We start from the raw sequence: 54437 nt of genomic DNA, 5'->3' as shown, positions 1-54437 counted from the left end.
CTGAGGAGGCGGAGCGGCCGGTGCCGCTTCTTCCTTTTTACATCCGCTGAGTAGCGATGCCAGGGCGACGGCAGTGACCAGAGCGGTAACAGCTGGCTTGAATTGCATGAAGATCCTCGGGTCAGGCGCGCAAAAAGCGCACAAGAAGTGTGGAAGGGTAAAAAAATGCTATCGAGTGGATAAGTAGCTTGCTAAGTAATATACTTACGTTCATGGTTGTTTGTAAACACCTTGACTGCGTACCCACCCTGTTACAAAAGTCGTTGCAAGGTTTGAAATTGTAGGCTGGGGAGCCGATTCAAGAGAGATCGACCCCCTCTTTGTTCAGCGGATATTCAATCCATCCCTGAATTATCCTGTTTGAGGTTTTACTGCCATGGTCCGTCGTACCAAAGAAGAAGCTCAGGAAACGCGAAGCCAGATTCTCGAAGCGGCAGAGAAAGCGTTCTATGAAAGGGGCGTGGCCCGCACGACTTTGGCGGATATCGCGACAATGGCCGGCGTCACGCGCGGCGCCATTTACTGGCATTTCAGCAACAAGGCCGATCTGGTGCAGGCCATGCTCGACAGCTTGCATGAGCCACTGGATGAACTGGCCAAAGCCAGTGAAAGCGAAGACGAACTCGACCCGTTGGGCTGCATGCGCAAATTGTTGATTCATTTGTTTCATCAAGTTGCGCTGGACCCGAAGACCCGTCGCATCAACGAAATTCTGTTTCATAAGTGCGAGTTCACCGATGAAATGTGCGATCTGCGCCAGCAGCGCCGGACGGCCAGCCTCGATTGCAATCTGCGTATCGGGTTGACCCTGCGTAATGCGGTGAATCGCGGCCAGTTGCCGGAAGATCTCGACACTGCCCGTGCGGCCATCAGCATTCATGCCTATATTGATGGCCTCCTCTATGGGTGGCTTTTGGCGCCGGACAGCTTCGAATTGCACGCCGAAGCCGAGCGCTGGGTCGATACAGGGCTGGACATGCTGCGCCTGAGCCCCAGCCTGCGCAAATGAACAATGTGTAATTGGCACAGCTTATGTCAATTGGCCTGCTTTTATATACGTTTGCGGCGCGAAGTTTATACGTAGTGAATTACGGATTTTGTAGGGTTTTTGTGTCGAGCGTGTGAACAAGTGTGAGGCGTTGGCCCTCACCCTAGCCCTCTCCCAAGGGAGAGGGAACTGACCGAGGTGATCTTTCAAGTTGCGCCGACTTGAAATACCGAGCCGAATTCAGGTTTGAAAGCCACACCAATCGGCTCCCTCTTCCTCGGGAGAGGGCTGGGGTGAGGGGCCAGGTATCACGCCGCGCAATCAATCTCCAGGCGAACACAAAAAAGCCCCCGACTCTCACAAGTCGGGGGCTTTTGCGTTTCTGCGTTAAGGCTTACAGGGTTGGATAGTCGATGTAGCCAACCGGGCCTTTAGCGTAGAAGGTTTCCGGGTGTGGCTCGTTCAGCGGCGCATCAGCTTTCAAGCGCGCTGGCAGATCCGGGTTGGCAATGAACGGTACACCAAACGCCACGGCGTCAGCCTTGCCGCTGGCCAGCCATGCGTTGGCGCTGTCCTTGGTGAAGCGCTCGTTGGCGATGTACGGGCCGCCGAAGGCTTCTTTGAGTTGCGGGCCGAGGCTGTCGGCGCCTTCTTTCTCGCGGGAGCAGATGAAGGCGATGCCACGCTTGCCCAGCTCACGAGCCACGTAGGTGAAGGTTTCAGCCAAATTATCGTCGCCCATGTCGTGGGAATCAGCACGTGGTGCCAGGTGCACGCCAACACGACCGGCGCCCCAGACTTCGATTGCCGCGTCAGTCACTTCCAGCAGCAAGCGGGCACGGTTTTCCAGGGAGCCGCCGTAGTTGTCGGTGCGCTGGTTGGTGCTGCTTTGCAGGAATTGGTCGAGCAGGTAACCGTTGGCGCCGTGGATTTCCACGCCATCAAAACCGGCCGCCTTGGCGTTCTCGGCACCGATGCGGTAAGCGTCGACGATCTCGGCGATTTCAGCGGTTTCCAGTGCGCGCGGGGTTGGGTAGTCGGCCATTGGACGCACCAGGCTGACGTGACCTTTGGGCTGGATAGCGCTCGGTGCGACTGGCGCTTCACCGTTCAGATACGAAGGGTGAGAGACCCGACCCACGTGCCACAGTTGCAGGAAGATCTTGCCGCCGGCACCGTGAATCGCTTTGGTCACGTTGGTCCAGCCGCGCACCTGATCGTTGGACCAGATGCCTGGGGTATCCGGGTAGCCGACGCCCATCGGGGTCACCGAAGTCGCTTCGCTGAGAATCAGGCCGGCGGAGGCGCGTTGTACGTAGTACTCGGCCATCAGCGCGTTCGGCACACGGCCTTCGTCAGCGCGGCAACGGGTCAGTGGGGCCATGATGATGCGGTTGGCCAGCTCGATGTCGCCCAGTTTGATCGGATCAAAAATAGTTGCCATGAAATACAACCCTCTTAAGTGAAGTGGTTAATCAGTGAGTCGCGGGGGCCAGCTCGGCATTGCCGTTCTGACGGAAAGTAATCAGGGTCACCAGCAGGGCAAGCACTGCCAGGGCAGCGGCGGCCAGAGGTACGCTGGTCAGGCCGAAACCGTGGGCGATGACGCTGCCGCCGACCCAGGCGCCGAGGGCGTTACCGACGTTGAACGCGCCGATGTTCAGGGTCGAGACCAGGTTCGGTGCAGCTTTGCCGAAGGTCACCACGTTGATTTGCAGTGCCGGTACGGCTGCGAATGAAGCAGTGGCCCAGAGGAACAGGGTGATTTCAGTCGGGATCAGCGCGACGCTGGTCCAGCTCAACACCGTGGAAATCACCGCCATCGCCACGAACACGCCAATCAGGGTGGCAGCGAGGCGTTTGTCTGCGAGCTTGCCGCCGATGATGTTGCCGACGGTCAGGCCGAGACCGATCAACAGCAGCGTCCAGGTCACGCCTTTTGGCGAGACGCCGGTGACATCGCCGAGCAGTGGGGCGACGTAGGTGAAGAGGGTGAACATCGAGGCGGCGAACAGAGCGGTCATGCTCAGCGACAGCCAGATACCGGCGCCTTTGAGGGCGGCGAGTTCGGCGCGCATGTCGAGCTTTTCTTCGTCACGTTTGGCCGGCAGGAAGCGGATCAGGCCGATCAGCGCGATCACACCGATCACGGTCACTGCCCAGAAGGTCGAACGCCAGCCGGCCTCCTGACCCAGCGCGGTGCCCAGCGGCACGCCGAGGACGTTGGCCAGGGTCAAACCGGTAAACATCAGGGCGACGGCCGAAGCGCGTTTGTTCGGCGCCACCAGACCTGCCGCCACCACCGAACCGATACCGAAGAACGCACCGTGGCACAGCGCGGTGACGACACGGGCGAACATCAGCACGTTGTAGTCACTGGCCAGCGCACAGAGCAAGTTGCCGACAATGAAGATGCCCATTAACGCAACCAGTGCAGCCTTGCGCGGCAGTTTTGCGGTGGCCAGTGCCATGAACGGCGCACCGATGGCCACGCCCAGGGCGTAACCGGTCACCAGCCAGCCGGCGCCGGGAATCGACACACCGAGGTCGGCCGCCACATCGGGCAGCAGGCCCATGATGACGAATTCGGTGGTGCCGATAGCGAAGGCGCTCAAGGCGAGTATGAGTAGCGAGAGGGGCATCGTTGTTTCCTTGTGGGCTGGCTGACGTTAAGGGTCAGAGCTCTTTACTGAGTGTGCTGAGGAACGCCTGAATCACGTCCTCGTTACGTTTGAAAAAGTGCCATTGACCGGCCTTCTGGCTGCTGATCAGTCCGGCGCGTTGCAGGGTTGCCAAATGGGCGGACACGGTTGATTGCGACAGGCCGCAGCGTTGATCGATCTGCCCGGCGCAGATGCCGTACTCGTGGTTGTGCAACTGTTCCGGGAATTCGCCTTTCGGGTCTTTCAGCCAGTTGAGGATGTCTCGCCGTACTGGGTGTGCCAGGGCTTTTATTATTTCGTCGAGGTCAAGGTTCATGGCAGGGTGCTCGGTGTGTAAAACGCTATATCGCGATGAGGCGAACTTTAAATCGCTAGTTCGCGATATACCAATATGATTTTGATCTGACGACCGTACAAATCGGTATATCGGGTTATAACGATACGTTGGGTGTATTGAAACGAGGGCGCGGTGCTAAGCTGCGCCCATGAACTATCTCGCACATTTGCACCTCGGTGGCCAGCGCCCCGATCAACTGCTCGGCAGTCTGTATGGCGATTTCGTCAAAGGCCGGCTGCAAGGGCAGTTTGCCCCGGAGGTCGAGGCGGGGATTCAACTGCATCGACGGATTGACGTGTTCACTGATCGCCATCCGCTGGTGGACATCGCGCTGGGGCGGTTTACCGATACCCGTCGGCGTTATGCCGGGATCGTCCTTGATGTCTTTTTCGACCATTGCCTGGCGCGGGACTGGCGGTTGTACGCTGATCAACCACTGGCGCAGTTCACCACTGACGTTTATCGGGTGTTGTCCCGCGAACCGCAATTGCCCGAGCGCCTGGCGAAGATTGCGCCGCACATGGTCGCCCATGACTGGTTGGGCTCGTATCAGGAATTTGAAGTGCTTGATCAGGTGCTGCGCGGGATTTCACGGCGGTTGAGCAGGCCGGAGGAGTTGGCGGGGGCGATGCAGGAATTGCGGCGGTTATATGAGCCGCTGAGTGAAGACTTTGCGTTGTTCTATCCGCAGCTTCAGGACTTTGCGGCGTCGCAGGGATAAGCAAGATCGAAAGATCGCAGCCTGCGGCAGCTCCTACAGGGGATCGGTGTAGGAGCTGCCGCAGGCTGCGATCTTTTGATTTTCAGGCGGCGATCAGCTCGCCTGCACGACGCGGTTCGGCGGGTTTCGCCACCTCGCCAAACAACACCTTCTGCACCGCCTGCTGCGCTTCAAACGCCAGTGCCGCACGCTCCCGTCCCTCGCAGGCGATCGGCTTGAGCAGGTGCACTTCGACATCGCCGCAATCATTGCTGAACAGACGCATCAGGTGCGACAACAAATCATCGTCACCAATGAACGGCGCCAACGTATCGACTTCGCCGTCACGCAGATAACGGATCGCCACCGGTTGCAGCATCACCTCTGAATCAATCGCCGCTGACAGCAAGCGACCGTGAAAGGTACGCAGTGATCGGCCATCGGTGGTGGTGCCTTCCGGGAACATCAGCAGTGAATGATCGGTTTGCAGGTGCCGGGTCATCTGTTTGCGGATCAACTGGCTATCGCCCGAGCCACGACGGATAAACAGGCTGCCAGCCTTGGCCGCGAGCCAACCCGCGACCGGCCAGGTACGCACTTCAGCCTTGGACAGAAACGACAGCGGTGTGAGCATGCCCAGCAGCGGAATATCGGTCCACGACACATGGTTGCTGACCCACAACATCGGCTGCTTTGGCAGTTCACCGTGGACGGTCATGCGAAAGGGCAGGGCATTGCTCAAACGCGCCATGAAAAACCGCGACCAGCGCTGACGACGTTCCATCGAGTGCGCCAGGCCAATCCTTTCAAATACACCGAACAGACTGGCCATGGTCAATCCCAGCGACACCACCAGCAGCACTCGCGCGATCCGCGCGTACACCCGCAACCGGCTCATCACACGGCCGCCTTGAAGTGCTTGGCGTAGCGCGGGCAGAGTTCGTCGCGCTTGAGCAGGATGAACACGTCGGCGACCTGGAAGTCTTCGTCCCAGCACGGCTCGCCGCAGATCTTCGCGCCAAGGCGCATATAAGCCTTGAGCAGCGGCGGCATTTCGGCGATCACGTTAGATGGAATGTCGAGGCTCGGCAGCGGTTTTTTTGGCTCGGCACGCAAGTTTTCGGTGCACAGATAACGTTCGCGCAGACGCTGCATGATCGCGTGGGCCTGCACGCCACCGTCCTGCATCGGGATGCTCGCGCAACCCATCAGATAGCTGTAGCCGCCCTCGTTCAATACTTCGGCCAACTCACCCCACAGCACTGCAATCGTCCCGCCGTTACGGTAGGCCGGGTCGACGCAGGTGCGGCCGATTTCCAGGATCGGGCCTTGCAGATGGGCGAGGCCATGCAGGCTGAATTCTTCCTCGCTGTAGAACTTGCCAAGGCTGCTGGCGGCGGTGTGATCGAGCAACCGCGTGGTCGCCACCAAGCGACCAGTGTTCAGGTCACGCACGCCGATGTGGCTGCAGTGAACATCATAATCATCCATGTCCAGACCCAGTTCAGCGCCTTTCAGCTTGGCGTTGAATTCGCCGCTGAAGACGCTGAATCGCAAGGCCTGGGCTTGCTGCAAAGCCTGCGCGCCGATCAGGCGTTCGGCTTGCAGGCGGCGTTCATTGCCGGTGTCGCTGATGCGGGCGATCTGAGTCATTTGAATCTCCGTACGGGCCTTGAACCCGTCGTGGGTTGCAGCCGATCGACTTTCTTTATGCAGCCGTGTTGTGCAAAGTCAGGCTATGTAGCCCCGGTGTCATCGCCATGAACCTTTGGTGATGCTTATATGACAGCCCACAAGGAGCCTCTTATGCCCTGGCCAGATCTGTTGCAAAGCCGTGAACGATTGCCCGCCGTTGCTGACCTGACCGAGGGTTTTGCGACGTTGTTGCAACAGTTGGGCAACGTCACGCCGTTCGAATTGGCGGTGGCGGGCGGGCGGCGGATGGCGACGCCAGGGCTGGCGTTTCTGGTCGGTTATCAAGCGGCATTGCGCATGTTGTGGCCGAGCGCACCGCTGAGCCTCGGCGCGTTGTGTGCGACCGAACAGCGCAGCTTGCGTCCGGCCGACATGCAGACGCGGCTGACGGATTTGCGCTTGAGTGGCGCCAAGGATTTCGTCACGGCCGGCGATGCGGCGGACTGGTTGCTGATCGCCGCACGCAGTGAAGAAGCCGGCGCAACGCCGCGCCTGAGTCTGGCGGTGGTGTATCCCGGCGAGCCCGGTGTGAGGGTGGAAAAACTGCCGGCTCTGCCGCTGATACCCGACATCAGCCATGGCCGGCTGCATCTCGATGGCGCTCTGTGCGAGTTGCTCGCAGGGGATGGCTGGGATGCTTACGTCAAACCGTTTCGCACGCTGGAAGATGTCTATGTGCTGAGCGCTATGACCGCCTGGTTGTACGGCGTCGGGCAGGACAGCGACTGGCCGCAGACGCTGCAACTGCGCTTGCTGGCGCTGCTGGCCGGGTGTGCGGAGATGAGCCGGCAGGCGCCGAACAATCCGGCGGGGCATGTATTGTTGGCTGGGTTGTTTGCGCAGCTTGATGCGCTCAAAACCGAGATTGACCAGGCGTTGAGCGAAGGTGATCCGGAATGGGCGCAGATGTGGCGGCGCGATCAGGCGGTGATGCAGTTGGCCTCCGGTGCCAGAGCAAAGCGCCTGGCCAAGGCTTTGGCGGTGATTTGACGGTCCCCATCGCTGGCAAGCCAGCTCCCACAGGTTTTTGTGATTGCCACAGATTGTCTGTTCACCATTGACCCTGTGGGAGCTGGCTTGCCAGCGATGACGGCCTGATGAACAGTCAAGATCTCCAATTTGTCATGAACTCCGACTACCCTCACCAGGTTCTCCCCAAGAGCCCTCACCATGTTCAAAGGCCTGTCGCTGTTTGTGCTGCTGATCAGCTTCACCGTTCAGGCCGAATCATGGCCCGGCGAACAATGGCCGGTTGGTCCGCAGATCACAGCGGTTGAAGATCTTCAGGCTTACGCCTTCCCACCCCGCGACGACACCACCCGCCAGGGCATTCGCACCGATGCCTTGTTGATCGTCCGCGACGGCCAGATCATCTACGAACGCTACGCCGGCCCGACTGACGCGCAAACCCCACACCTGACCTGGTCGATCAGCAAAAGCCTGATGGCCACGTTACTCGGCGTCGCCTACGGTGAAGGCCTGTTCAAGCTCGATGATCCAGCCGTGAAGTTCTACCCGGCGCTGGAAAAACACCCGGCGATCACTATTGCCGATCTGCTGCACTGGGCCTCGGGGATCGACTGGCAGGAAGACTATGAATACGCCCCGCTGAAATCCTCGGTGGTGGCGATGCTCTATACCCGTGGCCATCGTGACATGGCCGCGTTCACCGCCAATCACGACACTTACGCGCCGCCGGGACAGGCCTTCCGCTATTCCAGCGGCGACAGCAATCTGCTGGCAGCAGCGTTGAAATCCATCGTCGGCCCGCAGCGTTATCCCGACTATCCATGGACTGCTCTGTTCGAGCCTTTGGGCATTCGCAGCGCGGTGTGGGAGACGGATGCGAGCGGCACGTTTGTCGCGTCGTCTTACGCCTATCTCACCGCGCGGGATCTGGCGCGTGTCGGTTTGTTGATGGCCCGCGACGGACGCTGGAATGATCGGCAATTGCTGCCCAAGGAATGGCTCACCTTCAACCTGCAACCCTTCGCCGGTTACAAGGCCCATCAGGACGAAGCCGTGCCTGGCGGCCAGTGGTGGCTCAACCGCCCGGCGGATGGCGCGCCATCGCCCTGGCCCGACGCACCGCCCGATACCTTCGCCGCGCTGGGGCATTGGGGCCAGGCGCTGTACGTCATCCCCAGCGAAAAACTGGTGATCGTGCGCTACGCCGATGACCGCGATGGCAGTTACCGCCACAACGAACTGCTCAAGCGTGTGCTTGCGGCGGTGCGGCCTTGAAGCGGTTCTTGCTGGTATTGCTCGTCGTGCTGCTCGGCTGGATCGGCTATGAGCGCGAGAACCTCTGGGCCTTCCCGGACATCATCAGCGCCTACACAGCGAAGGAATATTGTTCGTGCCGCTACGTCATGAACAACAACGTCGAATATTGCCGCGGCTATGTGAAGCAGTGGCTGCCGACCAGCGGCTTCAGCGATGACGCCGCCAGCAAAACCATCACCGTCAGCGGCATGGGCCGCAGCAATAGCGCCCAGTGGCTGGGCGAACGCCAAGGCTGCCGCCTCAATCCCTGAAACACACCATTGCCCTGCAAACGGAAAACTCTGTAGGAGCTGCCGCAGGCTGCGATCTTTTGATCTTCGATTTGCAATCACGCCCCAGCCAGTTAATGTTCGGCTCAGGTTTATCGCCCCCACGAGTCCGCAATGTTCAACCGCTCCCTCTACAAAACCCTGTCCGGCCTGCTGCTGGCCGCCGCTGCGCTACCAGCGCAGGCCAATTGGTATCTGGACGGCGAGTCGTCACGGCTTTCGTTTGTCAGCACGAAAAACGCCCATATCTCCGAAGTGCAGCGCTTTCTGGTGCTGCATGGCAAGGTCGACCCCAACGGTCGCGCCGAGGTCGAGGTCGAGATGGATTCGATCAACAGCGGCATCCCGCTGCGTGACGAGCGCATGCGCAAGGAGCTGTTCCAGATCGAGCAGTTTCCCGACGCGACCATCACCACCCAGATCGACCTGCGCCCGATCAACGATCTGGCCCCCGGTGCGCAACTGGAATTGCGTCTGCCGCTGACCGTCAATCTGCATGGCAAGCAACACGAATACCCGGCCGAGCTGCTGGCGACGCGTCTGGATGATCGACGCTTTCAGGTGGTGACACTGGAGCCAGTGGTGATCAATGCCGAGGATTTCGATCTCGCCCCAGGGCTGGAAAGCCTGCGCAAGTTGGCCGATTTGTCGGCCATCAGCCTGTCGGTGCCGGTGGGTGCGGTGCTGATTTTCACGGCGCGCTGACATGCGCGGCGCGATCTTCCCTTGGCGTGACGGCAACCGTTTTGAACTGTTGATCGACGGCCCGCAATTCTTCCCGCGCATGCTTGAGCAGATTGCCAGCGCCCAGGAGCAGATCGAACTTGAGCTGTACCTGGTCGAGGCTGGCGCCTGTGCCGAGACCATCGTGCAAGCGCTGGTGCTGGCCGCCGAACGCGGTGTGCGTGTGCGTTGCCTATTCGATGATTACGGCAGCCTCGCGTTTACCCTGAACCTGCGTAAACGCTTGACCCACGCCGGGGTTGAGCTGCGCTTTTACAATCGCCTGCACTGGCGGCGTTGGGTCGGCAATTTCTATCGTGACCACCGCAAACTGCTGCTGGTTGATCAGCGGCTGGCGGTGGTTGGCGGCACGGGTGTCACCGATGAGTTCTGGACCCCGGGGCACGACACCAGCGAGTGGCACGAAGTGATGGTCGAAATCAGCGGCCCGCTGGTGCTCGACTGGCAGCTATTGTTCGACCGCCAGTGGATCGCCAACCGCCATCGCCGTGCCTGGAAGCCATCCGCGCATGTCGGCTTGCCGCGTCTGCCCAAGGTGCCGGACATGGGCGAGGGCATGGGCCGCGTGGCTTACGCCGACGCCCGCCAGCATCGCGACATTCTGCAATCACTGTTTCGCGCGCTGAACAGCGGGCAAAAACGTATCTGGATGGCCACGCCGTACTTCCTGCCGACCTGGAACATCCGCCGCTCGCTGCGCAAGGCCGCTGCCCGAGGTGTCGACGTGCGCCTGCTGTTGACCGGGCCGCGCACCGATCACCCGTCCGTGCGCTACGCCGGGCATCGCTACTACCCGCGACTGCTCAAGGCCGGCGTGCAGATCTACGAATACCAGCCGTGCTTCCTGCACCTGAAAATGGTGCTGGTGGACGATTGGGTGAGCATCGGTTCGTGCAACTTCGATCACTGGAATTTGCGCTTCAATCTGGAGGCGAATCTTGAGGCGCTCGATCCGTCGTTGACGGCAGCGGTGGTGGCGAGCTTCGAGAAGGATTTCGGCTTGAGTCAGCGCGTGAGTCTGGAGGAGTGGCAGAGGCGGCCGTTGTGGCGGCGGGTGAAACAGAGGATTTGGGGGTGGGTAGATCGGTTGGTGGTCAACATGCTCGACAGACGCGGCTAGCAGCCACCGCACAAAACCAATGTAGGAGTGAGCCTGCTCGCGATAGCGGTGTGTCATTCAGCTAAATCAACGCTGACTGACACACCGCTATCGCGAGCAGGCTCACTCCTACAAGGTATTGCGTTGTTTGTTACAGCAGTTCGAAGCTCTGCTGCTTCACATCCTGAGAATCCAGGCCGATCTGCACGTTGAACTTGCCGGGCTCGGCCGCGTATTTGAGTTGGGCGTTGTAGAACTTCAGCTCCTCCTCGGTGATGGTGAAGTGCACGACTTTCTGTTCGCCGGCCTTAAGCATGATTTTCTGGAAGTTCTTCAGTTCTTTCACCGGGCGAATCATCGAACCGGTGACGTCCTGAATGTACAGCTGCACCACGGTTTCACCGTCGCGCTTGCCGGTGTTCTTCACCATGACACTGGCGTCGAGCTTGCCGGTGGCGTTCAGGGTGGTCGAGGACAGGGCCATGTCGCTCAGGCTGAAATCGGTGTAGCTCAAACCGTAACCGAACGGGAACAGCGGGCCCGTCGTGTCATCGAAATACTGCGAGGTGTAGTTGCCCGGCTTGCCCGGTGTGAACGGCCGGCCAATGCTCAGGTGGTTGTAGTAGGTCGGAATCTGCCCAACGGAACGCGGGAAGGTCACCGGCAGTTTGCCCGACGGGTTGTAGTCGCCGAACAGCACGTCGGCGATGGCGTTGCCACCCTCGGTGCCGCTGAACCAGGTTTCCAGAATCGCGTCGGCCGACTGGTTCTCTTCGAGAATGGTCAGCGGACGGCCGTTCATCAACACCAGCACCAGCGGTTTGCCGGTCGCCTTCAGGGCGCGGATCAACTCGCGCTGTGTTTGCGGGATGTTCAGGTCGGTACGGCTGGACGATTCGTGGGACATGCCACGGGATTCGCCTACCGCTGCGACGATCACGTCAGCATCCTTGGCGGCTTTCACCGCTTCGTCGATCAGCACGTTGGCCGGGCGCGGATCATCAACCACTTCCGGCGCATCGAAGTTGAGGAAGTTCAGGTAATCGAGCACCTTCTTGTCGCTGGTGATGTTCGCGCCACGGGCGTAGATCAGGTTCGATTTGTCGCCTATAAGGGCGTTCATGCCGTCGAACAGGGTCACCGATTGCGTCGGACGACCGGCGGCAGCCCAACTGCCCATCATGTCGATCGGCGCCTTGGCCAGCGGGCCGACCAGGGCGATTTTTGCAGTCTTCTTCAGTGGCAGGGTTTCGTTCTGGTTCTTCAGCAGCACCAGGCTGCGACGCGCAACGTCGCGGGCCTCGGCGCGGTGCAGGCGGCTCTCGGCGTAAGTGTCGGCCGGATCATCTTCTGCCTTGCCGATGCGCAGGTACGGGTCCTTGAACAGGCCCATGTCGTACTTGGCCGCAAGGACTTCACGCACAGCGTTGTCGATGTGTTTCTGTTCGATCTCGCCGGATTTGAGCAGCCCTGGCAGCTCTTTGCCGTACAGGGTGTCGTTCATGCTCATGTCGATGCCGGCCTTGATCGCCAGTTTCGCCGCTTCACGACCGTCGCGCGCCACACCGTGCTTGATCAGTTCAAAGATCGCGCCATGGTCACTGACCGCCAGGCCCTTGAAGCCCCAATCCCTGCGCAACAGATCGTTCATCAGCCAGGTGTCGGCGGTGGCCGGAATGCCGTTGATCGAGTTCAACGCCACCATCACACCACCGGCGCCGGCATCGATCGCGGCGCGGTACGGCGGCAGGTAATCCTGGTACATCTTCACCGGGCTCATGTCGACGGTGTTGTAGTCGCGACCGCCCTCGACCGCGCCGTACAAGGCAAAGTGCTTGACGCTGGCCATGATGCTGTCGGCCGTTTTCGGGGCATCGCCCTGATAGGCCTTGACCATGACTTTGGCGATGCGCGAAGTGAGGTAGGTGTCTTCACCGAAACCTTCGGAGCTACGACCCCAGCGCGGGTCGCGGGAGATGTCGACCATCGGCGCGAAGGTGAGGTCGAGGCTGTCAGCAGCGGCCTCTTTGGCGGCAACGCGCCCGGAGCGACCGATGGCGTCCATGTCCCAGCTCGAAGCCAGGGCCAGCGGAATCGGGAAAATCGTACGGTGACCGTGGATCACGTCGTACGCGAAAAACATCGGAATCTTCAGGCGACTGCGCATGGCAGCGTCCTGCATCGGACGGTTTTCCGCGCGGGTGATCGAGTTGAACGTGCCGCCGATGTTGCCGGTGGCGATCTCCTTGCGGATCAGCTCGCGGGGCATTTCCGGGCCAATGCTGATCAGGCGCAACTGGCCGATCTTTTCGTCGAGGGTCATTTGCTTCATCAGGTTGCTGATGAAGGCGTCCTTGTTTTCCAGAGGTACCGAGGTCTCAGCGGCCAATACTTGATGACTGGCCAGACTGACGAACAGGCCCAGCAAACACAGCTTCTTCATGAATGTTTTTCTCAAGGGCACAAACGGCAATGCAATGCCGGCCAGCCAAAATTTAGGGAGCGACTATTGTTGTTCGGGTGCGGGCGCAAAAACGCCAAGCCAAAAAAACACCGTTGACCGCAGGCAGTTCGACCGCGCAGGCACTTTTTAGCCCATTGACCGGTCGCAATCCAGTGGCGCGGCCGATTATGCCCCAACCGCTGGCTGAGAAGGTTTCGCGCTCGGCTTTTTAATGAAATGTGTCAGGGAGCATCACTGCAATGAATGTAAGTCCAACCTATCGCTCGCGTTTGCAGGTCGCCACATTGTTGATGCTGGCGACGTTGCTGACCGCGTGTGGCATCAACAACATCCCGACCCTCGACGAACAGGCCAAGGCCGCGTGGGGGCAGGTGCAGAACCAGTACCAGCGTCGCGCCGACCTGATCCCCAATCTGGTGGAAACGGTGAAGGGCTATGCCGCCCACGAAAAGGAAACCCTGACCGCGGTGATCGAAGCCCGGGCGAAAGCCACGTCGATTCAGGTTGATGCCAGTACCCTCGACAATCCCGAGAAGCTCAAGCAGTACCAGCAGGCGCAGGATCAGTTGAGCGGCGCGTTGAGCCGTTTGATGGTGGTGTCCGAGCGTTATCCGGATCTGAAGGCCAATCAGAACTTCCTCGCCCTGCAATCGCAGCTCGAAGGCACGGAAAACCGCATCGCCGTGGCGCGACGCGATTTCATTCTGGCGGTGCAGAAGTACAACACCGAGATCCGCACTTTTCCCGGTCGGCTCTGGCATAGCGTGATGTACAGCGACCTGCCGATGCGCGAAACCTTCGAAGCCACCACGCCCGGTGCGGAAAAGGCTCCGGAAGTGAAGTTCTAAACAATCCTGTGTAGGAGCCGCCGCAGGCTGCGATCTTTTGATCTTGTTTTTAAAGATCAGGATCAAAGGATCGCAGCCTGCGGCAGCTCCTACAGGGAGATCGTTGGGGGGTATGCATGCGTGTGTTGAAAATAGGCCTGGTGCTGATGCTGTGGCTGTTCGCCGTCAGCGCCCGGGCCGAGTTGACGTTCCCGGCGCTGAGCGGGCGAGTGGTGGACCAGGCGCAGATGATCGAGCCATCGGTGCGCGCGCAATTGAGCCAACAGTTGCAGGCCCACGAACAGGCAACCGGCGAGCAATTGGTCGTGGTCACGTTGCCCGATCTGCAAGGCACCACCATCGAGGATTATGGCGTCCAGCTCGGTCGCCACTGGGGCATCGGGCAAAAGGACAAGAACAACGGCGCGCTGCTGATCGTCGCCCGTGACGAGCGCAAATTGCGCATCGAAGTCGGTTATGGCCTGGAAGACCGGCTGACCGATGCGCAAACCTCGGTGATCATCCATCAAGTCATCACGCCCGCGTTCAAGACCGGTAATTTCAGCAAAGGCATCAGCGATGGTGTGGCGGCGATGCTGGTTGTGCTGGGCGGCAATCCGCTGGACGAACCGTCGACGGTGTATGAGTCCAGCGGGGACCCGCAGAGCGATTTCATCTCGCGGCATCCGACGTTGTTCGTTTTTCTGGTGATGTTGTTCATCCTGACGGTGTTTGTCTGCCAGATGCTCGGTATCCTGCCCACCGGCCGTGGCGGCTCCGGTGGCGGGGGCGGTTTTGGCGGTGGCGGCGGATTTGGTGGCGGCGGTGGCGGTGGGGGCTTCAGCGGCGGCGGGGGCAGTTTCGGCGGCGGTGGTTCGTCCGGCGGCTGGTGACATTAAAAGAATAATGAGCAGGCACTTTTTGACATGGCATTACTGACTGAACACGAACAACGCAAAGTCGCCGAGGCGATTGCACGGGTCGAGCGCGACACCGATGCCGAACTGGTGACAGTGCTGGCGGCTCGCGCCGATGACTACGCGTACATCCCGCTGTTGTGGGCCAGCCTGCTGGCGCTGGTGGTGCCGGGCGTCGTGCATTACCTGACCGGCTGGCTGACCCTGCGCAGCCTGCTGCTGGTGCAGTGGGGCCTGTTCATTGTGCTGTGCCTGCTGTTTCGCCTGCCGAAGATCACCACACATCTGGTGCCACGCCGTGTACGCCACTGGCGCGCATCGAACCTGGCGCGGCGACAGTTTCTCGAACAGAACCTGCATCACACCGTGGGCAGCACCGGCATGCTTATTTTCGTCTGCGAGGCCGAGCGCTACGTGGAGATTCTGGTGGATGAGGGGATTTCGAAGCGGTTGGGCAATGAAAGCTGGGATGTGATTGTCGCGGCGTTTACCGAGCAGGTACGGCAGGGGCGCACGCTAGAGGGGTTTGTCACTTGTATCGAGGCATGTGGGGAGTTGTTGAAGGTGCATGTGCCGGTGACGCAGGTACGTAATGAATTGCCCAATCGGTTGGTCGTCCTAGGCTGATTTTCCCGGACTCAGCAACTCCTTGTGGCGAGGGGATAAATCCCCTCGCCACAGGGTTCGGTGTCATGGATTGTGCCGTTCGGTAAATAAGAGCGTGTCCCCAACCCCCCATCCCCCCTAAAATGCCCGCCATTCCCGATTCGCCCCGCCCGAGGCCGCTTGTTCATGTCCGTTACCACCCCTTCCGCGCCATCTGCCAAACCCGCGCCGGACCACCACGCCCAGTTCATCGAGTTGCTGCAAACCAGCCTCGAGCAGAACGGTTTCATCAAACTGGTGCTGGCCAAATACGTCGGTGAAGAAGCGGACTTGCAGCGCGTCATCATCAAACCGGTGACCGTCAAGGCTCAGCCCTGCCTGTCGTTCGTGTATCGCTACAAAACCCGCGACATTACCAAGAACCTGCCGCTCGAAGACGGCGTGCAGGCGATCGCAGCGCTACTGCCGGCCTCGTTCAAAAATGCGCATTTGCTGGCGCTGACTGACGAAGCACAGCTGGAATACAGCAAAAAGGGCAAGAGTTCGCTGTTCAAGAGCAAACCTCAGCAATTGCGTGAAGCGCCGTCGGCCGAGCACAACCGCGAGAAAAACCGGTTTCTGGACCTGAACCGGCCGTTTCTCAAGGATCTGGGCGTGACCAACGCGCAGCACGAGCTGATCCCGGCGATGTCACGCAAGTGGAAGCAGATCAACAAGTTCATCGAAGTCTTCAGCCATGCCCTGACATCGTCACCGCTGGCGCTGGCGCTGGACAAACCGGTGCGGGTCGCGGATTTCGGTTCGGGCAAGGGCTACCTGACGTTCGCCATTCATGACTACCTGCGCAATACCTTGAAGGCCGAGGGCGAAGTCACTGGCGTCGAGCTGCGTGAAGAAATGGTCAGCCTGTGCAACGCCGCGGCGGCAAAACTGGATCATCCGGGCCTGGAGTTCAAATGCGGTGACGTGCGAAGCGTGGCGCCGAGCGAACTGGACGTGATGATCGCCCTGCATGCCTGCGACATTGCTACTGACTACGCGATCCACACCGGCATCCGTTCGGGCGCGTCGATCATCATGTGCTCGCCGTGCTGCCACAAACAGATCCGCCTGCAGATCCAGAGCCCGGCGCTGCTCAAGCCGATGCTGCAATACGGTTTGCACCTCGGTCAGCAGGCGGAAATGATCACTGACAGCCTGCGCGCGCTGTTCCTTGAAGCCTGTGGTTACGAGACCAAAGTGTTCGAGTTCATCTCGCTGGATCACACCAACAAGAACAAGATGATTCTGGCAGTGAAACGCGCCGAGCCGGTGGACCCGGCTCAGCTGTTAGTGAAAATCCAGGAGTTGAAGGCGTTCTACAACATCAGCGAGCACTGCCTGGAAACCTTGCTGCGCGCTGACGGCTTTCTCTCCTGACCCACGACTGAACGCCTGTATCGACCTGCATCCCTATAGGAGCTGCGGCACGCTGCGATCTTTTGATCTTGTTTTTAAAAGACAAAGTCAAAAGATCGCAGCCTTCGGCAGCTCCTACAGGTGTCCGTGTACGAGTGCCTGGCGCGTCAGGCGTAGTAGCCGGTTGTTACCCGCCCCGACAGATAAGGTCTACCTTCAATACTCCCAAGCATTTCCCAGAGGAGTCCTCCCCATGGCCGCAAAAAAAATCCTGATGCTGGTCGGCGATTACGTCGAAGACTACGAAGTGATGGTGCCGTTCCAGGCCCTGCAAATGGTCGGGCACACTGTCCACGCGGTCTGCCCGGATAAAGCCGCTGGCCAGACCGTGCGCACCGCGATCCATGACTTCGAAGGCGACCAGACCTACAGCGAAAAACCCGGTCACCTGTTCGCGCTGAATTTCGATTTCGCCAAGGCCAGCGAGGCCGATTACGACGCGCTGGTGATCCCCGGCGGTCGTGCCCCGGAATACCTGCGTCTGAACGAAAAAGTCCTCGATCTGGTGCGTGCCTTCGACAAGTCCGGCAAACCGATTGCAGCGGTCTGCCATGGCGCGCAGTTGCTGGCAGCGGCGGGCATTCTTGAGGGGCGCGAGTGCAGCGCCTATCCGGCTTGCGCGCCTGAGGTCCGACTGGCGGGCGGTACGTACATCGACATTCCAGTGACCGACGGCCACGTGCAAGGCAATCTGGCGACTGCTCCGGCGTGGCCGGCGCATCCGAACTGGCTGGCCGGTTTCCTCGGTTTGCTGGGCACCCAAATCACCCTGTAACGAGGTTTCGTCCATGTGCGAGCTCTACGTCAAGGCCGACCCGATCCTCTATGAATCGCGCTCTCGCTCGCTGCGTATTTGCGGGGTGGTGACGACGTTGCGTCTGGAGAATCAGTTCTGGGACATCCTCGGCGAAATCGCCGAGATCGACGGCATGACCACCAATCAACTGATCGCCAAGCTGTATGAAGAGGTGATGGATTACCGCGGCGAGGTGGTCAATTTTGCTTCGTTCTTGCGGGTGAGTTGTACGCGGTATCTGAGTCAGCGGCGGGTGGCTGCTCCCGAATTGTCGGTGGTGCGGGCGGTGGTGAAATAACTCATACCGAGTCGCTGCTATCGCTGGCAAGCCAGCTCCCACAGGTTCTGTGTGCTGTACAAAGGTTTTGTGAACGACCCGGACTCTGTGGGAGCTGGCTTGCCAGCGATGGCGTCAGTACAGGCGACAGAAGTCTGAGGTTGGTCTTTACTCTGAAGCGCGAAACCTCTCAACCGCCAAGGAGAAACGAGCATGTCCGGATGGTACGAAGTGAGTAAAAGCAGCAACGGCCAGTTCAGGTTTGTGCTGAAAGCAGCCAACGCCGAAACCATTCTCACCAGCGAGCTCTACACCACCCGCGCGGCAGCCGACAGCGGCATTGCGTCCGTGCAGACCAACAGCCCGCTGGATGAGCGCTATGAGAAAAAGTCCACCAAGGATGGTCATCCGTACTTCAATCTCAAAGCTGCCAATCATCAGGTGATCGGCAGCAGCGAGGCCTACTCCTCGGATGCGGCGTGTGACAAAGGCATCGCCAGCGTCAAGGCCAACGGCCCGACGAAAACCATCAAGGACAAGACCCTGCCAGTCCTCTGAACAGCGTTGGTTTCAGTCGTCAAAGCAATGGCGACTGATTTCTGGCAATGTGCCACTATCTCGTTTATTCTCCGTGACCCATCCATGGAGGGCGGCGTTACTGACTCTTTCGTGGACTTCTGAATTTTTACGCGAGAGTTTGTTCTTCGATGATCCGTTTACTCGCTGTCTTGACAGCGCTGCTCTGCCTGAGCGGCTGCTACAGCATGTCCCCGACCCATATTGACGATGAACTGAGCCCGACCGCCGATTCCGGCGTGGCCTATGTAGTGGGCGTGGTCGGCATCTGGCCTGAGGCGAAATACGGCGCTCATGAACAAATGCTGATGATCCGCAAACGCGGCAGCGATGACTTCGCCACCGCGCGCCTTCACAACGAGTTTTACGCTCGTACCGCGCGGGACGTGCGCGAGACCGGTCACGGCATCGGCACGTTGTTTGTCATGCCGCTCAAACCCGGACGCTACGAGATTTACAACGTGCGCTTCGATCAGGGCCAGTCGGTGAGCTGGAGCCGTGAAGACTTCACCGTCGGTCTGCAACTGGAGGCTGGCAAGGCTTATTACATCGGCGACTTTCGCGCCGGCTGCCTGATCGGCCGAAGTACGTCGTGCCTGTTCCTGCACAGCGATCATCTGGAGCGCGACGCGGCGCTTGTTCGCGCCAAGTACCCGCAAGTGCCGGGTCTGCAACGTCTGGATATGCCTAATCTGTACACGGCCACGCCGTTCATTCGCGAAGAGAACGGCACCAGTGCCTCGGTCTATAAAGCAATGCTGTCAGGGAAACTCTAATGCGCATCAAGCTTCTGTTTCTGGGATTGCTCCTGTTGCTCGGCGGCTGCCAGGTAACCCATAGCCTCAAGACTCCCGAAGTTGACTACAACCAGCAACTGCCGGGAATCAACGTCGAAGTCGTCGGCATGCCGAGCTGGATGTTGCGCGACGATCTGCGTCGGCGCGGCACCTTTGACGAGGTCAAGGCCGGTCGCAGCGTGGATGGCTACAACCTGCTGGTGATCGCCAATAGTGATGTCGGCGGGATGCAGCCGCAGATGTTGCTGAGTGCCTTTACGATGTTTCTGGTTCCGGTGCCGGTGAGCTGGGACAGCACGGTGGTTTTCAGTCTCAGCCACGGCAAGGAAATTCTGGGTGTGTACACCGTGCACAACCACAGTGAATCCTGGCGCGGTGTCTTCAATGCCTCGGGCGGGCAGTTCGAACACCTGCAATTGGTCACTGACACGTTTATCGCGCAGATCCTCAAGGATCAGCCCTTCCAGCGCGAAGCGATGAAACACGCCGCCAGTTTGTAACCCGCGACCATGAAAAATCCCGCCCGGAGTGATCCTGGCGGGATTTTTATTTAGCGCAAAACGTGGAGCAAGCCGTTGAGTTGAGTCCTTGCGGTGTCACTCAGTGGAAATACCGGCAAGCGCGGATCGCCCACCTCAAGCCCTGTCTGACGCAGTCCGGCCTTGATCGTCGCTGGCAAACCACCTTTGAGAATGAAGTCCAGCAGTGGCAACTGGCGATAGAACAGCGCCCGCGCCTTTTCCAGATCACCCGCCAGTGCAGCCGCGTACAAGTCCAGGTTCAACTGCGGAATCAGGTTCGGCGCCGCTGTGCACCAGCCTTTCGCCCCGGCGGCGAAGGCTTCCAGCGCCAGCGGGTTGCAGCCGTTGTAGAACGGCACCTGACCCTCGCCGAGCAATTGCAGCTTATGCATGCGCTGGATGTCGCCGGTGCTCTCCTTGACCATGGTCACGTTTTCCACGGCATTGACGATGCGCAGAATCAAGTCGACCGACATGTCGGTGCCGCTGGTGGCCGGGTTGTTGTAGAGCATGATCGGCACGCCGATGCTGTCGCCAATGGCGCGGTAGTGCGCGAGGATTTCCGCTTCAGTGAGCTTCCAGTACGACGTCGGCAGCACCATCACCACATCGGCGCCGTGAGCCTCGGCAAAACGCGCCCGACGCACAGCTTTGGCGGTGGTCAGGTCGGACACGCTGACGATGGTCGGCACGCGTTTGGCCACGTGTTTGATGCTGAACTCGGCAACCTGATCCCACTCGGCATCGCTCAGGTAAGCGCCTTCGCCGGTGCTGCCCAGCGGGGCGATGGCGTGGACGCCACTGTCGATCAAGCGATCGATCGATTGACCCAGCGCCGGCAAATCCAGCCCTTCGCCGTTGGCGCCGAACGGGGTGATGGTGTAGCCGATGATGCCGTGAATATTGGACATGGGGGTGTCTCCGTAAAAAGGTTTCAGTTCAGGCAATCGGCGTGTTGGCGCAGGTTCTGCCGGGCGTAATAGTTGAAAGCGGCGGCGTGGCGCTTGGGTTTCGACACCCAGTCATGCGCCTCGCGACCCAGCGCCGGAGTGATCGGTTTGATCGTCCCGGCCGCCATCGCCAGCAGTTGCAGCTTTGCCGCGCGTTCGATCAGTTGCGCGATGACACACGCTTCTTCAATCGTGCTCCCGCTCGACAGCTGACCATGGTGCGAAAGCAGGATCGCGCGTTTGTCGCCCAGTGCGCCGGCAATCAGTTCGCCTTCTTCATTGCCCACCGGCACACCTGGCCAGCCTTCAAGAAACGCGCAGTCGTCGTACAGCGGGCACAGGTCCATGTGCGAAATCTCAAGCGGTACTTCCAGCATCGACAGCGCGGCAACGTGCGTCGGGTGGGTGTGGATGATGCAGTTCACATCGGGCCGGGCGCGATAAACCCAGCTGTGAAAACGGTTGGCCGGGTTGGCCATGCCGTGGCCTTCAAGGACTTCCAGGTCTTCGTTGACCAGCAGTAGGTTGCTCGCGGTGATTTCGTCGAAACCCAGGCCCAGTTGTTGAGTGTAATAGGTGCCCGGCTGCGGGCCACGGGCGGTGATTTGCCCGGCCAGGCCGGAGTCGTGACCGCTTTCAAACAGGATCCGGCAGGTCAGGGCCAGCTTTTGCCGGTCTGTCCACGTATTATCCGCCAGGGTGTTTTGCATCTGGGTCAGCGCTTGCTTGACCAGTTGCTCTTTGGGTAGTGCTAATGTCTTGGCCATGCCTGTGTCCTTTGGGTGATTGCAAATGACACGAAAGAGGCTATATGACACAAAGTGTCATATGCAAGCACAAATCGTCGCTTCCTTGATGGAATTACCGCAGCGCATGTCTATCCGTTTGAAATTATTGAGAAAAAAACTTGGCGTAACCCTTGAGGCGCTGGCCGAAAAATCCGGCATGACCAAGAGTTATCTGTCGAAAGTCGAGCGCGGGCTGAACACCCCGTCGATTGCTGCCGCGTTGAAACTGGCCAAGGCGCTGAATGTGAAAGTCGAGGAATTGTTCTCCGAAGACAACGTCAGCCTCGACAACTACAGCCTGGTACGCAGCCACGAGCGCCAGTCACTGGCGGCCAATGATCAGAGCCCGGGTTATGCGGTGCTGGCGCATCAGGTCAGCGAGCGCAACCTGCTGCCGTTCATCATCTACCCGCCGAGCGAGTTCACCGACAAGACCTTCAAAGAGCATTTGGGCGAAGAGTTTCTGTTCGTCCACGAAGGGCAGGTTGAAGTGGATTTCATGAACGAACGAGTGCTGCTGGAACGCGGGGATGCGTTGCACTTCAATGCGCAGAAACCGCATCGGATTCGCTCGGTAGGCGAGGTGCAGGCGCAGTTGCTGGTGGTGGTGCACAGCTCAGAAGAATGAACCGAAAATCAAAAGATCGCAGCCTGCGGCAGCTCCTAAACAGATCAATGTAGGAGCTGCCGCAGGCTGCGATCTTTTGATCTTGCTTCAAACCTCGACCGGCACCGACAACTTCGGACTGCCCAGCGCATGCGTCTTCGCATCGAAAAACCGCAACTGCGCCCCCGTCCCCTCAAACACCTTCGCGTAGTGGCGCTTCTGATGCTGAATGAACGCCGCGCTGCGCGGATAAATCGAGATCGCCACAACCGCAGGCTTCGCCAGGCGCAATGCCCGCACGATGTGGTTGTCCTGCTCGCCCAAGGCATGGCCGAAGATGCACAGGCTGTCGCTGTGGCCCAGTAACTGCTCGTAGCAGAACGACAGATAATCCGAGCTGCGAATGGTCTTGAGCTTGTCGGCGCTCGGTCCTTCGGTGACGAACAGCGGCACGTCATCCAGCGTCTTGATCGTGTTGTTGATCGCAAAGCTGCCGAGCAGGGTGCCCTCGGTCGAGGTCAGTTTGCGCGCGGTGCCATCCTGATTGCGTACCAGATGCAGGCCGCCGTGCAGGTACAGCACACGCGGTTTGGACGTAGCGGTTTCGCTGATATCGAAACTCGCGTTGGCGCCATTGAACAGATCGTCGATGGCCTCGCTGCGATGCTGGATCGCCCAATAGTTGAGCAAATCGTAATTGGTGGTGAACACCGTGCGATAGCGCGCCAGTTCTTCATTCAGCGTGGTCAGCGTTGAGGTTTGAACCAGCCGCCACGGAATGTGAATGGCGTGCACGGTGTTGATCAGCGCTTCCTTGATCGCGTAGTAGCGGTTACGCGGTGCGGCCGAGCTGACGGCCAACGCCTTGTTCACCCGGCTGGTGGTTTTCAGTGCGCTGAGGACCTGCTCGAAGCTGTGCGTCTGCATGGCGTCGAACACCGCCAGCTCCGACGCGCTCATGGGCTTTTCTTCCACGGTGCGGGCGTTTTCGAACAGCGAGTCGTAACCGAAGTCGTCCCAAACGGCCCGGCTGGCGCCGTTGCCCACCAGCAAACCGTTGAAGTCGGTTGCGGCGCGCAGGGTGTTCCAGTCTTCGAGGGTGGCGTCGACATCCAGAAAATCGCTCATTACTTGGCACATCTCAAAACATAGGGGCTGATGGACGGCGACTTTATCACGAGCGGACATTGAGCCAGATCAACATACGCCGTGACCGATCGGTCGATCCTGTGTGTATCCGTCGGATCGCAGTTGTCGATTCGGCCCAGTCAGGAGAAACACGATGAGCAGCACCTTCTTCATTCCGGCGGTCAACATCATGGGCAATGGATGCCTCGACGAAGCCATGGTCGCGATCCGCAACTACGGTTTTCGCAAGGCGCTGATCGTCACCGATGTGGGGCTGGCCAAGGCTGGCGTGGCGGCCATGGTGGCCGAGAAACTGGCGATGCAGGACATCGATTCAGTGATTTTCGACGGTGCCAAACCGAACCCGAGCATCGCCAATGTCGAGTGCGGTCTGGGCCTGCTCAAGGAAAGTCACTGTGATTTCGTGGTGTCGCTGGGCGGCGGGTCGCCCCACGACTGCGCCAAGGGTATCGCGCTGTGTGCGACCAATGGCGGGCAGATTCGCGATTACGAAGGCGTTGATCAATCGAGCAAGCCGCAACTGCCGCTGATCGCCATCAACACCACCGCCGGCACCGCCAGCGAGATGACCCGTTTCTGCATCATCACCGACGAATCGCGTCACGTGAAAATGGCCATCGTCGACCGCAACGTCACGCCGCTGTTGTCGGTCAACGATCCGGCGCTGATGGTCGCGATGCCGAAAAGCCTGACCGCCGCCACCGGCATGGATGCCCTGACCCACGCGATCGAAGCCTACGTCTCGACCGCCGCCAACCCGATCACTGATACCTGCGCGCTGAAGGCCATGACCCTGATCAGCAACAACCTGCGCCTGGCCGTGCGCGACGGCAGCGATCTCGCCGCACGGGAGAACATGGCCTACGCGCAGTTCCTCGCCGGCATGGCGTTCAACAATGCCTCGCTGGGCTACGTGCACGCGATGGCGCACCAGTTGGGCGGTTACTACGACTTGCCTCATGGTGTCTGCAACGCTGTGCTGCTTCCGCATGTGCAGACGTTCAATGCGCTGGTGTGTGCCGACCGGCTCACCGATGTCGCCCACGCCATGGGTGCCGATGTTCACGGTTTGAGCCCGGAAGAGGGCGCGCAGGCGGCGATTACTGCGATCCGTTGCCTGGCCAGAGACGTCGAAATTCCCGGCGGCTTGCGGGATCTGGGTGCGAAACTTTCCGACATTCCGATCCTCGCCACCAACGCTTTGAAAGACGCTTGCGGGCTGACCAATCCACGCGCGGCGGATCAGCGGCAGATCGAGGAGATTTTCCGCAACGCATTTTGAGTTCGGGCGAAGATCAACAGATCGCAGCCTTCGGCAGCTCCTACACCGGTCCCATGTAGGAGCTGCCGAAGGCTGCGATCTTTTGCTTTACTGCGGTGACAAAACCCTCACTGTCGAATCCCCCAACTGAATCAATACCACCCCCGCAATCAGCAGCACCGCGCCAAATACTCGCGGCATTGTCAGCTGTTTTTCCACCAACCCAAACAGCCCGAAGTGATCCAGCACCATCGAGGCAATGACCTGTCCGGCCAACGCCAGCGCGACAAATCCCGACGCACCGAGTCTGGGCAAAAGCATCACCGCCAGCGCCACAAAGCACACGCCGAACGCGCCACCGGCCCATATCCACAAGGGCGCCTTGCTGATGAACGCCACTGACGGCAACGGCAAGCGCAACGCCAGAATCACCGACAACAGCACCAACACACTCACCAGCAGCGAGGCCAATGTTGCCCACAACGGATGTCCCAGCCCTCGCGCCAGATTGCTATTGATCGCACTTTGAAACGGCACCACTGCGCCGGCGAAAGCGGCCAAGGCGAGCAAACCGGCCCACTGCAACGTACTCATGATCATCCTCCAACAGGTTTTGCTGGACTCTAGGCTATTCGCCGCGCAGATTTAAATTCCGTTTTGTCATCCAGAACATGCATCAGATGAATGATCTTCGTCGTATTGACCTCAATCTTTTGGTGATCCTCGACGCCTTGCTCAGCGAGCAACACGTCACCCGCGCCGCCGAGCGCCTGCACCTCAGCCAACCGGCGGTCAGCCATGCGCTGGCGCGGTTGCGTGACTTGCTTGGTGACCCATTGCTGGTGCGCGCAGGCTCTGGCCTTGTGCCCACCGCGCGGGCCCTGGAACTGATCGCGCCATTGGCCGAAGCGCTGGCCCAGGTGCAGTCGCTGCTGGCTCCCAATACCTTTGATCCGGCGAGTGCGCACCGCACCTTTCGCGTGGCGATGTCCGACTACGGGGCGGCGATAATCCTGCCCACGCTGATCCGCACCCTGCGCCGCGAAGCGCCGGGCATCGACTTGCAAATCAGCCACGCCAGTCGCGAAGGCATGCTGGAAGGGGTACTCAACGGCGATATCGACGTGGCCGCCGGCGTGTTCCCGGAAATGCCCAACGAATTGCGCAGCACGCTACTGTTTGAAGAGCGCTACGTGTGCCTGCTGGATCGCGCCAGCTTGCCTGCCGACGGCGTTCTGGATCTGCCGACCTACCTGTCCCGCCCGCATGTATTGCTGGAAATGCGTGGCAGCGGCACGCCGGAAATCGAACGCGCGTTAACGTCACTGCGTGAACGCCGTCGCGTAGCCATCAGCCTGCCGCACTGGAACGTCGCGCCACAGTTCATCAGCGGCACGGATCTGATTCTCACAGTGTCGTCGCGGGGGCTGCGGGATATTGACCAGCGCGAACTTGTCGTCGTGCCGCCGCCATTCGAGATTCCGCCATTCACGTTTGTGCTGGCGTGGCATAAGCGCCGGGGCGGCGATCAGGCGTTGAATTGGTTGAATCGCAGGATTGAGGAGGGGATAGTGCGCGGCTGAAACGATATCAAGGAGCGGGAAGTGACAGTGAAGTCTGGATTGATCGGGTGTGTGGTGTTGGGCGGGTGGTTGATGGCGGGGCAGGTGTTTGCGGCTTGCACGCCGCCAGCGGTTGCGGGGGAGGATGTCTCTGCCTGCAAGGATTGGCCGGCCTACCCGGGGCTGACCATCAGCGCCTCGACGCGGTTTGAGCCCGGCACTACCGAGGCGCTAGGTACCCACGATCTGGACGTGTCCGTGTTGCAGGATGGCCAACCGACTCCGGTGGCGACTTATCACCAGGCCGCCGCTTTCGTAATGGATGGCGTCCACTTGAAGGATCTGACGCTCGACACGGCGCGCTACAAACTCGCTCCCGAACTTCGAGCCTTTGGTGTCCGCGCAAAGCTCGCTAACGGCTCTCGTCTCAATCCCGTGGAGGAACATCAACTGTCGCTCTACGTGAAGGAGGGCGAGACGTTGCGTCCTGTCCTGCGTCAGTTGGTGGTTTATGAGTATGGTGGCGAGTGGGATGACAACTGCGCTGGACAGCGTTTTGAAATTTCAAGAACCGTAGATATCGCTAAAACGAGCTCCAACGGCTATGCAGATTTAATCGTCAAAACCCAGGAAAAAAGCACGACAAGTATGGTTGAAGGCGACGCTTGTGAAGACAAGACGACTGTACGCAAACCGGTTTTGACAACATTGCATTACGACGGAAAGACTTACGTCCTGCCGCCAGGTTTCAAGGGTCTTTGATTGACCCGCCACACACGACTCTTATCAAGGAAGAACCATGCTCACCCTCACCAGACTCCTTATCGCCCTCGGTATTCTGGCCATCACCGCCCAAGCCCAGGCCGCCTGCACCACCAAGGCCTTCGACGGTCAATCGATGTCACGCTGCATCGTCTGGCCGGCCTTTCCGACGCAGGCGATCGCGGTCAAGTCCACGTACCTGGCTGACGCTGGCGGCGACGATGCCGGGGTGTTCGATCTGGACCTGTCGATCGTCAATGCCAGCAATGCAAACCCCATCGCCACTTACCGCAAACCCGGCGCTTACAACTCCGATGCCGTGCGCTTCGATGACCTGCGCATTGACACCGGTCGCTACCGACTGGCGCCGAATGTTCGCGCGTTTGGTCTGCGCTCAAAGTTCGTGCACAGCTCCCATGCCATTCCCTACGAAAAAACCGATCTGGCGTTGTACGTCCGCGAAGGCAACAACCTGCGCCCGGTTCTGGAAGGTTTGGTGGTCTACAAAAACAACGGCGAATTCATGAGCGATTGCGAGGGCTATACCAATCAGGTCCGCAGGACTGTCGAGATCGGTCCATCGAGTCACCACGGTTTCGCCGATTTGATCATCACCACCAGCGCCAGCAAAATGAACGACGCCAAGTCGGGCAACGAGTGCGTTTCCAAAACCACTCACCTGAAGAAAACCCAGATCACGTTGACCTACGACGGCCAGCAATACGGCGTCCCTGAAGATCTCAGAGGTTACTGAACCAATGCTCACCGGACTCAACCACCTGACCCTCGCCGTCAGCGATCTCAATCGCAGCCTGGCGTTTTACCGCGATGTGCTGCAGTTGCGGGTCGAGGCGACGTGGGACACCGGCGCATATCTGTCGCTGCCGGGGTTGTGGTTGTGCCTTTCGCTTGATGCGAAGCGCAATGCCCAAGCGTGCGCCGATTACACCCATTACGCCTTCAGCCTCAGCGCGGCGAATTTCCCGGTTTTGGTACGGAGGCTAAAAGCGGAAAATGTTCAGGAATGGCGGGATAACCGCAGCGAAGGTGCTTCCTTCTACTTTCTCGATCCTGACGGCCATCAGCTCGAAGCCCACGTCGGCGATCTCGCTTCGCGGCTGGCGGCGTGTCGGCAAAAACCGTATGACGGCATGCGTTTTTACGACGCGTCGTGATCAGACTGTTTTCGCTGATATAGACTGGCCGCCACGTATTCTCGCGTTTGCAGGTTACCCATGACTCCATCGTTGCTAATGGCCGTGCTGGCCTCGGGTTTCATTTACGGCATCACGCCCGGGCCGGGCGTGCTGGCGGTGTTCGGCATTGGCGCGGCGCATGGGCGGCGTGCCGGCGCGGGGTTTCTCTGCGGGCATCTGCTGGGCGATGTGGTCTGGTGCAGCACCGCGCTGATCGCGATTGTCGGTGCACGGGAAATCGGCAGCACCGCGTTTGATGTGCTTGGCGTACTGAGTGGCTTGTACCTGTTCTGGCTCGGTTGGCGTGCAGTGCGTGCGCAACGGCGCAGCGATGATCAACCGCAGGGCGCGGCGCGCAATCCGTTCTGGCACGGCATTCTGTTCGGCCTGACCAATCCCAAGGCCTATCCAGTAGCCGTGGCGACGTTTACCGCGCTGCTGTCGAGCCGCGCCGAGCTGCTCAACTGGTCGATGTTGCCAGCGCTGATCGCCCTGAGTTTCCTTGGTGGACTGCTCGCCTACGCGATTCTGATAGGCGTGGTTGGCGCGCAGCGAGTGCGCACGGTGTACCAGCGTCACGAACTGCTCATCACTCGGTTGTGCGGCGTAATGTTCATCGGTTTCGCCATCAATGCCCTGCTGCATGCGTTGCCGGGATTGATGCCGAACAAGGCTTGATCTATGCAGCGCGGGGTTCACCGTTCGTCGCAGCGATGGCAATTTTTCTAAACCTTTGTCGGTAAGAAAATTCTCAATCTAGGCGGGCACCTGCTCGCTACGATCAATACCAAGAGGTAGAGAATCATGCCTAATTCAAGAAACTCGAACTCGGGAAACTTCGCCAACGATCGAACGAAGGCTTCTGAAGCTGGTCGCAAAGGTGGGAAAACCACCACAACGACGGTCGATAAAGAGCCTGCGAAAACAGAAACGGGCCGCAAACCTGCTCAGAAATCGAAGTAGTCGGTGAAGGTAGTTTTGATTGAGAGGCGGGGGCGCAAGCTCCCGCTTGAATTCAGCAAGAAGGAGGGCGCGACCATGAGCCGGATGGCCACCCAGTTACGACGTTTAAGTTTTTTCACACTGTTGGGATTGTTCACCAGCAGTGCTTTTGCCCAGTCGCCTGCCGAATTCATCAACGATGCTTCCGCCAAAGGCATGGCCGACATCGAAGCCAGCCGTCTGGCGCATCAGAAGACCGAATCCAAAGAGGTCAAGGATTTCACCATCGTCGTCATCAACGACCGCACCACGGCCAATCAACATCTGGCGAAGATTGCGAAAAAACTCGACCTGCCCGTCGCGCCGCGTGAAGAAATGGCCGACAAGGCCAAAGAATTGATTCCTGAAGTGAAAGATGGCGCAACCTTCGATCAGGCGTACGCCGCCAGTCAGGTGAAAGCCACTGAAGAGGCAATCCAGCAGATTCAGCAGGAGGCGCAAACCACCACCGTGCCTGAGATCAAGGCCTTCGCCGATGAGACCTTGCCTAAGTTGCAGAATCATCTGCAGATGGCTCGGTCGCTGCAGGCTAGCCGCTGACCTGAACAAAAGATCAAAAGATCAAAAGATCAAAAGATCAAAAGATCAAAAGATCAAAAGATTAAAAGATCGCAGCCTGCGGCAGCTCCTACAGAGGATTTGTGTAGGAGCTGCCGCAGGCTGCGATCTTTAGATTTTTGCATCAGCACTCATTCAAATCCTGCTTCGTCTTACCCTTGTCGCCCAACCCCTCAAGATTGAAAACCTCTCCCTCACCCAAACTGCGGTAGTGCTTGCGGAGCGCTTCCAACTGCTTCAGATCCAGCGCTTCGAGCCCCAACATCGCGTTTTGTGCTTCCTTGTTTACCCGCAGCAACTCATCAAGTTTCAAATGCAGAATGTCGGTGTCGCGGTTCTGGGTGTTCTGGATCAGGAACACCATCAGGAACGTGATGATCGTCGTCGAGGTATTGATGATCAGTTGCCAGGTGTCGTTGTAACCGAAAATCGGCCCACTCATTCCCCACAACCCAATCAGGATCAACGCCCCCATGAACGTCTTGGGACTGCCGGCCCACAGGGCAAGCTTCTGGGAAATCTTCGCGAATTTCATAGCCGTAATCCTTGTTGTTGGGTGACTGAAATTCAGACACTGACGGCTTGATGAAAATTCTACTTACAACTGCCCACTTTCGTTAAAGACGCCCAAGTCTCGAACTTTGATCACGAGTTCCAAGCGGCGAACTTTCATTGTGCTGGTTTGTGTCTAGTATCAAGTGGCAATCAAATCGCCAGTAGGTCAGCACAGGGATTGAAATCACGCGAGGGGCCGCTCATGGAGTTTTTCGAAAAGTTAGCCAGTTTAGCCGCGAAAGTCAGATTGCAGAGCGCTGCAATCCAAACCGAGGAAGCGACAAAGAACGCGTTCGTGATGCCATTTATCAGCACCGTTTTGGGGTACGACGTCTTTGACCCGACAGAGGTAACCCCCGAATTTGTCTGCGACATAGGTACGAAAAAGGGAGAGAAAATCGATTACGCCATTATGAAAGACGGCGAAGTACAAATTCTCATCGAGTGCAAGAAAATCGGTGAGCCGCTTCACATCAACCATGCATCTCAGCTATTTCGCTACTTTCATGTCACAAGCGCACGCATCTCTATCCTGACTAACGGGCAGGTATACAAATTTTTTACCGATCTGGATGCGCCGAACAAGATGGATGAAAAACCATTCTTGGAGCTGGATCTGCTGGATATCGATGAGTACTCGGTTCCCGAGTTGGTGAAGTTGACTAAATCCGCTTTTGACGTCGACTCGATCATCAGCGCTGCCGGCGAACTCAAGTATGTAAGCCAGATAAAAAAGGTGATTGCAGCCCAGGTAAGCAAACCGGACGATGATTTCGTCAAGGTTTTCGCCTCTCGTGTTTACGATGGTGTAATCACGCAAAAAGTACGTGAGCAGTTTCATGAACTGACACGAAAAGCCGTTGTGCAGTTTCTCAACGACCAAATCAATGACCGGCTCAAATCTGCAATGAGCGGAGCAATCCAGCCTGCGTTAGCGTCGTTACCCTCGTCTCCTGTCGGCACAGATCCAGTAGATCCACGTGACGAGTCGGATGACAAGGTTTTAACAACACTCGAAGAGTTGGAGGGGTATCACATTGTTCGAGCGTTGGTTCGATCAGTGGTCGATGCCAAGCGAATCGTTCAGCGTGATACGCAGAGCTACTTCGGCATCCTGCTGGATGACAACAATCGCAAGCCGATCTGTCGCTTGCATTTCAATCGCTCGCAGAAGTATCTCGGTATCTTCGATGAGGAAAAAAACGAAACACGTCATCCGATCAACACTGTCGATGACATCTATGAGTATTCGGATCATCTGAAAAAGACGGTTGGATTTTACGACTGACAAAAAACCGGCCTTATTGGCCGGTTCTTTTTTCATTTGATTAATCTGTGATTTCAATTACAACCGGCCAAACAAAAAATCCCTCCGCCTCACATTGCTGATTGACCAGCATGAAACTCAACTCGCACTGGGCGGTGCCGGAGGTCGTGGCTTTACAGACCCAGTAGTGATCGTCTGCCTTGTGGCTGCCAGGTTTCGTCGGGTTGGCTGGATCAGGGGCGGGGACGGTCAGGCCAGGGTGAACCTCAAGCGTCGGTGGCGTGATTACGGCGCTGTTGCCGACATTCATGCTGTAGACCGCAACGCTGTGCTCAGCGATGAGGCTGATGGACCGGGCGCGAAAATGAAGGTGACGGCCAATCTCGACGGGGATTTTAATATTACTGTCATTTACAACTATTTCCTGGGGGCTATGACCTGCTACAAAAAAGACCAGATCATTGGTAATGCTCGTCGGATTGCTGGCATCCATACTTGGCTTCGGATAGCGCGAAAGTACGGATTCGGCATCGATGATCAGTAACACGTTGTGTGCGTTATTGACGGCAGTAGAGGGTGAAGTGATCGGTTCGGAAGTCATCATGGATTCCTTTCATGATGTTGGCGCAAGGTGGCAGCCGCTTCGGTCAAGGCAAGACTTCCTGTTCCGGCCGGTGCGGCATCGGAGCGGTCGGGCCCCTCGTCGCCAAGGGACCCGACGCGTCATCAGTTGTGAATGGTAATGAACGGATCCCACGAGCAGCAGCCGATGATCTGGCAATTGCGGTCGACGATCAGGAAGTGGAAGTGGTAGGTCACGCGGCCGCAGGACAGGGTTTCCGAAGACCAGTAGTGGTTATCGACTTTCTGGCAGCTGGGGACGGATGGATTGCTCGTGTTTGGCACAGCAACACAGGCGGTGGCCTTGCGTGGCGAGGGTGGCGAGATCAGGTCAGCACCGGCATTACCGATGAATTTGTAGAAAATGACCGCCGTTTCAAAGCTCTGTGACAGGCTGGTTTCACGCCAGCGAATCAAGTCGCCGACCTGCGCCTTGAGGTCCAGTTCGCCACCCGCTTGGCCACTGACGACGTTGTCCTGATTGGTGACCATATACACGTGTTTCCAATCAATCAGGGTCGGCGAGGCGGGGTTCTTGCTGATGTTCGGGTACTTTTTCAGGATGGTTTCGGTGTCGATGGAAACAAGGATATCCGTAACGCGAGACATGGTGACGCTCCTTTTTTCATAGTGAACGTCGGACTGCGATGCAGGCACGACGACGCTTGCTTGCCGTAAGGCTTTTGCGAGCACACTACTGGAGGAACCCACCGGTCATGGGGATATGCGCAGGCCGTGCTCCTTGCACGAAATCGTTTAGATCGGGTTCCTTCCGACTGCCGCAACTTGACTATAGGTAGGTTTTTTTAGCTGTCAAAATTGCTTTTGTTTGGTTCGACGAACGGTCAGGTTCTGTATAAGAGCCGGTAAATTTGCGATAGCGGTAAACAAGCTGTCACTGTTTTCCAATTGTCAGTCTGGAACTGCCTGCCGGGCTGCCTGTATCGTGATGCACCGCTGAAATATCCCGATTGGAGAACGCAATGAGTTGGTCCGCCAAACAGTACGTCGCATTCGAAGATGAACGCACCCGCCCGGCACGCGATCTGCTGGCGGCGATTCCTACGGCTGAAGCACGATCGGTGGTCGATATCGGTTGCGGCCCGGGTAACTCGACCGAGTTGCTGGTGCAGCGTTTTCCTGCGGCGACAGTCTGCGGGCTGGACAGCTCGGCGGACATGGTCGCTGCCGCACGCAAGCGCTTGCCGCAGTTGCAGTTCGATGTCGCCGAGATTGATCGATGGGCCGATGAAGGCCCTTTCGATGTGATCTTTGCCAATGCGGTATTGCAATGGGTACCCGATCACGCGGCGTTGCTGCCGGCGCTGGCGGGCAAGCTGGCGCAGGGTGGCAGTCTGGCAATCCAGATGCCGGACAATCTCAATGAACCCTCCCACCGCTTGATGCGTGAAGTCGCGGCGAATGGCCCGTGGGCAAGCAAACTCGCTGACGCTGCCGGACAGCGTACGGACATGGCGAGCGCCAACGAGTACTTTTCGATGCTGCGACCGCACTGCGCGCGGGTCGATGTGTGGCGGACCACGTATCACCATCAGTTGTCGGATGGCGCTGCGGGGGTGGTTGAGTGGTTCAAGGGCAGTGGGCTGATTCCGTTTCTGAGTCCGTTGACTGAAAGCGAGCGGACGCAGTATCTGGAGCGGTATCTGGCTGAGGTTGAGAAGGCTTATCCGGCGTTGGCGGATGGCTCGGTGCTGTTGCCGTTTCCGCGGTTGTTTATGGTGGCCACGCGCTGAGGGCAGATACGATTTGTGGTGAGGGGATTTATCCCCGATGGGGTGCGCAGCAGCCCCCCGCTTTTCAGATAGAAGCTGGGGGCGCTGCGCACCCCATCGGGGATAAATCCCCTCGCCACAATTATTCCGTTTGCGCAGTCCTAGCGCTGCACCGCCACCAGCATCATCATCGGCCGCTCCCGCTCTTCCGCCAGCGCGGGTTGCGCCGCTACTTCTTCATCGCTCGGGCCCCATTCGTTAACGTGGCGAATGGTGAAACCGGCATCGATCAGCGAGTTGAGCAATGTGCCGACGGTGCGGTGCTGCTTGATCACACCTTCTGCCAGCCAATTCGTCACCCGTTCTCCTTCAATCTGATAACTGTCCAGCGGCCAGCGCTTGCGACCTTCACTGTCGATCAGCCAGCCGGGATTGCGCGGTGCCATGAATATCGGGTGTTCGATGGAAAACACAAAATGCGAACCCGGTTTCAGCGCTGTGTAGAGGTGGGCAAACAGTCCTGGCAGATCCTTGATGTAGTGCAACGCCAGCGAGCTGTAGGCCAGGTCGAAACTGCACGCGGGCAAGTCGAGCTGTTCCAGGTCGGCGCGTTCGTAGCGGATGTTTGCCACCGAAGTGGTGTCGCGTGCCCGCTGCAGCATTTTCTCCGAGACGTCCAGCCCCAGCACATTGTGCGCGCCTTGTTCGCTGGCCCAACGGCTGAACCAGCCATAACCGCAGCCCAGATCCACCACGTGCAAACCGTGCATGGAGGGCAGCAATGCCTTGAGCGCAGGCCATTCCGGCGCGGCATCGAGGCCGCCGATGGAGCGGTTCATCTGGCTGTAGCCCTGGAAGAACTCAGGGTCGTCGTAAATGTTTTGAGTCATGGCTCAAGTGCTCTTTTGAGTTAGGTTGTCAGCGGCAAACGGACCGCAGTGGGTTCCCTCGAAAGTGATGACGCGTATTCGTCGATGGCCGCGCAGGGGGAGGGTGGTGGTAAATCTGATGCTCCGCGGATATCAACCCTGCTGCAATACCTTCAAAGCCGCCGAAGCCAGAAACCCCGAACGACTCTTCTCCTCCGGGTGATGCAAAACATATTCATCAATGCGGTTGAGCAAATGTCCAGGCAGCGTGATGTTGAGTTTCTGGGCTTTACCCAAATACTTCACGACATCAATATCCACCACTGCCCACGCGCATCCGGCGAACTTCGGATTGGCCACATGGAGCCCCAACTTACTGGCAGCCGGAATCGGCGCACCGTCCTCGGCCAGAATCTCGAAATGCCCCTCGATGGCTTCGCGAGCCATGGCAACGGCATCATCCAGATCGTCGCCAGCCGAAAAGCAGCCGGGAATGTCCGGCACTTCCACGCCCCACGCGTGTTCTTCATCACCTATTGAAATCGCAATCGGATAGAGCATATTCGTTGATCTCCATGGTTGCTGACTGAGCCAATCAAAGCAGCGCTTGCTTCAAAATACTGATGGCCGTTTTCTTCAGCAGATCTTTCGTCGGATGCGGCACCGTGACCAGTCCAGGCTTGGTCGGATGCTTGAAGTGATGGTGACTGCCTCTGACTCTCACTAAATACCAACCGTCTGCGACAAGTTGACCTATTAAAAACGGCTATTCACAACACCTCCCTGTGGTGTGCGTGGTGGGTACTATACCTACCGATGATCCGCGGGCAACAATGTAATCACCGAGCGGTCATCCGTTGTTAATCAGCTCAGTGGTTTGAAGCAGTCTAGATAGGGAAGCAACGGAGGCATCGAGAGTGTGTTGCAGGCTTTTGCGTTGTTCCAAATGTCAGATGTAAACCTTTTTTCGGGCACAAAAAAACCGGCCATCAAGGCCGGTTTTTTCTGTTCCTGCATCCCCCGTCAAACCACAACGTGAGACCAAAATTGAGTGGAGCGGGTAGAGGGAATCGAACCCTCGTCGGAAGCTTGGGAAGCTACTGTTCTACCATTAAACTATACCCGCTCAGAGCGGCTGACTTTGTACCAGACTCGGCCACGGATTTGAAGTTTTTCTTTCTGCGCACGGCATTACAGCACTGAATCGGTCGATCGCGAGCAAGCACTGCGGGGTGGTAAACAAAACACTCAGCCCGGCAGTCTTGCTCGCGATGACGCGCTTTCAAATGGCCAATGCATGTTGATCCTGTACAAACGAGTAACGCGTTCGGCTCGCCTGCGGTGCCGGTTTCAAAAAGCCCAGCAAGGCGTTCTGGCTGTCGCGGCACGCAGCTTTGTGCTCCATGTCGAGAAAGTGCCCGGTGGCTTGCACGGTGCTGAAGGTGCTCTGTGCCACGTGGTTGCCGAACAGGCGCGCATCCTCGGCGGCGGTGTATTCGTCCCATTCGCCGTTGAGAAACAGCACCGGCACGTTGATTTTCTTCGCCGCGTCTAAATAGCACTGACGATCGCTGTGCAGCACGTCGCTGATGTGGAAGTGCATCTGCCCGTATTCGTGCTCCGCCAGGCTGCTGACGTGGCGATAGTTGAAGCGTTTGAACAGTGACGGCAGGTGTTTGCCGATAGTGCTGTTGACCAGATGCCCGACTCGATCACCGTCACGCTGGCCGAGGTAATCGACGCCGCGCTCCAGGTAATCAAGCATGTGCGCGTTGATCACCGGCGAAAACGAGCTGATCACCGCTTTTTCGATGCGCCGTGGCTGGTTTGCAAGGGCAACCAGAGTCGCGGCGCCGCCCCAGGAGAACGACAGCACGTGTTCGGCGGCGAAGTGGTCGATCAGCTCCAGCAGAATTTGCCCTTCAACGTCCTTTGTCAGATGTTTCTCGTGACGGTTGTGGGCTTTTGACCGGCCCGCGTAGGGCTGGTCGTAGCAGACCACGTTGAATTGCGGGTGCAGGTTTTTCACAGTCTGTGCAAACGACGCAGTCGTGGCCATCGAGCCGTTGACCAGAATGATGGTCTTTTCTGCGGCGTCTGCGCGATAGAACTCCGTGTAAACCCGATACTGACCCTGTATATCCAGCACAGCGATTTCTGGCCTCATGTCATAAGACTCCTGGCAAGCAAGCGGGTATGCGCGCAAATAGACATTGCACGAGCTTTGTGACAGGTAGGCATACGCCTGGAATTTGCTTGGCCCATGTCGATCCATGACTGCGGTCGACGGGTATTGTTATTGGCGGGCAGTCTGCCGGCTGAGGCGCAGCCCTGGGGGCTGACGACCGGCAAAAAGTTTCTTAGAAGTATGGTGTGACTCGTCGGTCACATTTCGTCCGACGTCCTGATTCAAGCAGGGGGAGCAGGATCGCGCAAGTGCCATTGGCAAATTGTTCGACAACTTCTGCTGAGCGGTCACAGGCTTAGAACAAATGAATCTCTTCGGTGCGCAAAGCGCGGTACTCGCCCGGTTTTAGCGCGTCATCGAGCCGCAGCGGGCCCATGGATTCACGGTGCAGACGCAGCACTTTGTTGTTGAAAAAGCCAAACATGCGCTTCACCTGATGGTAGCGGCCCTCGACGATGCTCAGGCGTGCCGAGTGTGATCCGAGGAGCTCCAGCTGCGCAGGTTGCGTGGTCAGGTCTTCGAAGGCGAAGTAGATGCCTTCGGCAAACTGGCTCGCATATTGCGCGCCGATTTCCTGCTCGGTCTCGACGTAATAGACCTTTGGCAATTTGGTTTGCGGCTGGGTCAGGCGCCGCGACCAGGCGCCGTCGTTGGTGATCAGCATCAGCCCGGTGGTGTTGAAGTCCAGGCGTCCGGCAATGTGCAGCTCGTCCTTGTCCGGTTCATTGATCAGGTCTAGCACGGTCGAATGTTGCGGATCGCGAGTGGCGCTGACGCAGCCCGGTGGCTTGTGCAGCATGAAGTAGCGCGCCGGTTTGCCGAGTTGCAGCACTTCGTCATCGACTTCGATGCGGCTGAATTCAAGAACTTCACTGTGCGGGTCGCTGACGACTTTTCCGTCAACGCGCACGCGCTTTTCCACCAGCAACAGGCGAACCTGCTGACGGTTGTAGCGGGGCAGATTGCTGAGGAAACGGTCGACGCGCATGTTCAGGTTTCAACGAATCAGGGGGCACGCATCTTACGGGATCGGCTGACCGGCCGCTTGCAGTTGCGCCTCGACCTGCGCGCATCGCGGGCACAGGCAGGATTTGTCGCGTAGTGCTGACGGCAAGGCCTGGAGCACCGCCGGATCAATGCTCACGCCGTAGCACCAGCAGGCGCGATCGGCGGTGCGCGGGTCAGCCAGGCTGCAATCGTTGCGGGCGCCGCAGGCCGGGCAGAGGTCGGGTTTAACGTCAGATTCAGGCATAGGTCGAGTGAGGCATTTCCACGCAGGTGCGGTTGCGGCCGTTTTGACTGGCCCGGTACAGCGCATGATCGACCCGCGACGGCAGACTGTGCAAGGTGCCATTACATAGAAATTGCGCCGATCCTTGTAGGAGTGAGCCTGCTCGCGATCGCGGTGTGACAGTCACCAGGATGTGACTGATAAACCGCCATCGCGAGCAGGCTCACTCCTACATGGGGAACGGTCAGGCCAGGGTTTTCAGGTACGCCCGCCAGCCACCCAAATGGCTGATATCCAAGGCACCTTCCAAGCCATACGGCTCACAGATAAAACCGCATTCCCAACGACCATCTGCCAGTTGCACTTTGCCCAACCCCAGCGGTGCGGGAATCCCGGTGAGGAACGAGCCCAGCTCGCTGCTCGGCAAGTCCCAGACTTCCACCGCGATCGCCACGCCGCCAGCCTTCACCCGAACCATGCCTGGACGCAACGGCGGGCCGCCGGCCAAGGCGTGCAGTTGATAGTTCGCAGAGCTGAATGTCGTCTCGAGCAACCGCCCGCCACGCTGAGTAAGTTGCCAGTTCAACGCCAACCCTTGCAGATGTGCGCCGCACACGACGATTCGCGCACGGTCATGGCGTGCGACATTGGTGGGCGTTGGCAACATTGAATCTTGCTGACGCTGCAATGCGTCCGCCACGCTCAGCAGATACTGATCGGTAAACGCCCGGCCAAAAAGGGTCACGCCCCACGGCAAACCGTTGCTCATGAATGCACTCGGCACGGCGACGGCAGCGTAATCGAGCAAGTTCATGAAGTTGGTGTAGTAACCCAGTTCGGAATTGCGCAGCACCGGTTCGGCGTCCAGTTCGGCCAGCGTCACGGCTCGGCCTATGGTCGGCGTCAGCACGCAGTCGAGGTTTTCGAGCGCGCGCTCACACAGGGCTTTAAGGGCTTGCAACCGGTATTGCGCGCGGAACGTCTGCACGCCAGTGACCGCCGGGGCTTTGGCCAGCACAGCGCGGATCACCGGCAGCACCGCTTCAGGCTGCTGCTCCATCAGTTCTCCGGCAACGCTGTAACGCTCGGCAACCCACGGCCCGTCATACAGCAGGCGCGCAGCTTCGAGGAACGGAGACAAATCCAGTTCGACTGCTTCTCCCCCCAACGCTTGCAGCCGTTCAATGGCGTCGCCGAACAGTCGCGGGCCTTCTTCGCAGCCGAAAAATTCCAGGTCCTGCGCGCGCGGTACGCCGAAACGAAACGGTCGTGGCGCACCGAATGCCGAGCCGTCATTCCACGACGGATTGCGGCGACTGTATTCATCGCGCGGATCAAGTCTGGCGGTCAACGCCAGCAACTGACTGGCCTCGCGTGCCGTCGCCGTAAACGTGGTGACGCAGTCCAGCGTGCGGCACGCCGGCAGCACACCGGCCGTGGAGATAAGTCCTTTGCTGGCCTTTAACCCGACCAGATTGTTGAGCGCCGCCGGTACCCGACCGGAGCCGGCCGTGTCGGTGCCCAAGGCAAAACTCGCCACGCCCAACGCCACCGCCAGTGACGACCCGGCGCTGGAACCGCCGGACGGATATTCCGGCAACACGCTGTTGGGGCATGCGCCGTAAGGTGAGCGGCTGCCGTTGAGGCCGGTGGCGAACTGGTCGAGGTTGGTCTTGCCCAGCGGAATCGCGCCCAACGCCAACAGTTGCTCGACGATGGTCGCCGAGCGTTCCGCCACGTAGGCGAACGCCGGGCACGCAGCGGTGGTGGCAATGCCCGCCAGATCGATGTTGTCCTTGATCGCAAACGGCACACCAAACAACGGCAAAGCTTCAAGATCGCGACCATCGAGGGCGGCCAGATAAGGCTCCAGCTCTTCGAGGCTGAGCAGGTGGATGAACAGGTGATAGTCGGGATTCAGCGCGGCGGCTTTTTCGCGCAGCAGCGGCAGCAGTTTGCGCGGCGTGGTGTCGCCATTGCGGTAGGCCTGGCGCAGAACATCGAGTTGCAGATTCATGAATTTATCCTTTTCGAAATAGGTTTCAGTCGAGTTCCAGCACCACGACCCGTTGTCCGGCGCGCACCGCCGAGCCGGGCTGCACACGAATCTCGCGCACCACGCCGGCCATCGGCGCGAGGACTGGGATTTCCATCTTCATCGACTCCAGAATCACCAGCACATCGCCCGCCTGCACGCGGCTGCCGGCTTCGACTTGCACCTGCCAGAGGTTGCCGGCGATGTGGCTGTCGACGCTTTGCTGACCGTTGGCCAGGGGCGCGTCTTCGGTAGATTCGGGTATGGCTTCTTCACTGTCGAAATGCGCCTGGCCGCTGGCGATCCAGCGTTCGCGCTCGGCGTTGAATGCGCCCTGTTGCTGGCGTCGAAACGCGCCAATGCTCTCGGCTTCGTGATTGAGAAAAGCCTGGTAGTCGGCGAGGTTGAGTTGGCTGTGTTCGATGTTCAGATCGAAGCGCCCGAGGGGAAAGTCGCGGCGGATGCGCAGCAGTTCTTCGGCGCTCACCGGGTAGAAGCGAATCTGGTCGAAAAAGCGCAACAGCCACGGTTTGCCATTGAATGCCGCGACCTCGCGATAGCGATTCCACATCTGCAAGGTGCGCCCGACGAACTGGTAACCGCCGGGGCCTTCCATGCCGTAGACGCACATGTAGGCGCCGCCGATGCCCACCGAGTTTTCGGCGGTCCAGGTGCGCGCCGGGTTGTATTTGGTGGTGACCAATCGGTGACGCGGATCTAGCGGCGTGGCCACGGGTGCACCGAGGTAAACGTCGCCAAGACCCATCACCAGATAGCTCGCATCGAACACCGTACGCTGCACTTCGTCGAGGTTGGGCAGGTCGTTGATGCGGCGAATGAACTCCAGATTGCTCGGGCACCACGGCGCGTCCTTGCGCACGGTGGTCATGTATTTTTCGATGGCCAACTGGCAGGCCGGATCATCCCAGGACAATGGCAGGTGCACGATGCGTGACGGCACTTGCAAGTCCTGGGCGGCGCACACCGCGTCCCACTCGCCAGCGACAATGCCGAGCAGATCGGCCAGCGGCAATTGCTCAGGCTGGTAGTGCACTTGCAGCGAGCGGATGCCGGGCGTGAGGTCGATCACGCCCGTCAGGGCTTTGCTTTCCAGCGCCTGCATGAGGGCGTGGGCACGAAAGCGCAGGACGAGATCGAGCTCGGGTGCGCCGATTTCCAGCAACAGATGCGTGTCGCCGGATACGCGCCCAACGAGACGCATATCGCCCTGACCCAACTCCAGAACCACAGGCGACAAAAGTCCTTGTAGGAGCTGGCTTGCCAGCGATGAAGTTGATGCGGTGTCTGGACGGCCCCCATCGCTGGCAAGCCAGCTCCCACAGGTATCCCATTGGCAGGCGAGATCGCGGGCGGTCTTGAGGTCGACCGGGATGAACTGGATTTTATCGCCAGCCTTGAGCTGTCCCAGTTGCCACAAATCCGCTTCGATGACCGTCACCGGGCACACAAACCCGCCGAGACTCGGGCCGTCGGGGCCGAGGATTACTGGCATGTCGCCGGTGAAATCCACCGCGCCGATGGCGTAGGGATTGTCGTGAATGTTCGACGGATGCAACCCGGCCTCGCCACCGTCGGCGCGCACCCATTCGGGCTTGGGGCCAATCAACCGCACGCCGGTACGGCTGGAGTTGAAATGCACTTCCCACTGGGTCGCAAAGAAGGTGCCGATGTAGTGTTCGGTGAAGTATTCCGGCGCCCCGTGCGGGCCATAGATCACGCGAATCTGCCGCACTGCCGGTAACTCGCTGACATGATGTTCGGCAAGTTGCTGCCCAGCGCTGCGATCAGCCAACGCGGGCACGTGTAACACGTCCCCGGCACGCAATGCTCGACCGGCATGCCCGCCGAACTGGCCGAGGGTGAAGGTGCTTTTGCTGCCCAGGTAATCCGGTACCTGCAAGCCGCCGCGCAGACACAGATAACTGCGCGCCCCGGCGCCGCTGATGCTGCCGAGGTTCAACGTCGCGCCAGCCGGAATCAGCAATGCTGTGTTCATCGGCACCGTTTCACCATCGAGCGTCAGGGCAATCGGCGCGCCGGTCACCGCCACAACGGCATCGCAGTTGAAGCGCAGCAACGGCCCGCTCATGGTGATTTCCAGCGCCGCCGCACCGTCGGCATTGCCCAGCAGACGATTGCCCAGACGCAACGCGCGGCTGTCCATCGGCCCCGATGGCGGCACGCCGACCGCCCAGTAACCGAGACGGCCGGGGTAGTCCTGCACGCTGGTTTGCGTGCCGGCGCTGAGCACTTCGAAAGTGTTGGCGCGATACACCAGACCTTCGAGGCAACGGGTCCACGGCTCACCACTGGCGAACGGCGTGTCCATCAGAATTTGCCGCAAATAGTCGCGGTTGGTTTCCACGCCGTACAACACACTGGCGCCCAGCGCTTGATGCAGTTCGGTGCGCGCCTGTTCGCGGCTCGGTGCCCAGGTGATGACCTTGGCGATCATCGGATCGAAGTACGGCGGGATCTCGCATCCAGCCTCGACCCAAGTGTCGATGCGAAGTTGAATCCCGTTGGCCGGCGCGAATTCCACGGCGGTCAGCAAGCCCGGACTCGGCTGAAAATCACGCCCCGGATCTTCTGCATACAGGCGTGCCTGAATCGCGTGGCCCTCGGGTTTGAGCTCGCGAAACAACTCGGCCAACGGTGGAAGATCGCCCGCCGCCAGTTCGACCATCCAGCGCACCAGATCGACGCCCCACACCTGCTCGGTGACGCCGTGTTCCACCTGCAATCGCGTGTTCACTTCAAGAAAGTAAAAACGCTGCGCCTCGCTATCGAAGACAAATTCGACGGTGCCGGCGCTGCGGTAATTCACCGCTTTGGCCAGTTTGATTGCGGCGACGCACAGCTCATCCGCCATGCCGGCCGGCAGATTGGGCGCTGGGGTTTCTTCGAGAACTTTCTGGTTGCGCCGCTGCACCGAGCAGTCGCGCACGCCGAGGGCGATGACCTCACCGTGACCGTCACCGAAGACCTGCACTTCCAGATGTCGGGCGCGCTGAATGTATTTCTCGATGAACACGCCAGCGTCGCTGAAATTGTTCTGGCCGAGGCGTTTGACCGCTTCGAACGACTCACTCAGTTCGCTGGCGTTGCGGCACACGCGCATGCCGATACCGCCTCCGCCGGCGGTGCTTTTGAGCATCACCGGGTAACCGACCTGCTCACAGGCGATCAGTGCGGCGTCGAGGCTGTCGAGCAGTTCGCTGCCTTCGAGCATCGGCACGCCGTGCTGTTTGGCCAGAGCGCGGGCCGTGTGCTTGAGGCCGAACACCCGCAGTTGCTCCGGTGTCGGGCCGATGAAGGCGATGCCTTGTGCTGCGCAGGCTTCGGCGAACGCAGCGTTTTCCGAGAGGAAACCGTAGCCGGGATGAATCGCCGTGGCGCCGCTGGCTTTGGCAATTGCGAGGATTTTATCAACCGCCAGATAGGTGCCGGCCGCCGCACCTTCGCCGAGGCTGTGCGCTTCATCGGCCTGGAGGATATGCAGGCTGGCGGCATCGGCTTCGGAATACACGGCCACACCCTTGACCTGCAGTTGCGCGAGGGTACGCAGGATCCGGCAGACGATGGCGCCACGGTTGGCGATGAGGATTTTTTCGAACATGGCTTGTCCCCTGGAGCCGCCCGAATGCGCTGGCTCGACTGGGAGGCGGGCCGTCCCGCCGTTTGTAAAAGGTCCTCGGGCCGTCCCGAATGACTGAATTGCACCCGTCCCCTGTAAGCGCTGCCGAAGGCTGCGATCTTTTGATTTTGCAGATGAAGATCAAGATCAAAAGATCGCAGCCTGCGGCAGCTCCTACAGGGGCGCGGTTATTTGATGCACTGCCCGGATCGGGCCTGACACAAGGCAAACAACCACCGCCGCAAACGGCTCATTTTCAGTTCCATACCAGTAGCTCCGCAGGTGTCGGGTTGTAGGCGTTGCACGGGTTGTTCAGTTGCGGGCAGTTGGAGATCAGCACGATCACGTCCATCTCGGCGCGCAGGTCGACGTATTTGCCCGGTGCAGAAATCCCGTCTTCAAAGGTCAGCCCGCCGTCGGCCGTCACCGGCACATTCATGAAGAAATTGATGTTCGGGCCGATGTCGCTTTTGCCCAGCCGACCGTCGTGGACACAGGCGCGCAGGTAGTTGTCGCGGCAGCTGTGCATGTAGCGTTTTTCCAGGGCGTAGCGCACGGTGTTGCTCTCTTGCGCGCAGGCACCGCCGAGGGTGTCGTGACGCCCGCAGGTGTCGGCAACGATGGTCAGCATCGGCTTGCCGAGATTGGAAAACAGCACGCTGCCGGTGCTCAGGTAAACGCTGTTCTGCCGGCGCAAAGTGCGTTGCACGTCGTAGCGTTCCCTGGGATTGGCGACGCTGTAGAACAAGGTGTCGACGGCCTGATTGCCCTCAAGATCGAGGATGCGCAGGGTCTGGCCAGCCTTGACCTCCATCAACCACGGCTCACCGGCAGGGATGGTGGCCCGGTAGACGGCGCTGTCGGGATGTCGGTTTTGTGCAGCTGTAGCAGGGGCGATGGCAAGTGACATGGCAGCGATCCTCAGGCGAACAAACGGTCGGTGTTGATAAAGCCGCGCTCGTTCTCCGGGCGCGAGGTGCGGCAGTGTTCGGCGACGCTGGCGTCGGCGTTCATCCAGCTCAGCTTCAGCGGTTTTGGCGCGTATTCGGGCGAGGGATCCATCGGATGTTGCAGGGCGGTCAGCACCACCAGCGTGTCCATCGGCGCGTACAGCTCGATGTAATCGCCAGCCTTGGCGTTGCCCTCGACGAAGTGAAAACGCCCGGCCTCATCGACGTTGACCCGGCTGAACAGATTTAGGGTCATCAGCAGGTCGGACAGGCCCAAGCCCCACTTGCCGAGTTCCACCAGCAGGTTGTCGGTGCCGTTGCGGAAGAAGCCGTTGCGCAGCTCTTGATAACGGCCCTGACCGTACTTTTGCGCGACTTCTTCGGCGCAGAGCACACCACCGAGGCTGTCGCTCCAGCCGCAGGTGTCGGCGGTAATCGCCGCGAGCACGCGGCCCATGTCCGAGTACAGACAATGGCCGGCGGTGAGCTTGGCGGTGTGCTGGCATTTGAGGCTGTCGGGCAGGTTCAGCCGCTCGGTTTTTTCGTTGGCGTTGAGCAACGTCAGGCTGACGTTGGCGCCGCCGCGCAGGTCGGTCAGGCGCAGCAGTTGGCCGCGCTTGAGGACGAAGGAGCGGTGGCCGCCACCGGGCAGCATTTCCTCGGCGAAAGGTGGGAACAGTTGGGTCGAATCAGTCATCGGATCATTCACAGGATCAGTCCTCTCAAGCGGTTCGAAGTACGCCCGCCAGTGGCACCGGCAAGGCCTCGACGGCGGCGCGTTGGGCGCGGCGGTCGCTGTTCAAAGGGATGTCGTAGGTGATGCGCGCGCCATAGGCGCCTGGGGCGTGCGGGTCGACACGGACTTTGTCGAAGACCAGTAATCGCGTGCCGAGGCTGAAGCCCTCCGACAAGTCATGGGTGACCATGAACACCGTCAGTCGCGTCTCGCGCCACAGTTCCAGCAGCAGCGCGTGCATGTCTTTACGAATGCCCGGATCGAGCGCGCCGAAGGGTTCGTCGAGCAGCAACACGCGCGGTTTCATGATCAGCGCCTGCGCAATCGCCAGGCGCTGTTGCATGCCGCCGGACAACTGCGCCGGATATTTGTCCAGCGCATGGCCCAGACCGACCTTGTGCAACAGCGCCGAGGCCTGTTCGCGGGCGTCTTTTTTCGCGCTGCCGAACAACCGACCGAGCAGTGGCGCGCGGGGCAGTTCAAGGCCGAGGGCGACGTTGTCCAGCACGCTCAAATGCGGGAACACTGAATAGCGCTGGAACACCACGCCACGGCTGGCATCCGGTTCGCTGGCCAGCGGTTGACCGTCGAGCAGGATCTCGCCGCGACTGGCGGTTTCCTGGCCAAGCAGCAAGCGCAGGAAGGTTGATTTTCCGCAACCGGACGCACCCACCAACGTGCAGAACTCGCCTTCGTTGACGTGCAGGTTCAGGCCTTCGAGCACGACTTGATCGGCGTATTGCTGCCAGACGTTTTTCACCGTGATGAAGCTCATTTGGCCGCCCCCTCATACCAGGGAAATGCCCGCCGGGTCAGGGATTTGAGGCCCCAATCCATCAGCCAGGCGAGGAGGGTGATCCACACCACGTACGGCAGGATCACGTCCATCGCCAGATAACGGCGTACCAGAAAAATCCGGTAGCCGAGGCCGTCGGTGGAAGCGATCGCCTCAGCGGCAATCAGAAACAGCCACGCCGAGCCGAGCATAAGCCGCAGCGAGATCAGCAGGCGCGGCAACAGTTGTGGCAGCACCACGCGCAGTATCAGCGTCCAGGTCGAGGCGCCGAGGGTCTGCGCCTTGATCAGCAGTTCGACGGGAATGTCCCGGGCACGCTGCTCCAGATCGCGAGCCAGTGCCGGGGTAATGCCGATCACGATCAGCATCACTTTCGACAACTCGCCCAAGCCGAACACGATGAACAGAATCGGCAGGATCGCCAGCGGCGGCACCATCGACAGCACTGTCAGCAATGGCGACAGCGGAGCGCCGAACAGCGGCAGCGTGCCCGCGGCGATGCCCAGGCACAGCCCGGCCAGTGCCGCGATACCGAGGCCGATAGCCAGGCGCCGCACACTCGACAGCGTGTCCTGCCACAAAAGATAGTCGCCGGTGCGGCTGTCGGCATTGAAGGCCAGACGTTTCACCGCATCGGTCATCTGCACGGCACTGGGCAGCAGTTTGTCGTTGGGGTTTTCTGCCAGTCGTTCGGCCGAGCCCATGAAGTAGGCGAACAGCAGCAAAGCGAACGGCAGAATCACCAACAGCAAACGACTCGGGCGATCGGGGTGGCGATTGATCAGGCGCATGGCCAAATCCTCCGTGGCTTACAGCTTGGCGTCGGCGGCCATCTGCACGTAGGTCGGATCGAAACGCAGCTTGAGGTTGCCGGTGTCGCCGCTGGTCACGCCGTTGGCGAAGGCCATGCCCACCGCACTGGTGTCTTTGGCACCTTCACCGAGCAAACCGTGCTGGAACGAAAACTCGGCGACTTTGCGCATGGTTTCCGGTAGTTGCTTGCTGGTGGCGAAGCTCAGCGCTTCACTCGGTGTGGCGAACAGTTTGGTCGTGGCCAGTTGCGCCTGGAAGCCGGCCAGATCGGTGCCCGAGGCCTTGGCCATGTGTTCCAGCGCAGCGTTGCTCGCGGCGTTTTTCGCGTTCATCAATTCGACGACTTCGAACCAGGCGCCGGTCAGTGCTTTGCCCAGCGCCGGGTTGTCTTTGAGGGTGGCGCTGTTGACCACCATCATGTCCATGATCTCGCCGGGAATCTGGCTGGAGTTGAACACCTCGGTGACGCCGGGTTTGGCCTTGATGTCCGAGAGCATCGGGTTCCAGGTGGTCACCGCGTTGACCTGATCGGTATTGAAGGCGGCGGAGATGTCGGCATCGGAGGTGTTGACCACTTTCAGGTCTTTCTCGCTCAAGTCGACCGAGTCCAGCGCCCGTGCCAGCAGGTAGTGCGACACCGAGAGTTCGACCAGATTGACGTCCATGTCCTTGAGGTCGGCAACCTTCTTGCCGTCGCCCTTGAGGACGATGCCGTCGTTGCCGTTGGAGAAATCGCTGACGATCAGCGCGGTGCTGTCGACGCCACCCGCCGCTGGAATGGTCAGCGCATCCATGTTGGTCATGGTGCAGCCGTCAAACTGGCCAGCGGTGTACTGGTTGATCGATTCGACGTAATCGTTGAGTTGCACCACGTCGATCTTGATCCCGTACTTCTTCGCCCATTTGTCGACGATGCCCTGGCTGCCGGCGTATTCCCACGGCATCCAGCCGGCATAGATCGTCCAGCAGACACTGAAGTGGTCTTTCTGCGCGGCAAAGGATTGGGTGCTGAGCAGCGCGGCGAACGCGGCAGCGAGCAGGGCGGGGAAACGTAGTCGGGACATAGCGGATTCTCCAGTTGAAAAAGGGCGGACAGGAAGGCAACGCGGCACCGCGAACGGTGGCTTGTCTCCCGGGCTTTTGTCCCGCCGTGTAACCTCAACTGGAGGTCGCCAACTCTCGGACCAGTCACTCGCGATTGCGAGCCGGAACCCTAGTCAGCCATTGCAAATTGTGGTGCCGCGAACCTGTGATGACTCCTGCACGGGTTTTCTATAGCGAGAGGCGTGCCAAGTCGGCGCAAGCGCTCTGCCACGCGGCTATGACGTTGAAAGGCTATGCGCAGGTATCAGCAAGGTGCGTTGTGTTGGTGCGCGGCTGCACCGTGATGCAGCGTTCACGCCGCTGATCTGATGTTGGCCAGAATATGGCTTATCACGGCGGCGGATATCACGCTGACCACCATTAATCAGCAGATGAATGACCGCGTTCTGCGAGTGAACAGGGTTTCATAAATCACTTGTTTCAACTTGTTGCGGAATCGCACCAGATTCGGAAATCGGTGTCTGATCTTTCGTCAGTCACCGAATAAAAGACTGACGCCTGCCAGCGTCGCTGGTGTGGCTACCCGCGGTCCAGGAGGCCGCCATGTATCGACGAATTCTTCTGCTTGCTGCGTTGATGTTTTCCGTCACCGGTTGTGCCCCGTATTCGTACGCGGACACTTATTACAGGTCTGAGGTCTACACATCACCCGCACCGGCGTACTACAACACTGGCGGCACGTACTACTCGGCTCCGCGCTATTACCAGCCAGCGCCGCGTTACTATCAGCAACCGCGTTATTACCAGTCGGCGCCGCGCTACTATCAACCGTCGCCGCGTTACTACGAGAGCCGTCGCTGGCACGGTAATGATCGCGGACGCTGGGAAGGCCACCGTCGCGGCGGTTGGGACAATGACCACCGCGGTCGCGGCAACTATGATCGCCACAGCGGACGCGGCAATTACGACCGCCATAGCGGTCGCGGCGACCACAACGGACGTGGCAATCGCTGGTAACTGACCCGCAAATAAAAGCGGCGCATGATGCGCCGCTTTTTTGTGCCTGCGATTCAGTCAGTAAGCCGTCAGATCCGCCAACGGATGCCGACCTTCCCACGCTTTATGAAAATGCGCCTCAACCACCGCATCCGGCACGCTGCTGATGTCCGGCCAATGCCAGTGCGGCTTTTGATCCTTGTCGATCAACCGCGCCCGAACCCCTTCGCTGAACTCCGGATGCCGGCAGCAATTGAGGCTCAGGGTGTATTCCATCTGAAAGACTTCGGCTAGCGACATGTGCCGCGCGCGGATAATCTGTTGCCAGACCAGATGGGCGGTCAGCGGCGAGCCTTCGCTGAGGGTTTTTGCCGCGCGGGCGATGAGCGGGTCGCTGCTGTCGCGTTGCAGGCTGATGGCTTTCCAGGCGCAGGTGACGTCGCTGACATCGAGCAGTTCGTCGATCTGCCGACGACGCGGCAGCCACTGCGCCTCAGGCATCTGCTCTACGGCTTCCTGCTGCAAGGCCTTGAGCAAGCTGTTGAGTTGCATGTCGGTCTGTTCCTGCCAGTTGAGTTGCAGCAGGCCTTCAATCAGCTCCGGTTGTTGCTCGTCGAGCAGAAAGCGGTCGGCCAGATCGAGGTCGATCGCGTCACGGCCATTCATGTGCGCGCCGGTCAATCCGAGGAACAGACCGAGCTTGCCCGGCAACCGCGCCAGAAACCAACTGGCGCCGACATCCGGATACAGCCCAATGCTGATTTCCGGCATCGCCAGACGGCTGCTCGGCGTGACGATCCGCGTACTGGCGCCTTGCAACAGACCCATGCCGCCACCCAGCACATAACCGTGGCCCCAGCAGATCAGTGGTTTCGGATAGGTGTGCAGGCTGTAGTCCAAGCGGTATTCGGCCGCAAAAAACTGTGCTGCCAGCGGCGGGACTTCACCGGGATGTGCGCGACAGGCTTCCACCAGGCTGCGCACTTCACCGCCAGCGCAGAAGGCTTTGGCGCCGTTGCCGCGCAACAGCATGCAGACGATTTGCGGATCCTTGGCCCAGGCGTCCAGTTTGTCGCTAAGGGCGTTGATCATCGGCAGGGACAGCGCGTTGAGCGATTTTTCAGCATCCAGGCTGGCGATACCGATGCGGGCGCCGTTGGTGCCGCAGAGTTCTTCGAAGTGCAGATTCATCGTGACCTCGATCGGAAATTTGAACGATCAGTATGATCGCTGCGTGGGAAAGTGCCGGATCTGCATCAGATCAATTGACAAGCGTGGCCGGCTTTCCTAGGGTTCGCCCCATTGTTTTTGCCGGGTATGACCATGACTGCTGACGACCGTATCAAACTCGAACCGAGCTGGAAGGAGGCACTGCGTGCTGAATTCGACCAGCCTTACATGGCAGAGTTGCGCAACTTTCTGCAGCAGGAACAGGCGGCCGGCAAGGAAATCTATCCGCCACGGCCGCTGATTTTCAATGCGCTGAACTCCACTCCGCTGGATAAAGTGAAAGTGGTGATCCTCGGCCAGGACCCCTACCACGGCCCGGGCCAGGCCCACGGCTTGTGTTTCTCGGTGCAACCGGGCGTGCCAGCGCCGCCGTCACTGGTCAACATCTATAAAGAGTTGAAACGCGACCTGAACATCGACATCCCCAGCCACGGTTACTTGCAGAGCTGGGCGGATCAGGGCGTGTTGATGCTCAACACCACCATGACCGTCGAGCGCGCCAACGCCAATGCGCACAAGGACAAGGGCTGGCAGTTTTTTACTGACCGGATCATCGAACTGGTCAGCGAGCGGCAACCGCATCTGGTGTTCATGCTGTGGGGCGCCCATGCGCAGAGCAAGCAGAAGCTGATCGATGCGACCAAGCACCTGGTGCTTACTTCGGTGCATCCGTCGCCGCTGTCGGCTTATCGTGGCTTTCTGGGATGCGGGCACTTCGGCCGGACCAACAAGTTTCTTGAGCAGAATGGCGAGACGCCGATTGAGTGGCGGTTGCCGCCGGTTTGATGTTGGCCTGAAGGGCCCCATCGCTGGCAAGCCAGCTCCCACAGGGTTTTGCGGTGTGCACATAATCTGTGGGAGCTGGCTTGCCAGCGATGGGGGCAACTCGGTCTTACTCGGGATTACGATTCCAGTATTTGAACAACGGCTCCGCCAGAAACAGCACGAACAACAGCCGCATCACCTGCATCGCCGTCACCAGCGGCACCGACAGTTGCAGGGTCTCCGCCGTCAGGCTCATCTCGGCGATACCACCGGGCATCATGCCCAGCGTCAGCGAACGCAGATCCAGATGGGTTAAAGCGCTCAATCCCAACGCCGCCAGGGTCGCAATCAACATGGTCAGTGCCGTGCCGATCAACGTGCGGCCCATGAATGACGGCGCACGCCTGAAAAACTGTCGATTGAAGTGACAACCCAATCCGCTGCCGATCAACCACTGGCCAATCTGACTGCCGCCATCGGGCAAGCCGATGTGCAGATCCCAACCGATGCTCAGCGCCGCACTCACCAGCAACGGCCCGAACAGCCATGGATTGGGTTGACGCAGACGCTGCCAGATCCAGGCGAGCAGGGCGCCCGCCGGAAACAGAATCGCCAGCCAGCGCCAATCGACGCTGCCGGCATGAGAAATCGGCGTGCCGTCGCCAAGCAAATACTTGAACGCGGCCGGCACACATAAAACCACCACCAACACCCGCAAGCTTTGCCCCGCCGCGACATGGCTGAGCATCGCGCCATTGCGTGCGCCGAGGTTGACCATCTCCCCGGAGCCACCGGGCATGCTGGAGAAAAACGCCGTGGCGCGATCCTCACCGGTGCGGCGCATCAACCACACGCCAACCACCGCCGACAAACTGGTGACCAGCGCACCGAAGAAGATCAAACCGAAATGACTCAGCACCTGCTCCATCACCACCGGGGTGAAGTGCAGGCCAATGCCGATGCCGACGATCCACTGGCCGCATTTACGCCCGCCAGGGATTTCCGTCAGTTGCCACGGAGTCAGGCAGCGCACGAGGATGATCGCCAGCAACGAGCCGACCATCCATGGCAGCGGCCAGCCGATCTGGCTGGCGAGGTAACCGCCAAGCAGACCGACCAGCGGGGTTCCCCACCAGGATTTTAGCGACAGCCGATCAAACATCGGCAACAGCGCGCCGGGCGACCGAACGTTTGCGCCAGATGCGCAGCAGCGGCACTAGCAACATGATCGCGGTCAGTACCCAGACCCCGAAGGTGATCGGGCTCGACCAGAGGATTTCCAGTGCGCCGTTGGAGATCGACAGCGCGCGACGCAGGTTTTGCTCCATCAGACCACCGAGGATGAAACCCAGCAGAACCGGCGACAACGGGAAGTCGAGCTTGCGCAGGATGTAACCGAAGATGCCGATGCCGACCATCAGGAACAGATCGAAGGTGGTCGCGTGTACCGCATAGACGCCGATGCCGGTGATGATCGCGATGACTGGCACCAGTGCCCAGTTCGGCACGGCGAGGATGCGGGTGAAGATGCGGATCATTGGAATGTTGAGGATCACCAGCATGATGTTGGCGACGAACAACGACGCGATCAGGCCCCAGACGATGTCCGGTTGTTGCTGGAACAACAGCGGCCCCGGAGTGATGTTGTACAGCGACAGCGCGCCGATCATCACCGCCGTGGTACCCGAACCCGGCACGCCCAGCGTCAACATCGGCACCAGTGCGCCACAGGCCGAAGCACCGATGGCGGTTTCCGGTGCAGCGAGGCCACGGGCATCGCCCTGACCAAATTTGCCGCTGGTACCGGCGATGCGTTTTTCGGTCATGTAGGCCACGGCACTGGCCAGCGTCGCGCCGGCACCCGGCAACACGCCCATGATGAAGCCGAGCAGGCCGCAACGGATGTTCACGGTGAACACCGACGCCGCTTCCTTGAAGTTGAACATCATCCGGCCGGTAGCTTTTACCGCTTCTTGGCCGCGATGGGTTTTCTCCAGCAGCAACAGAATTTCGCTGATCGAGAACAGGCCCAGCACCAGTACGACGAATTGAATCCCGTCGGTCAGGTGAATGTTGTCGCCGGTGAAGCGGTACACGCCGCTGTTGGCGTCGATGCCGACCGTCGACAGGAACAAACCGATCAACGCCGCAATAAACGTCTTCAGTGGTCGATCACCGGCCATTCCGCCGAGACAGACAATCGCAAACACCATCAGCACGAAGTATTCCGCCGGGCCAAAAGCAATCGCCCATTTCGCCAGCAGCGGGGCGAACAGCACCATGCCGCACGTGGCGATGAAAGCGCCGATAAACGAGCTCCATGCCGACAACGACAGCGCCACACCGGCCATGCCTTTGCGCGCCATCGGGTAGCCGTCGAGGGTGGTCATTACGGTAGAGGCTTCGCCCGGAATGTTCAGCAGGATCGAGCTGATCCGGCCGCCGTATTCGCAGCCCAGATACACCGCCGCCAGCAGAATCAATGCCGATTCCGGCGGCAGGCCGAGGGCGAATGCGATCGGGATCAGCAGCGCCACGCCGTTGATTGGGCCCAGCCCCGGCAGCAGGCCGACGACGGTGCCGATCAGCGTGCCGCACAGCGCGGTCACCAGGTTGTAGGGGCTCAGCGCGACGCCGAAACCCTGACCCAAATAGCCAAGAGTATCCATATCAGTTCTCCAGAACGTCGAGCAGGCCGAGGGGCAGCGGAACGTCCATCACACGGTCGAACAGCAGGTAAAGACCGATGGCCATCAGGGTGGTCACCACGATGCTCGGCATCCAGCGACCGCCATACAGACGCGCCATCGGAATGCCGATCAGCATGCTGCTGAGAATGAAGCCCAGCGGTTCGAAGAGGCCGGCGAACACCAGCAACAGCACGACGCAGATGCTGATCTTGGTCAGCGTCTGGCGATCCAGTGGCGGCTCGTCTTCAGTGTGTTTGATCGGCGCCGGGCGGAACACCATGTACAACAGCGCTGCGCCCATCAGGCCGAGCATCAGCAGAGGGAAGGCGCGTGGGCCCACCGGTTCGTAGGAAAAAGCCGCTTGGTACGGCCACGCCATCAGTGCCAGGCCGACACAGGCCAGCA

Annotated in this window: 60 protein-coding genes, 1 tRNA gene and 1 riboswitch (2 of these 62 only partly in view); of the genes, 29 read left to right on the top strand and 32 right to left on the bottom strand. The window is 59.4% G+C overall.

The window, feature by feature from the left end; genetic code table 11:
• Window positions 1-108 carry the 5' end (the start) of an efflux RND transporter periplasmic adaptor subunit EmhA gene (emhA, locus tag ICA15_RS05055; protein WP_150604903.1) on the bottom strand. Its footprint begins 1050 nt before the window's first position, so only the first 108 of its 1158 coding nucleotides appear in the window; its start codon is at window positions 106-108; its stop codon lies beyond the left edge, outside the window.
• Between the two features lie 268 nt (window positions 109-376).
• Between emhA and emhR the strand changes: the two genes are divergently transcribed.
• Window positions 377-1009 carry an efflux system transcriptional repressor EmhR gene (gene emhR / locus ICA15_RS05050; RefSeq protein WP_008080104.1) on the top strand — a complete coding sequence of 211 codons (633 nt, stop codon included), beginning with the start codon at window positions 377-379 and terminating at the stop codon, window positions 1007-1009.
• A gap of 373 nt (window positions 1010-1382) precedes the next feature.
• Here emhR and ICA15_RS05045 read toward each other — a convergent pair whose 3' ends face one another.
• The 3 genes from ICA15_RS05045 to ICA15_RS05035 are packed head-to-tail and all read right to left on the bottom strand — an operon-like array spanning window position 1383 to window position 3967.
• Window positions 1383-2432 (bottom strand): alkene reductase, encoded by a 1050-nt coding sequence (locus ICA15_RS05045; RefSeq protein WP_150604902.1) that lies wholly within the window; start codon window positions 2430-2432, stop codon window positions 1383-1385.
• Between the two features lie 31 nt (window positions 2433-2463).
• On the bottom strand, window positions 2464-3630 hold the full coding sequence (locus ICA15_RS05040) for an MFS transporter (protein WP_210553798.1): 1167 nt from the start codon (window positions 3628-3630) through the stop codon (window positions 2464-2466).
• Window positions 3631-3664: 34 nt separating this feature from the next.
• Window positions 3665-3967: an ArsR/SmtB family transcription factor gene (locus ICA15_RS05035; protein ID WP_016771327.1), complete on the bottom strand. Its 303-nt coding sequence runs from the start codon at window positions 3965-3967 to the stop codon at window positions 3665-3667.
• Between the two features lie 169 nt (window positions 3968-4136).
• Here ICA15_RS05035 and ICA15_RS05030 point away from each other — a divergent pair, with 169 nt between their 5' ends.
• Window positions 4137-4709, top strand: coding sequence for an ACP phosphodiesterase (locus ICA15_RS05030; RefSeq protein ID WP_210553797.1), 573 nt, complete (start codon window positions 4137-4139; stop codon window positions 4707-4709).
• A gap of 82 nt (window positions 4710-4791) precedes the next feature.
• Here ICA15_RS05030 and ICA15_RS05025 read toward each other — a convergent pair whose 3' ends face one another.
• Window positions 4792-5586: a lysophospholipid acyltransferase family protein gene (locus tag ICA15_RS05025; protein ID WP_150604899.1), complete on the bottom strand. Its 795-nt coding sequence runs from the start codon at window positions 5584-5586 to the stop codon at window positions 4792-4794.
• Complete coding sequence (olsB, locus tag ICA15_RS05020; RefSeq protein WP_210553796.1) at window positions 5586-6341, bottom strand: L-ornithine N(alpha)-acyltransferase; 756 nt, start codon at window positions 6339-6341, stop codon at window positions 5586-5588. The genes ICA15_RS05025 and olsB overlap by 1 nt, the downstream gene beginning before the upstream one ends.
• A 153-nt stretch (window positions 6342-6494) precedes the next feature.
• Here olsB and ICA15_RS05015 point away from each other — a divergent pair, with 153 nt between their 5' ends.
• From ICA15_RS05015 to ICA15_RS04995, 5 genes are all read left to right on the top strand, one after another.
• Complete coding sequence (locus ICA15_RS05015) at window positions 6495-7373, top strand: acyl-CoA dehydrogenase family protein (protein WP_210553795.1); 879 nt, start codon at window positions 6495-6497, stop codon at window positions 7371-7373.
• Between the two features lie 180 nt (window positions 7374-7553).
• On the top strand, window positions 7554-8627 hold the full coding sequence (locus ICA15_RS05010; protein ID WP_210553794.1) for a serine hydrolase domain-containing protein: 1074 nt from the start codon (window positions 7554-7556) through the stop codon (window positions 8625-8627).
• On the top strand, window positions 8624-8920 hold the full coding sequence (locus ICA15_RS05005; RefSeq protein WP_210553793.1) for an amidase: 297 nt from the start codon (window positions 8624-8626) through the stop codon (window positions 8918-8920). The genes ICA15_RS05010 and ICA15_RS05005 overlap by 4 nt, the downstream gene beginning before the upstream one ends.
• Before the next feature lie 132 nt (window positions 8921-9052).
• Window positions 9053-9643, top strand: a complete 591-nt coding sequence (locus ICA15_RS05000) for a YceI family protein (RefSeq protein ID WP_210553792.1) — start codon at window positions 9053-9055, stop codon at window positions 9641-9643.
• Between the two features lies 1 nt (window position 9644).
• Window positions 9645-10802 carry a phospholipase D-like domain-containing protein gene (locus tag ICA15_RS04995; RefSeq protein WP_150604893.1) on the top strand — a complete coding sequence of 386 codons (1158 nt, stop codon included), beginning with the start codon at window positions 9645-9647 and terminating at the stop codon, window positions 10800-10802.
• Window positions 10803-10932: 130 nt separating this feature from the next.
• Here the strand turns inward: ICA15_RS04995 and bglX are convergent, their stop codons facing one another.
• The gene (gene bglX, locus ICA15_RS04990; RefSeq protein ID WP_210553791.1) at window positions 10933-13224 is read right to left on the bottom strand and encodes a beta-glucosidase BglX; all 2292 of its coding nucleotides are present in this window, start codon (window positions 13222-13224) and stop codon (window positions 10933-10935) included.
• Window positions 13225-13484: 260 nt separating this feature from the next.
• On the opposite strand from bglX, the gene ICA15_RS04985 reads away from it, so the two are divergent.
• From ICA15_RS04985 to ICA15_RS04945, 9 genes are all read left to right on the top strand, one after another.
• Window positions 13485-14093: a LemA family protein gene (locus tag ICA15_RS04985; RefSeq protein WP_115147656.1), complete on the top strand. Its 609-nt coding sequence runs from the start codon at window positions 13485-13487 to the stop codon at window positions 14091-14093.
• A 116-nt stretch (window positions 14094-14209) separates the two neighbouring features.
• On the top strand, window positions 14210-14965 hold the full coding sequence (locus tag ICA15_RS04980; protein ID WP_210553790.1) for a TPM domain-containing protein: 756 nt from the start codon (window positions 14210-14212) through the stop codon (window positions 14963-14965).
• Between the two features lie 33 nt (window positions 14966-14998).
• Window positions 14999-15616, top strand: a complete 618-nt coding sequence (locus tag ICA15_RS04975; protein WP_210553789.1) for a TPM domain-containing protein — start codon at window positions 14999-15001, stop codon at window positions 15614-15616.
• 165 nt (window positions 15617-15781) lie between these two features.
• A complete protein-coding gene (locus tag ICA15_RS04970) occupies window positions 15782-17014 on the top strand; it encodes a class I SAM-dependent methyltransferase (protein WP_210553788.1) in 1233 nt (410 codons plus the stop codon).
• A 232-nt stretch (window positions 17015-17246) separates the two neighbouring features.
• Window positions 17247-17828: a DJ-1/PfpI family protein gene (locus tag ICA15_RS04965; RefSeq protein ID WP_150617634.1), complete on the top strand. Its 582-nt coding sequence runs from the start codon at window positions 17247-17249 to the stop codon at window positions 17826-17828.
• Between the two features lie 13 nt (window positions 17829-17841).
• Window positions 17842-18147: a ribbon-helix-helix domain-containing protein gene (locus ICA15_RS04960; RefSeq protein ID WP_150603087.1), complete on the top strand. Its 306-nt coding sequence runs from the start codon at window positions 17842-17844 to the stop codon at window positions 18145-18147.
• 192 nt (window positions 18148-18339) lie between these two features.
• The gene (locus ICA15_RS04955; RefSeq protein WP_150603086.1) at window positions 18340-18684 is read left to right on the top strand and encodes a YegP family protein; all 345 of its coding nucleotides are present in this window, start codon (window positions 18340-18342) and stop codon (window positions 18682-18684) included.
• 149 nt (window positions 18685-18833) lie between these two features.
• Window positions 18834-19478 carry a hypothetical protein gene (locus tag ICA15_RS04950; RefSeq protein ID WP_210553787.1) on the top strand — a complete coding sequence of 215 codons (645 nt, stop codon included), beginning with the start codon at window positions 18834-18836 and terminating at the stop codon, window positions 19476-19478.
• Window positions 19478-19999, top strand: a complete 522-nt coding sequence (locus tag ICA15_RS04945; RefSeq protein ID WP_150603084.1) for a hypothetical protein — start codon at window positions 19478-19480, stop codon at window positions 19997-19999. The genes ICA15_RS04950 and ICA15_RS04945 overlap by 1 nt, the downstream gene beginning before the upstream one ends.
• Window positions 20000-20049: 50 nt before the next feature.
• Here the strand turns inward: ICA15_RS04945 and ICA15_RS04940 are convergent, their stop codons facing one another.
• Complete coding sequence (locus ICA15_RS04940) at window positions 20050-20931, bottom strand: dihydrodipicolinate synthase family protein (protein WP_210553786.1); 882 nt, start codon at window positions 20929-20931, stop codon at window positions 20050-20052.
• Between the two features lie 23 nt (window positions 20932-20954).
• Window positions 20955-21737: an aldolase gene (locus ICA15_RS04935; RefSeq protein WP_210553785.1), complete on the bottom strand. Its 783-nt coding sequence runs from the start codon at window positions 21735-21737 to the stop codon at window positions 20955-20957.
• 106 nt (window positions 21738-21843) lie between these two features.
• On the opposite strand from ICA15_RS04935, the gene ICA15_RS04930 reads away from it, so the two are divergent.
• Complete coding sequence (locus ICA15_RS04930) at window positions 21844-22386, top strand: helix-turn-helix domain-containing protein (RefSeq protein ID WP_150603081.1); 543 nt, start codon at window positions 21844-21846, stop codon at window positions 22384-22386.
• A gap of 87 nt (window positions 22387-22473) precedes the next feature.
• Here ICA15_RS04930 and ICA15_RS04925 read toward each other — a convergent pair whose 3' ends face one another.
• Complete coding sequence (locus ICA15_RS04925) at window positions 22474-23493, bottom strand: DUF4917 family protein (protein ID WP_210553784.1); 1020 nt, start codon at window positions 23491-23493, stop codon at window positions 22474-22476.
• A 154-nt stretch (window positions 23494-23647) separates the two neighbouring features.
• On the opposite strand from ICA15_RS04925, the gene yiaY reads away from it, so the two are divergent.
• Window positions 23648-24796, top strand: a complete 1149-nt coding sequence (gene yiaY, locus ICA15_RS04920; protein ID WP_210553783.1) for an L-threonine dehydrogenase — start codon at window positions 23648-23650, stop codon at window positions 24794-24796.
• Window positions 24797-24883: 87 nt separating this feature from the next.
• Here yiaY and ICA15_RS04915 read toward each other — a convergent pair whose 3' ends face one another.
• Window positions 24884-25369 carry a DMT family transporter gene (locus tag ICA15_RS04915; RefSeq protein ID WP_210553782.1) on the bottom strand — a complete coding sequence of 162 codons (486 nt, stop codon included), beginning with the start codon at window positions 25367-25369 and terminating at the stop codon, window positions 24884-24886.
• A 77-nt stretch (window positions 25370-25446) separates the two neighbouring features.
• Here ICA15_RS04915 and ICA15_RS04910 point away from each other — a divergent pair, with 77 nt between their 5' ends.
• The 7 genes from ICA15_RS04910 (at window position 25447) to ICA15_RS04880 (ending at window position 29837) form a co-directional block, all read left to right on the top strand.
• Window positions 25447-26358, top strand: coding sequence for a LysR substrate-binding domain-containing protein (locus ICA15_RS04910; protein WP_210553781.1), 912 nt, complete (start codon window positions 25447-25449; stop codon window positions 26356-26358).
• Between the two features lie 21 nt (window positions 26359-26379).
• Complete coding sequence (locus ICA15_RS04905; protein ID WP_210553780.1) at window positions 26380-27099, top strand: hypothetical protein; 720 nt, start codon at window positions 26380-26382, stop codon at window positions 27097-27099.
• Window positions 27100-27136: 37 nt separating this feature from the next.
• Window positions 27137-27853, top strand: coding sequence for a hypothetical protein (locus tag ICA15_RS04900; RefSeq protein ID WP_210553779.1), 717 nt, complete (start codon window positions 27137-27139; stop codon window positions 27851-27853).
• 4 nt (window positions 27854-27857) lie between these two features.
• Window positions 27858-28274 carry a fosfomycin resistance glutathione transferase gene (gene fos / locus ICA15_RS04895; protein ID WP_210553778.1) on the top strand — a complete coding sequence of 139 codons (417 nt, stop codon included), beginning with the start codon at window positions 27858-27860 and terminating at the stop codon, window positions 28272-28274.
• 60 nt (window positions 28275-28334) lie between these two features.
• On the top strand, window positions 28335-28973 hold the full coding sequence (locus ICA15_RS04890; protein ID WP_047300057.1) for a LysE family translocator: 639 nt from the start codon (window positions 28335-28337) through the stop codon (window positions 28971-28973).
• Window positions 28974-29099: 126 nt separating this feature from the next.
• Complete coding sequence (locus ICA15_RS04885; RefSeq protein ID WP_080762009.1) at window positions 29100-29258, top strand: KGG domain-containing protein; 159 nt, start codon at window positions 29100-29102, stop codon at window positions 29256-29258.
• Window positions 29259-29333: 75 nt separating this feature from the next.
• A complete protein-coding gene (locus ICA15_RS04880; RefSeq protein WP_210553777.1) occupies window positions 29334-29837 on the top strand; it encodes a DUF4142 domain-containing protein in 504 nt (167 codons plus the stop codon).
• A gap of 142 nt (window positions 29838-29979) precedes the next feature.
• Here the strand turns inward: ICA15_RS04880 and ICA15_RS04875 are convergent, their stop codons facing one another.
• Entirely contained in the window at window positions 29980-30390 is a 411-nt protein-coding gene (locus tag ICA15_RS04875; protein WP_150617642.1) for a low affinity iron permease family protein, read from the bottom strand.
• 222 nt (window positions 30391-30612) lie between these two features.
• Here ICA15_RS04875 and ICA15_RS04870 point away from each other — a divergent pair, with 222 nt between their 5' ends.
• Window positions 30613-31698 (top strand): type I restriction endonuclease, encoded by a 1086-nt coding sequence (locus tag ICA15_RS04870; protein ID WP_150603069.1) that lies wholly within the window; start codon window positions 30613-30615, stop codon window positions 31696-31698.
• Between the two features lie 40 nt (window positions 31699-31738).
• On the opposite strand, the gene ICA15_RS04865 is transcribed toward ICA15_RS04870, so the two are convergent.
• A complete protein-coding gene (locus ICA15_RS04865; RefSeq protein ID WP_210553776.1) occupies window positions 31739-32278 on the bottom strand; it encodes an AidA/PixA family protein in 540 nt (179 codons plus the stop codon).
• A 125-nt stretch (window positions 32279-32403) separates the two neighbouring features.
• Complete coding sequence (locus ICA15_RS04860; protein ID WP_150603067.1) at window positions 32404-32907, bottom strand: inclusion body family protein; 504 nt, start codon at window positions 32905-32907, stop codon at window positions 32404-32406.
• A gap of 374 nt (window positions 32908-33281) precedes the next feature.
• Between ICA15_RS04860 and tam the strand changes: the two genes are divergently transcribed.
• Window positions 33282-34052 (top strand): trans-aconitate 2-methyltransferase, encoded by a 771-nt coding sequence (gene tam, locus ICA15_RS04855; protein WP_210553775.1) that lies wholly within the window; start codon window positions 33282-33284, stop codon window positions 34050-34052.
• A 140-nt stretch (window positions 34053-34192) separates the two neighbouring features.
• Here tam and ICA15_RS04850 read toward each other — a convergent pair whose 3' ends face one another.
• The 14 genes from ICA15_RS04850 to ICA15_RS04785 all read right to left on the bottom strand — a co-directional run bounded on the left by ICA15_RS04850 (window position 34193) and on the right by ICA15_RS04785 (window position 48371).
• A complete protein-coding gene (locus ICA15_RS04850; protein ID WP_210553774.1) occupies window positions 34193-34921 on the bottom strand; it encodes a class I SAM-dependent methyltransferase in 729 nt (242 codons plus the stop codon).
• Between the two features lie 132 nt (window positions 34922-35053).
• Window positions 35054-35461 carry a type II toxin-antitoxin system HicB family antitoxin gene (locus ICA15_RS04845; RefSeq protein WP_150617645.1) on the bottom strand — a complete coding sequence of 136 codons (408 nt, stop codon included), beginning with the start codon at window positions 35459-35461 and terminating at the stop codon, window positions 35054-35056.
• 34 nt (window positions 35462-35495) lie between these two features.
• Window positions 35496-35657, bottom strand: coding sequence for a type II toxin-antitoxin system HicA family toxin (locus tag ICA15_RS04840; RefSeq protein WP_210553912.1), 162 nt, complete (start codon window positions 35655-35657; stop codon window positions 35496-35498).
• A 295-nt stretch (window positions 35658-35952) separates the two neighbouring features.
• Window positions 35953-36026, bottom strand: a tRNA-Gly gene (locus ICA15_RS04835).
• 156 nt (window positions 36027-36182) lie between these two features.
• Window positions 36183-37067 (bottom strand): alpha/beta fold hydrolase, encoded by an 885-nt coding sequence (locus ICA15_RS04830; RefSeq protein ID WP_210553773.1) that lies wholly within the window; start codon window positions 37065-37067, stop codon window positions 36183-36185.
• Window positions 37068-37383: 316 nt separating this feature from the next.
• Window positions 37384-38076, bottom strand: coding sequence for a pseudouridine synthase (locus tag ICA15_RS04825; protein WP_150617647.1), 693 nt, complete (start codon window positions 38074-38076; stop codon window positions 37384-37386).
• A 33-nt stretch (window positions 38077-38109) separates the two neighbouring features.
• Window positions 38110-38340 carry a cysteine-rich CWC family protein gene (locus ICA15_RS04820; protein WP_210553772.1) on the bottom strand — a complete coding sequence of 77 codons (231 nt, stop codon included), beginning with the start codon at window positions 38338-38340 and terminating at the stop codon, window positions 38110-38112.
• A gap of 223 nt (window positions 38341-38563) precedes the next feature.
• Window positions 38564-40336 (bottom strand): allophanate hydrolase, encoded by a 1773-nt coding sequence (gene atzF, locus ICA15_RS04815; RefSeq protein WP_210553771.1) that lies wholly within the window; start codon window positions 40334-40336, stop codon window positions 38564-38566.
• Between the two features lie 25 nt (window positions 40337-40361).
• The gene (gene uca, locus ICA15_RS04810; protein ID WP_210553770.1) at window positions 40362-43994 is read right to left on the bottom strand and encodes an urea carboxylase; all 3633 of its coding nucleotides are present in this window, start codon (window positions 43992-43994) and stop codon (window positions 40362-40364) included.
• Between the two features lie 274 nt (window positions 43995-44268).
• Window positions 44269-44922: an urea amidolyase associated protein UAAP2 gene (locus ICA15_RS04805; protein ID WP_150603057.1), complete on the bottom strand. Its 654-nt coding sequence runs from the start codon at window positions 44920-44922 to the stop codon at window positions 44269-44271.
• An 11-nt stretch (window positions 44923-44933) separates the two neighbouring features.
• Window positions 44934-45659, bottom strand: coding sequence for an urea amidolyase associated protein UAAP1 (locus tag ICA15_RS04800; RefSeq protein WP_150617652.1), 726 nt, complete (start codon window positions 45657-45659; stop codon window positions 44934-44936).
• Between the two features lie 25 nt (window positions 45660-45684).
• A complete protein-coding gene (locus ICA15_RS04795; protein ID WP_150603055.1) occupies window positions 45685-46473 on the bottom strand; it encodes an ABC transporter ATP-binding protein in 789 nt (262 codons plus the stop codon).
• Window positions 46470-47285 (bottom strand): ABC transporter permease, encoded by an 816-nt coding sequence (locus ICA15_RS04790; protein WP_150617653.1) that lies wholly within the window; start codon window positions 47283-47285, stop codon window positions 46470-46472. Before ICA15_RS04790 ends, ICA15_RS04795 begins: the two co-directional genes overlap by 4 nt.
• Window positions 47286-47303: 18 nt before the next feature.
• On the bottom strand, window positions 47304-48371 hold the full coding sequence (locus ICA15_RS04785; protein ID WP_210553769.1) for a putative urea ABC transporter substrate-binding protein: 1068 nt from the start codon (window positions 48369-48371) through the stop codon (window positions 47304-47306).
• A gap of 63 nt (window positions 48372-48434) precedes the next feature.
• Window positions 48435-48535, bottom strand: a riboswitch (guanidine-I (ykkC/yxkD leader).
• A 419-nt stretch (window positions 48536-48954) separates the two neighbouring features.
• Between ICA15_RS04785 and ICA15_RS04780 the strand changes: the two genes are divergently transcribed.
• A complete protein-coding gene (locus tag ICA15_RS04780; RefSeq protein WP_150603052.1) occupies window positions 48955-49368 on the top strand; it encodes a hypothetical protein in 414 nt (137 codons plus the stop codon).
• A 57-nt stretch (window positions 49369-49425) separates the two neighbouring features.
• On the opposite strand, the gene ICA15_RS04775 is transcribed toward ICA15_RS04780, so the two are convergent.
• Window positions 49426-50538, bottom strand: a complete 1113-nt coding sequence (locus ICA15_RS04775; RefSeq protein WP_210553768.1) for an enoyl-CoA hydratase/isomerase family protein — start codon at window positions 50536-50538, stop codon at window positions 49426-49428.
• Between the two features lie 132 nt (window positions 50539-50670).
• Between ICA15_RS04775 and ung the strand changes: the two genes are divergently transcribed.
• Window positions 50671-51363, top strand: a complete 693-nt coding sequence (gene ung / locus ICA15_RS04770; protein ID WP_042561972.1) for a uracil-DNA glycosylase — start codon at window positions 50671-50673, stop codon at window positions 51361-51363.
• Window positions 51364-51469: 106 nt separating this feature from the next.
• On the opposite strand, the gene ICA15_RS04765 is transcribed toward ung, so the two are convergent.
• The 3 genes in view from ICA15_RS04765 to ICA15_RS04755 are tightly spaced (at most 1 nt apart) and all read right to left on the bottom strand, a layout consistent with a single transcriptional unit that may run on beyond the window.
• Window positions 51470-52504 carry an AbrB family transcriptional regulator gene (locus ICA15_RS04765; protein WP_210553911.1) on the bottom strand — a complete coding sequence of 345 codons (1035 nt, stop codon included), beginning with the start codon at window positions 52502-52504 and terminating at the stop codon, window positions 51470-51472.
• The gene (locus tag ICA15_RS04760) at window positions 52497-54011 is read right to left on the bottom strand and encodes a tripartite tricarboxylate transporter permease (RefSeq protein WP_210553767.1); all 1515 of its coding nucleotides are present in this window, start codon (window positions 54009-54011) and stop codon (window positions 52497-52499) included. The genes ICA15_RS04765 and ICA15_RS04760 overlap by 8 nt, the downstream gene beginning before the upstream one ends.
• Window position 54012: 1 nt before the next feature.
• On the bottom strand, window positions 54013-54437 hold the 3' portion of the coding sequence (locus ICA15_RS04755) for a tripartite tricarboxylate transporter TctB family protein (protein ID WP_210553766.1). Its footprint extends 34 nt past the window's final position; only the last 425 of its 459 coding nucleotides appear in the window; its start codon lies beyond the right edge, outside the window — the gene reads right to left on this strand; it ends in the stop codon at window positions 54013-54015.

Source organism: Pseudomonas sp. P116 (assembly GCF_020149425.1).
GTDB lineage: Bacteria > Pseudomonadota > Gammaproteobacteria > Pseudomonadales > Pseudomonadaceae > Aquipseudomonas > Aquipseudomonas anatoliensis.
This window is presented reverse-complemented; position numbering and strand designations above follow the sequence as displayed.

What these genes read in the sequence shown, in the direction of transcription:
- ICA15_RS04775 (WP_210553768.1), bottom strand. Translation starts at nt 50,538, where the DNA reads ATGAATCTGCACTTCGAAGAACTCTGCGGCACCAACGGCGCCCGCATC.
- ICA15_RS05010 (WP_210553794.1), top strand. Translation starts at nt 7,554, where the DNA reads ATGTTCAAAGGCCTGTCGCTGTTTGTGCTGCTGATCAGCTTCACCGTT.
- ICA15_RS04995 (WP_150604893.1), top strand. Translation starts at nt 9,645, where the DNA reads ATGCGCGGCGCGATCTTCCCTTGGCGTGACGGCAACCGTTTTGAACTG.
- ICA15_RS04915 (WP_210553782.1), bottom strand. Translation starts at nt 25,369, where the DNA reads ATGAGTACGTTGCAGTGGGCCGGTTTGCTCGCCTTGGCCGCTTTCGCC.
- ICA15_RS04935 (WP_210553785.1), bottom strand. Translation starts at nt 21,737, where the DNA reads ATGGCCAAGACATTAGCACTACCCAAAGAGCAACTGGTCAAGCAAGCG.
- ICA15_RS04830 (WP_210553773.1), bottom strand. Translation starts at nt 37,067, where the DNA reads ATGAGGCCAGAAATCGCTGTGCTGGATATACAGGGTCAGTATCGGGTT.
- ICA15_RS04790 (WP_150617653.1), bottom strand. Translation starts at nt 47,285, where the DNA reads ATGCGCCTGATCAATCGCCACCCCGATCGCCCGAGTCGTTTGCTGTTG.
- ICA15_RS05000 (WP_210553792.1), top strand. Translation starts at nt 9,053, where the DNA reads ATGTTCAACCGCTCCCTCTACAAAACCCTGTCCGGCCTGCTGCTGGCC.
- ICA15_RS04870 (WP_150603069.1), top strand. Translation starts at nt 30,613, where the DNA reads ATGGAGTTTTTCGAAAAGTTAGCCAGTTTAGCCGCGAAAGTCAGATTG.
- ICA15_RS04800 (WP_150617652.1), bottom strand. Translation starts at nt 45,659, where the DNA reads ATGACTGATTCGACCCAACTGTTCCCACCTTTCGCCGAGGAAATGCTG.
- uca (WP_210553770.1), bottom strand. Translation starts at nt 43,994, where the DNA reads ATGTTCGAAAAAATCCTCATCGCCAACCGTGGCGCCATCGTCTGCCGG.
- ICA15_RS04960 (WP_150603087.1), top strand. Translation starts at nt 17,842, where the DNA reads ATGTGCGAGCTCTACGTCAAGGCCGACCCGATCCTCTATGAATCGCGC.
- ICA15_RS04950 (WP_210553787.1), top strand. Translation starts at nt 18,834, where the DNA reads ATGATCCGTTTACTCGCTGTCTTGACAGCGCTGCTCTGCCTGAGCGGC.
- ICA15_RS04850 (WP_210553774.1), bottom strand. Translation starts at nt 34,921, where the DNA reads ATGACTCAAAACATTTACGACGACCCTGAGTTCTTCCAGGGCTACAGC.
- ICA15_RS04865 (WP_210553776.1), bottom strand. Translation starts at nt 32,278, where the DNA reads ATGACTTCCGAACCGATCACTTCACCCTCTACTGCCGTCAATAACGCA.
- emhR (WP_008080104.1), top strand. Translation starts at nt 377, where the DNA reads ATGGTCCGTCGTACCAAAGAAGAAGCTCAGGAAACGCGAAGCCAGATT.
- ICA15_RS04980 (WP_210553790.1), top strand. Translation starts at nt 14,210, where the DNA reads ATGCGTGTGTTGAAAATAGGCCTGGTGCTGATGCTGTGGCTGTTCGCC.
- ICA15_RS04970 (WP_210553788.1), top strand. Translation starts at nt 15,782, where the DNA reads ATGTCCGTTACCACCCCTTCCGCGCCATCTGCCAAACCCGCGCCGGAC.
- ICA15_RS05025 (WP_150604899.1), bottom strand. Translation starts at nt 5,586, where the DNA reads ATGAGCCGGTTGCGGGTGTACGCGCGGATCGCGCGAGTGCTGCTGGTG.
- ICA15_RS04910 (WP_210553781.1), top strand. Translation starts at nt 25,447, where the DNA reads ATGCATCAGATGAATGATCTTCGTCGTATTGACCTCAATCTTTTGGTG.
- atzF (WP_210553771.1), bottom strand. Translation starts at nt 40,336, where the DNA reads ATGAATCTGCAACTCGATGTTCTGCGCCAGGCCTACCGCAATGGCGAC.
- ICA15_RS04930 (WP_150603081.1), top strand. Translation starts at nt 21,844, where the DNA reads ATGTCTATCCGTTTGAAATTATTGAGAAAAAAACTTGGCGTAACCCTT.
- ICA15_RS04760 (WP_210553767.1), bottom strand. Translation starts at nt 54,011, where the DNA reads ATGGATACTCTTGGCTATTTGGGTCAGGGTTTCGGCGTCGCGCTGAGC.
- ICA15_RS05035 (WP_016771327.1), bottom strand. Translation starts at nt 3,967, where the DNA reads ATGAACCTTGACCTCGACGAAATAATAAAAGCCCTGGCACACCCAGTA.
- ICA15_RS05045 (WP_150604902.1), bottom strand. Translation starts at nt 2,432, where the DNA reads ATGGCAACTATTTTTGATCCGATCAAACTGGGCGACATCGAGCTGGCC.
- ICA15_RS05015 (WP_210553795.1), top strand. Translation starts at nt 6,495, where the DNA reads ATGCCCTGGCCAGATCTGTTGCAAAGCCGTGAACGATTGCCCGCCGTT.
- ICA15_RS04885 (WP_080762009.1), top strand. Translation starts at nt 29,100, where the DNA reads ATGCCTAATTCAAGAAACTCGAACTCGGGAAACTTCGCCAACGATCGA.
- ICA15_RS04900 (WP_210553779.1), top strand. Translation starts at nt 27,137, where the DNA reads ATGCTCACCCTCACCAGACTCCTTATCGCCCTCGGTATTCTGGCCATC.
- olsB (WP_210553796.1), bottom strand. Translation starts at nt 6,341, where the DNA reads ATGACTCAGATCGCCCGCATCAGCGACACCGGCAATGAACGCCGCCTG.
- ICA15_RS04805 (WP_150603057.1), bottom strand. Translation starts at nt 44,922, where the DNA reads ATGTCACTTGCCATCGCCCCTGCTACAGCTGCACAAAACCGACATCCC.
- ICA15_RS04880 (WP_210553777.1), top strand. Translation starts at nt 29,334, where the DNA reads ATGAGCCGGATGGCCACCCAGTTACGACGTTTAAGTTTTTTCACACTG.
- ICA15_RS04940 (WP_210553786.1), bottom strand. Translation starts at nt 20,931, where the DNA reads ATGTCCAATATTCACGGCATCATCGGCTACACCATCACCCCGTTCGGC.
- ICA15_RS04820 (WP_210553772.1), bottom strand. Translation starts at nt 38,340, where the DNA reads ATGCCTGAATCTGACGTTAAACCCGACCTCTGCCCGGCCTGCGGCGCC.
- fos (WP_210553778.1), top strand. Translation starts at nt 27,858, where the DNA reads ATGCTCACCGGACTCAACCACCTGACCCTCGCCGTCAGCGATCTCAAT.
- ung (WP_042561972.1), top strand. Translation starts at nt 50,671, where the DNA reads ATGACTGCTGACGACCGTATCAAACTCGAACCGAGCTGGAAGGAGGCA.
- ICA15_RS04945 (WP_150603084.1), top strand. Translation starts at nt 19,478, where the DNA reads ATGCGCATCAAGCTTCTGTTTCTGGGATTGCTCCTGTTGCTCGGCGGC.
- yiaY (WP_210553783.1), top strand. Translation starts at nt 23,648, where the DNA reads ATGAGCAGCACCTTCTTCATTCCGGCGGTCAACATCATGGGCAATGGA.
- ICA15_RS04785 (WP_210553769.1), bottom strand. Translation starts at nt 48,371, where the DNA reads ATGTCCCGACTACGTTTCCCCGCCCTGCTCGCTGCCGCGTTCGCCGCG.
- ICA15_RS04985 (WP_115147656.1), top strand. Translation starts at nt 13,485, where the DNA reads ATGAATGTAAGTCCAACCTATCGCTCGCGTTTGCAGGTCGCCACATTG.
- ICA15_RS04765 (WP_210553911.1), bottom strand. Translation starts at nt 52,504, where the DNA reads ATGTTTGATCGGCTGTCGCTAAAATCCTGGTGGGGAACCCCGCTGGTC.
- ICA15_RS04825 (WP_150617647.1), bottom strand. Translation starts at nt 38,076, where the DNA reads ATGCGCGTCGACCGTTTCCTCAGCAATCTGCCCCGCTACAACCGTCAG.
- ICA15_RS04975 (WP_210553789.1), top strand. Translation starts at nt 14,999, where the DNA reads ATGGCATTACTGACTGAACACGAACAACGCAAAGTCGCCGAGGCGATT.
- ICA15_RS04965 (WP_150617634.1), top strand. Translation starts at nt 17,247, where the DNA reads ATGGCCGCAAAAAAAATCCTGATGCTGGTCGGCGATTACGTCGAAGAC.
- ICA15_RS04860 (WP_150603067.1), bottom strand. Translation starts at nt 32,907, where the DNA reads ATGTCTCGCGTTACGGATATCCTTGTTTCCATCGACACCGAAACCATC.
- ICA15_RS05040 (WP_210553798.1), bottom strand. Translation starts at nt 3,630, where the DNA reads ATGCCCCTCTCGCTACTCATACTCGCCTTGAGCGCCTTCGCTATCGGC.
- ICA15_RS04780 (WP_150603052.1), top strand. Translation starts at nt 48,955, where the DNA reads ATGTATCGACGAATTCTTCTGCTTGCTGCGTTGATGTTTTCCGTCACC.
- ICA15_RS05030 (WP_210553797.1), top strand. Translation starts at nt 4,137, where the DNA reads ATGAACTATCTCGCACATTTGCACCTCGGTGGCCAGCGCCCCGATCAA.
- ICA15_RS04795 (WP_150603055.1), bottom strand. Translation starts at nt 46,473, where the DNA reads ATGAGCTTCATCACGGTGAAAAACGTCTGGCAGCAATACGCCGATCAA.
- bglX (WP_210553791.1), bottom strand. Translation starts at nt 13,224, where the DNA reads ATGAAGAAGCTGTGTTTGCTGGGCCTGTTCGTCAGTCTGGCCAGTCAT.
- ICA15_RS04955 (WP_150603086.1), top strand. Translation starts at nt 18,340, where the DNA reads ATGTCCGGATGGTACGAAGTGAGTAAAAGCAGCAACGGCCAGTTCAGG.
- ICA15_RS04845 (WP_150617645.1), bottom strand. Translation starts at nt 35,461, where the DNA reads ATGCTCTATCCGATTGCGATTTCAATAGGTGATGAAGAACACGCGTGG.
- tam (WP_210553775.1), top strand. Translation starts at nt 33,282, where the DNA reads ATGAGTTGGTCCGCCAAACAGTACGTCGCATTCGAAGATGAACGCACC.
- ICA15_RS04925 (WP_210553784.1), bottom strand. Translation starts at nt 23,493, where the DNA reads ATGAGCGATTTTCTGGATGTCGACGCCACCCTCGAAGACTGGAACACC.
- ICA15_RS04890 (WP_047300057.1), top strand. Translation starts at nt 28,335, where the DNA reads ATGACTCCATCGTTGCTAATGGCCGTGCTGGCCTCGGGTTTCATTTAC.
- ICA15_RS04875 (WP_150617642.1), bottom strand. Translation starts at nt 30,390, where the DNA reads ATGAAATTCGCGAAGATTTCCCAGAAGCTTGCCCTGTGGGCCGGCAGT.